Annotated in this window: 53 protein-coding genes and 1 riboswitch (2 of these 54 cut by a window edge); of the genes, 26 read left to right on the forward strand and 27 right to left on the reverse strand. The window is 69.7% G+C overall.

Going from position 1 to position 56,322, the window contains the following annotated elements; translation table 11 throughout:
• Positions 1-601: the 5' portion of a helix-turn-helix domain-containing protein gene (locus tag ACQFZP_RS16165; RefSeq protein ID WP_249312603.1), read on the reverse strand. 47 nt of this gene lie to the left of the window's left edge; only the first 601 of its 648 coding nucleotides appear in the window; the start codon lies at positions 599-601; the stop codon falls past the left edge of the window.
• Between the two features lie 58 nt (positions 602-659).
• Here ACQFZP_RS16165 and ACQFZP_RS16170 point away from each other — a divergent pair, with 58 nt between their 5' ends.
• The gene (locus ACQFZP_RS16170; protein ID WP_211892050.1) at positions 660-1,610 is read left to right on the forward strand and encodes an NAD(P)/FAD-dependent oxidoreductase; all 951 of its coding nucleotides are present in this window, start codon (positions 660-662) and stop codon (positions 1,608-1,610) included.
• Positions 1,611-1,643: 33 nt separating this feature from the next.
• Here the strand turns inward: ACQFZP_RS16170 and ACQFZP_RS16175 are convergent, their stop codons facing one another.
• Positions 1,644-4,049: a PhoX family protein gene (locus ACQFZP_RS16175; RefSeq protein ID WP_211892051.1), complete on the reverse strand. Its 2,406-nt coding sequence runs from the start codon at positions 4,047-4,049 to the stop codon at positions 1,644-1,646.
• 101 nt (positions 4,050-4,150) lie between these two features.
• Entirely contained in the window at positions 4,151-4,807 is a 657-nt protein-coding gene (locus ACQFZP_RS16180) for a GntR family transcriptional regulator (RefSeq protein WP_307852936.1), read from the reverse strand.
• 336 nt (positions 4,808-5,143) lie between these two features.
• Here ACQFZP_RS16180 and ACQFZP_RS16185 point away from each other — a divergent pair, with 336 nt between their 5' ends.
• Together ACQFZP_RS16185 and ACQFZP_RS16190 are read left to right on the forward strand one after the other, a co-directional pair.
• Positions 5,144-6,178: an LLM class flavin-dependent oxidoreductase gene (locus tag ACQFZP_RS16185; RefSeq protein ID WP_104312765.1), complete on the forward strand. Its 1,035-nt coding sequence runs from the start codon at positions 5,144-5,146 to the stop codon at positions 6,176-6,178.
• 139 nt (positions 6,179-6,317) lie between these two features.
• A complete protein-coding gene (locus ACQFZP_RS16190) occupies positions 6,318-7,787 on the forward strand; it encodes an NAD-dependent succinate-semialdehyde dehydrogenase (RefSeq protein ID WP_211892052.1) in 1,470 nt (489 codons plus the stop codon).
• Between the two features lie 1,251 nt (positions 7,788-9,038).
• Here the strand turns inward: ACQFZP_RS16190 and ACQFZP_RS16195 are convergent.
• The 3 genes from ACQFZP_RS16195 to ACQFZP_RS16205 are packed head-to-tail and all read right to left on the reverse strand — an operon-like array spanning position 9,039 to position 15,443.
• The gene (locus ACQFZP_RS16195) at positions 9,039-9,812 is read right to left on the reverse strand and encodes an Fpg/Nei family DNA glycosylase (RefSeq protein WP_211892053.1); all 774 of its coding nucleotides are present in this window, start codon (positions 9,810-9,812) and stop codon (positions 9,039-9,041) included.
• Positions 9,799-10,491: a pentapeptide repeat-containing protein gene (locus tag ACQFZP_RS16200; protein ID WP_211892054.1), complete on the reverse strand. Its 693-nt coding sequence runs from the start codon at positions 10,489-10,491 to the stop codon at positions 9,799-9,801. Before ACQFZP_RS16200 ends, ACQFZP_RS16195 begins: the two co-directional genes overlap by 14 nt.
• Before the next feature lie 26 nt (positions 10,492-10,517).
• The gene (locus ACQFZP_RS16205; RefSeq protein ID WP_211892055.1) at positions 10,518-15,443 is read right to left on the reverse strand and encodes an Lhr family ATP-dependent helicase; all 4,926 of its coding nucleotides are present in this window, start codon (positions 15,441-15,443) and stop codon (positions 10,518-10,520) included.
• Between the two features lie 126 nt (positions 15,444-15,569).
• Here ACQFZP_RS16205 and ACQFZP_RS16210 point away from each other — a divergent pair, with 126 nt between their 5' ends.
• Positions 15,570-15,749 (forward strand): PspC domain-containing protein, encoded by a 180-nt coding sequence (locus tag ACQFZP_RS16210; RefSeq protein WP_104254080.1) that lies wholly within the window; start codon positions 15,570-15,572, stop codon positions 15,747-15,749.
• A gap of 22 nt (positions 15,750-15,771) precedes the next feature.
• Here the strand turns inward: ACQFZP_RS16210 and ACQFZP_RS16215 are convergent, their stop codons facing one another.
• Positions 15,772-16,470, reverse strand: a complete 699-nt coding sequence (locus ACQFZP_RS16215; protein ID WP_179556209.1) for an alpha/beta hydrolase — start codon at positions 16,468-16,470, stop codon at positions 15,772-15,774.
• Positions 16,471-16,501: 31 nt separating this feature from the next.
• Here ACQFZP_RS16215 and ACQFZP_RS16220 point away from each other — a divergent pair, with 31 nt between their 5' ends.
• The 14 genes from ACQFZP_RS16220 to ACQFZP_RS16285 all read left to right on the forward strand — a co-directional run bounded on the left by ACQFZP_RS16220 (position 16,502) and on the right by ACQFZP_RS16285 (position 30,068).
• Entirely contained in the window at positions 16,502-17,038 is a 537-nt protein-coding gene (locus tag ACQFZP_RS16220) for a DUF4916 domain-containing protein (protein WP_211892056.1), read from the forward strand.
• 27 nt (positions 17,039-17,065) lie between these two features.
• Positions 17,066-17,608 carry an EVE domain-containing protein gene (locus ACQFZP_RS16225; RefSeq protein WP_211892057.1) on the forward strand — a complete coding sequence of 181 codons (543 nt, stop codon included), beginning with the start codon at positions 17,066-17,068 and terminating at the stop codon, positions 17,606-17,608.
• Positions 17,609-17,698: 90 nt separating this feature from the next.
• Positions 17,699-18,388 (forward strand): GntR family transcriptional regulator, encoded by a 690-nt coding sequence (locus ACQFZP_RS16230; protein ID WP_249312664.1) that lies wholly within the window; start codon positions 17,699-17,701, stop codon positions 18,386-18,388.
• A gap of 150 nt (positions 18,389-18,538) precedes the next feature.
• A complete protein-coding gene (locus ACQFZP_RS16235) occupies positions 18,539-19,738 on the forward strand; it encodes a branched-chain amino acid ABC transporter substrate-binding protein (protein WP_179556212.1) in 1,200 nt (399 codons plus the stop codon).
• Positions 19,739-19,795: 57 nt separating this feature from the next.
• Positions 19,796-20,686, forward strand: coding sequence for a branched-chain amino acid ABC transporter permease (locus ACQFZP_RS16240; RefSeq protein ID WP_068479389.1), 891 nt, complete (start codon positions 19,796-19,798; stop codon positions 20,684-20,686).
• Positions 20,687-20,690: 4 nt separating this feature from the next.
• Entirely contained in the window at positions 20,691-21,821 is a 1,131-nt protein-coding gene (locus tag ACQFZP_RS16245) for a branched-chain amino acid ABC transporter permease (RefSeq protein WP_104312754.1), read from the forward strand.
• On the forward strand, positions 21,818-22,819 hold the full coding sequence (locus tag ACQFZP_RS16250) for an ABC transporter ATP-binding protein (protein ID WP_211892058.1): 1,002 nt from the start codon (positions 21,818-21,820) through the stop codon (positions 22,817-22,819). The genes ACQFZP_RS16245 and ACQFZP_RS16250 overlap by 4 nt, the downstream gene beginning before the upstream one ends.
• Positions 22,816-23,526 carry an ABC transporter ATP-binding protein gene (locus tag ACQFZP_RS16255; protein WP_104312752.1) on the forward strand — a complete coding sequence of 237 codons (711 nt, stop codon included), beginning with the start codon at positions 22,816-22,818 and terminating at the stop codon, positions 23,524-23,526. Before ACQFZP_RS16250 ends, ACQFZP_RS16255 begins: the two co-directional genes overlap by 4 nt.
• Positions 23,527-23,612: 86 nt before the next feature.
• Positions 23,613-24,797, forward strand: coding sequence for an NAD(P)/FAD-dependent oxidoreductase (locus tag ACQFZP_RS16260; RefSeq protein WP_211892059.1), 1,185 nt, complete (start codon positions 23,613-23,615; stop codon positions 24,795-24,797).
• Positions 24,794-25,072, forward strand: a complete 279-nt coding sequence (locus tag ACQFZP_RS16265; protein WP_211892060.1) for a (2Fe-2S)-binding protein — start codon at positions 24,794-24,796, stop codon at positions 25,070-25,072. Before ACQFZP_RS16260 ends, ACQFZP_RS16265 begins: the two co-directional genes overlap by 4 nt.
• On the forward strand, positions 25,069-26,553 hold the full coding sequence (locus tag ACQFZP_RS16270) for an NAD(P)/FAD-dependent oxidoreductase (protein ID WP_211892061.1): 1,485 nt from the start codon (positions 25,069-25,071) through the stop codon (positions 26,551-26,553). Before ACQFZP_RS16265 ends, ACQFZP_RS16270 begins: the two co-directional genes overlap by 4 nt.
• Entirely contained in the window at positions 26,550-27,491 is a 942-nt protein-coding gene (locus ACQFZP_RS16275; RefSeq protein WP_211892062.1) for a dihydrodipicolinate synthase family protein, read from the forward strand. The genes ACQFZP_RS16270 and ACQFZP_RS16275 overlap by 4 nt, the downstream gene beginning before the upstream one ends.
• 38 nt (positions 27,492-27,529) lie before the next feature.
• Entirely contained in the window at positions 27,530-28,537 is a 1,008-nt protein-coding gene (locus ACQFZP_RS16280) for a proline racemase family protein (RefSeq protein WP_211892063.1), read from the forward strand.
• Positions 28,538-28,550: 13 nt separating this feature from the next.
• Positions 28,551-30,068 (forward strand): aldehyde dehydrogenase (NADP(+)), encoded by a 1,518-nt coding sequence (locus tag ACQFZP_RS16285; RefSeq protein ID WP_211892064.1) that lies wholly within the window; start codon positions 28,551-28,553, stop codon positions 30,066-30,068.
• Here the strand turns inward: ACQFZP_RS16285 and ACQFZP_RS16290 are convergent.
• The 6 genes from ACQFZP_RS16290 to ACQFZP_RS16315 all read right to left on the reverse strand — a co-directional run bounded on the left by ACQFZP_RS16290 (position 30,046) and on the right by ACQFZP_RS16315 (position 35,608).
• Positions 30,046-31,407, reverse strand: coding sequence for an NtaA/DmoA family FMN-dependent monooxygenase (locus ACQFZP_RS16290; protein WP_249312604.1), 1,362 nt, complete (start codon positions 31,405-31,407; stop codon positions 30,046-30,048). The two genes, ACQFZP_RS16285 and ACQFZP_RS16290, sit on opposite strands and share 23 nt — an antisense overlap.
• Positions 31,400-32,164: an energy-coupling factor transporter transmembrane component T family protein gene (locus tag ACQFZP_RS16295; RefSeq protein WP_211892066.1), complete on the reverse strand. Its 765-nt coding sequence runs from the start codon at positions 32,162-32,164 to the stop codon at positions 31,400-31,402. Before ACQFZP_RS16295 ends, ACQFZP_RS16290 begins: the two co-directional genes overlap by 8 nt.
• Positions 32,161-33,888 (reverse strand): ABC transporter ATP-binding protein, encoded by a 1,728-nt coding sequence (locus ACQFZP_RS16300; RefSeq protein ID WP_211892067.1) that lies wholly within the window; start codon positions 33,886-33,888, stop codon positions 32,161-32,163. The genes ACQFZP_RS16295 and ACQFZP_RS16300 overlap by 4 nt, the downstream gene beginning before the upstream one ends.
• A complete protein-coding gene (locus tag ACQFZP_RS16305; RefSeq protein ID WP_211892068.1) occupies positions 33,878-34,468 on the reverse strand; it encodes an ECF transporter S component in 591 nt (196 codons plus the stop codon). Before ACQFZP_RS16305 ends, ACQFZP_RS16300 begins: the two co-directional genes overlap by 11 nt.
• Positions 34,465-35,106, reverse strand: coding sequence for a YkoF family thiamine/hydroxymethylpyrimidine-binding protein (locus ACQFZP_RS16310; RefSeq protein ID WP_211892069.1), 642 nt, complete (start codon positions 35,104-35,106; stop codon positions 34,465-34,467). Before ACQFZP_RS16310 ends, ACQFZP_RS16305 begins: the two co-directional genes overlap by 4 nt.
• A 27-nt stretch (positions 35,107-35,133) precedes the next feature.
• A riboswitch (TPP riboswitch) is annotated at positions 35,134-35,241 on the reverse strand.
• Positions 35,242-35,266: 25 nt separating this feature from the next.
• Positions 35,267-35,608, reverse strand: a complete 342-nt coding sequence (locus ACQFZP_RS16315; RefSeq protein WP_211892070.1) for a VOC family protein — start codon at positions 35,606-35,608, stop codon at positions 35,267-35,269.
• A gap of 122 nt (positions 35,609-35,730) precedes the next feature.
• On the opposite strand from ACQFZP_RS16315, the gene ACQFZP_RS16320 reads away from it, so the two are divergent.
• Positions 35,731-36,885, forward strand: coding sequence for an LLM class flavin-dependent oxidoreductase (locus ACQFZP_RS16320; RefSeq protein WP_211892071.1), 1,155 nt, complete (start codon positions 35,731-35,733; stop codon positions 36,883-36,885).
• 25 nt (positions 36,886-36,910) lie between these two features.
• Positions 36,911-38,278 (forward strand): NtaA/DmoA family FMN-dependent monooxygenase, encoded by a 1,368-nt coding sequence (locus ACQFZP_RS16325; RefSeq protein WP_211892072.1) that lies wholly within the window; start codon positions 36,911-36,913, stop codon positions 38,276-38,278.
• 105 nt (positions 38,279-38,383) lie between these two features.
• Here the strand turns inward: ACQFZP_RS16325 and ACQFZP_RS16330 are convergent, their stop codons facing one another.
• Both ACQFZP_RS16330 and ACQFZP_RS16335 read right to left on the reverse strand, forming a co-directional pair.
• Entirely contained in the window at positions 38,384-39,418 is a 1,035-nt protein-coding gene (locus tag ACQFZP_RS16330) for an ATP-grasp domain-containing protein (protein ID WP_249312605.1), read from the reverse strand.
• Positions 39,415-40,818, reverse strand: a complete 1,404-nt coding sequence (locus ACQFZP_RS16335) for a M20 family metallopeptidase (RefSeq protein WP_307852940.1) — start codon at positions 40,816-40,818, stop codon at positions 39,415-39,417. Before ACQFZP_RS16335 ends, ACQFZP_RS16330 begins: the two co-directional genes overlap by 4 nt.
• 133 nt (positions 40,819-40,951) lie before the next feature.
• Between ACQFZP_RS16335 and ACQFZP_RS16340 the strand changes: the two genes are divergently transcribed.
• Positions 40,952-41,245, forward strand: coding sequence for a hypothetical protein (locus tag ACQFZP_RS16340; RefSeq protein WP_211892074.1), 294 nt, complete (start codon positions 40,952-40,954; stop codon positions 41,243-41,245).
• A 51-nt stretch (positions 41,246-41,296) separates the two neighbouring features.
• On the opposite strand, the gene ACQFZP_RS16345 is transcribed toward ACQFZP_RS16340, so the two are convergent.
• Positions 41,297-42,322, reverse strand: a complete 1,026-nt coding sequence (locus tag ACQFZP_RS16345) for an FAD-dependent oxidoreductase (RefSeq protein ID WP_211892075.1) — start codon at positions 42,320-42,322, stop codon at positions 41,297-41,299.
• Between the two features lie 51 nt (positions 42,323-42,373).
• Between ACQFZP_RS16345 and ACQFZP_RS16350 the strand changes: the two genes are divergently transcribed.
• On the forward strand, positions 42,374-43,009 hold the full coding sequence (locus ACQFZP_RS16350; protein WP_211892076.1) for a TetR/AcrR family transcriptional regulator: 636 nt from the start codon (positions 42,374-42,376) through the stop codon (positions 43,007-43,009).
• Positions 43,010-43,056: 47 nt separating this feature from the next.
• On the opposite strand, the gene ACQFZP_RS16355 is transcribed toward ACQFZP_RS16350, so the two are convergent.
• Both ACQFZP_RS16355 and ACQFZP_RS16360 read right to left on the reverse strand, forming a co-directional pair.
• Positions 43,057-43,857, reverse strand: coding sequence for an alpha/beta hydrolase (locus ACQFZP_RS16355; protein ID WP_211892077.1), 801 nt, complete (start codon positions 43,855-43,857; stop codon positions 43,057-43,059).
• A gap of 37 nt (positions 43,858-43,894) precedes the next feature.
• The gene (locus ACQFZP_RS16360) at positions 43,895-44,395 is read right to left on the reverse strand and encodes a GNAT family N-acetyltransferase (RefSeq protein ID WP_249312606.1); all 501 of its coding nucleotides are present in this window, start codon (positions 44,393-44,395) and stop codon (positions 43,895-43,897) included.
• Between the two features lie 200 nt (positions 44,396-44,595).
• Here ACQFZP_RS16360 and ACQFZP_RS16365 point away from each other — a divergent pair, with 200 nt between their 5' ends.
• A complete protein-coding gene (locus ACQFZP_RS16365; protein ID WP_249312607.1) occupies positions 44,596-44,739 on the forward strand; it encodes a hypothetical protein in 144 nt (47 codons plus the stop codon).
• A gap of 28 nt (positions 44,740-44,767) precedes the next feature.
• On the opposite strand, the gene ACQFZP_RS16370 is transcribed toward ACQFZP_RS16365, so the two are convergent.
• From ACQFZP_RS16370 to ACQFZP_RS16380, 3 genes are all read right to left on the reverse strand, one after another.
• Positions 44,768-46,231 carry an HNH endonuclease signature motif containing protein gene (locus tag ACQFZP_RS16370; RefSeq protein ID WP_211892079.1) on the reverse strand — a complete coding sequence of 488 codons (1,464 nt, stop codon included), beginning with the start codon at positions 46,229-46,231 and terminating at the stop codon, positions 44,768-44,770.
• A 113-nt stretch (positions 46,232-46,344) separates the two neighbouring features.
• Positions 46,345-46,863, reverse strand: a complete 519-nt coding sequence (locus ACQFZP_RS16375) for a DUF6630 family protein (protein ID WP_211892080.1) — start codon at positions 46,861-46,863, stop codon at positions 46,345-46,347.
• Between the two features lie 32 nt (positions 46,864-46,895).
• A complete protein-coding gene (locus ACQFZP_RS16380; protein ID WP_211892104.1) occupies positions 46,896-47,936 on the reverse strand; it encodes a threonine aldolase family protein in 1,041 nt (346 codons plus the stop codon).
• 67 nt (positions 47,937-48,003) lie between these two features.
• Here ACQFZP_RS16380 and ACQFZP_RS16385 point away from each other — a divergent pair, with 67 nt between their 5' ends.
• Positions 48,004-49,032 (forward strand): pirin family protein, encoded by a 1,029-nt coding sequence (locus ACQFZP_RS16385; RefSeq protein WP_211892081.1) that lies wholly within the window; start codon positions 48,004-48,006, stop codon positions 49,030-49,032.
• A 67-nt stretch (positions 49,033-49,099) separates the two neighbouring features.
• Here the strand turns inward: ACQFZP_RS16385 and ACQFZP_RS16390 are convergent, their stop codons facing one another.
• The 4 genes from ACQFZP_RS16390 to ACQFZP_RS16405 form a co-directional block, all read right to left on the reverse strand.
• Entirely contained in the window at positions 49,100-50,305 is a 1,206-nt protein-coding gene (locus ACQFZP_RS16390; protein ID WP_211892082.1) for a mechanosensitive ion channel family protein, read from the reverse strand.
• Between the two features lie 133 nt (positions 50,306-50,438).
• Positions 50,439-50,912 (reverse strand): SprT-like domain-containing protein, encoded by a 474-nt coding sequence (locus ACQFZP_RS16395; RefSeq protein ID WP_211892083.1) that lies wholly within the window; start codon positions 50,910-50,912, stop codon positions 50,439-50,441.
• A gap of 8 nt (positions 50,913-50,920) precedes the next feature.
• A complete protein-coding gene (locus ACQFZP_RS16400) occupies positions 50,921-51,493 on the reverse strand; it encodes a hypothetical protein (protein ID WP_104254052.1) in 573 nt (190 codons plus the stop codon).
• An 86-nt stretch (positions 51,494-51,579) separates the two neighbouring features.
• On the reverse strand, positions 51,580-52,473 hold the full coding sequence (locus ACQFZP_RS16405) for a spermidine synthase (protein ID WP_307852941.1): 894 nt from the start codon (positions 52,471-52,473) through the stop codon (positions 51,580-51,582).
• An 84-nt stretch (positions 52,474-52,557) separates the two neighbouring features.
• On the opposite strand from ACQFZP_RS16405, the gene ACQFZP_RS16410 reads away from it, so the two are divergent.
• Both ACQFZP_RS16410 and ACQFZP_RS16415 read left to right on the forward strand, forming a co-directional pair.
• Positions 52,558-53,022: a Fur family transcriptional regulator gene (locus ACQFZP_RS16410; RefSeq protein WP_104312726.1), complete on the forward strand. Its 465-nt coding sequence runs from the start codon at positions 52,558-52,560 to the stop codon at positions 53,020-53,022.
• Between the two features lie 64 nt (positions 53,023-53,086).
• Complete coding sequence (locus tag ACQFZP_RS16415; RefSeq protein WP_104312725.1) at positions 53,087-54,583, forward strand: catalase; 1,497 nt, start codon at positions 53,087-53,089, stop codon at positions 54,581-54,583.
• A 99-nt stretch (positions 54,584-54,682) separates the two neighbouring features.
• Here the strand turns inward: ACQFZP_RS16415 and ACQFZP_RS16420 are convergent, their stop codons facing one another.
• Positions 54,683-55,495, reverse strand: a complete 813-nt coding sequence (locus ACQFZP_RS16420; RefSeq protein WP_104312724.1) for a hypothetical protein — start codon at positions 55,493-55,495, stop codon at positions 54,683-54,685.
• 239 nt (positions 55,496-55,734) lie between these two features.
• On the reverse strand, positions 55,735-56,322 hold the 3' end of the coding sequence (locus tag ACQFZP_RS16425) for a lamin tail domain-containing protein (RefSeq protein WP_211892085.1). It continues 1,923 nt past the right edge of the window; the window shows 588 of its 2,511 coding nt (coding positions 1,924-2,511); its start codon lies beyond the right edge, outside the window; it ends in the stop codon at positions 55,735-55,737.

The following is a 56,322-nucleotide window of genomic DNA, read 5'->3' on the forward strand; positions in this document are numbered from 1 at the left end:
GGGAGAGGATCTCGAGGGTCGTCGCGCCGTCGTTGGTCATGGAGTGCGGCCGGGTCGTGTCGAATTCTGCGGCTTCCCCTGCTTCGAGGATCGTGACCTCGTCGTCGAGCTGCAGGCGGAGTCGGCCGGCCAGGACGTAGCACCATTCGGTGCCTTCGTGGACTCGCAGCTGGACGGGCTTGTCGCGGTCGGCGGGCTTCTGCGGGGCGACGAGCACTTTGAACGCCTGCATGCCGTCGGTCGCGCGCGAGAGCGCGAGGTAGACGCGGTCGCCGCGTTTGACGGGCTTCGGGTGGATGCGCGGGTCGCCGGTGGAGGGCGCGCCGACGAGGTCGTCGAGCGGCACTCGGTAGCAGCGCGCGAGGGGCAGCAGCGCGTCGAGGGATGGCCGACGTCCGCCGGATTCGAGGCGCGAGAGCGTGCTGACGCTGAGGCCGGTCTCGTGGGCGACCTCGCTGAGTGTCATACCCCGCGCTTGTCGGATCTCCCGGAGTCGCGGCGCGACGCGGCTGAGCGCTTCGGGGATGCTGGCCGTCTGCTCCGAGATCGTGTCTGGTCCGGTGTGGGAGGTGTGGGCTGAGCCCTGCTGCGCATCCATCATGTTGCGAAGTTAGCAAACGATGTTGCGAAACGCGAGACCCGGCGCGGAGACTCGACGCATGACACATCAGGATGCGCCGCTGCGAGCGGCAGACACCGAGGCTCAGCTGTGGGACGCCGTCGTGATCGGCGCCGGCCCGGCCGGGCTGAGCACTGCGCTGACCCTCACGAGAGGGTGCCGACGCGTCCTCGTGATCGACCACGGGGTCCCGCGGAATCGCTTCACCGACCACATGCACGGGGTGCTCGGCCACGAGGGGCTCGAGCCCGGCGAGCTGCGCAGGGTCGGCAGGGCCGAGGTCGAGGCGCACGAGGGCAGCTTCGAGGATGCCCAGGCGGCGTCCGTGGACTCGGTCGCAGACGACGACGGCACCCGAGTGCGCATCGCGACGACCGATGGCCGGACCTTCCGGGCGCGTGCGGTGGTGGTGGCGACGGGGCTCCGCGACGAGCTCCCCAACGTGCCCGGATTGCGCGCGCTCTGGGGCCGTGGCGTGTACGCGTGCCCGTTCTGCGACGGCTACGAGCATCGCGACCGACCGATCGCCGTGCTCGCGAACGGCGACCACTCCGACATGAAGGCGCACCTCCTGCGCCAATGGAGCGCTGACATCGTGCTGCTCGTGAACGGCTCGTTTGCGCTCGGCGAGGTCGAGGCGAGGGCGCTCACCGCGCGGGGGATCCGCATCGAACGCTCCGGAGTCGACGAGGTGATCGCGGGCGACGACGATCGTGTGCGCGGCGTGCGCCTCGCGAACGGCACCGAGCTGGAACTCGAGGCGATCTTCACGAATCCCGCCTTCGTGCCGTTGACGGACTTCCTCGACGGGGTCGAGGTGCGCGGCCCCGAGCATCCGGACGCCCGCGTCTGGGTGGTCGGCAACGCGGGGGACCCGCGCGCCAACGTGCCCGTCTCGATCGGCCAGGGCGCGACGGCGGGAGGCGACGTCGCGTTCGCCCTGCTCATGGATGAGATCGCAGCGGCGACCGCGGGCGAGAAGCGGCCTTAGCCGCTGCTCGCCCGGCCGTTGACGGGAAGTCGCCTACTCCGACTCGCTGTCACCCTCGCCGGCCTGTGCGGGTCGTTCACCGCGCCGGCGGATGGCGGCCGCGGTGGCGAGTGCGCCGGCGGCCAGCACGGCGGCTCCGCCGATGGTCGGCGCGAGCAGCTCACCGCCGGTGGATGCGAGTCCGTCGGGCGTCGCGGTGGCGCTGGGGGATGCCGTGGCCCATCCGGGCGCCGAAGCGCTCGGCGTGGGAGTCCCGGTCGCGCCGGGTGTGCCCGTCGGGGAGGCGGTCGGCGTCAGCGGAGGGGTCGAGGTCGGGGCGGGAGTCGCCGTCGGGGACACCGTGGGCGTCGGCGTGACCGGCACCTCGATGAGCTGCTCCTTGGGAAGCACCTGCACGATGGTGGGCCGGGGGCCAGCGAACGAACCAGCCGGCGCGGGCGTTCCAACCGGGACGAAGTCGGGGAACAGCGAGTTCTGCACCTCGAAGGAGCCGTCCTCTCCGGGGTGCTGGACGGCGACGAACACGTGGCGCTCGCTGTCGTGGATGACCGGCCCGCATGTCTCGCTCTCGCGAGGCACGGCCAGGAACTGCTCGACGTTGCCGCGTTCCGGGCCCTCGAGCGTCACCCGGAACAGGCCGTCGTTGTAGCCGATCGTGCTCGGGGCGCCGTCGGTCGAGATCCAGAGGTTCCCGACGGAGTCGAACGCGAGGTTGTCCGGGCACGAGATGGGCGACACCTGCGCCGCGGGGAAGCCCGCGAAGTACGCCGACGAGTTCGTGGCAGGGTCGCCGCAGAGCAGCAGCAGGTTCCAGGTGAAGCTCGTCGCCGTCTGGTCGCCTCCGGCTTCGGTGATCTCGACGACGTGCCCGTCGCGGTTCTCGGCGCGCGGGTTGGCCTCGTCGACCCCCGCTCGGCCCGGCGTGCCACGGTTGGTGTTGTTGGTGCACGCGACGTAGACCTTCCCGGTGAAGGGGTTCGGCTCGACGTCCTCGCAGCGATCCATCTTGGTGGCGCCCGCGAGGTCTGCGGCGAGGCGGGTGTTGACGAGCACCTGGTCGACGGACATCCCGGCGATCTGCGACGCCCCGCCGACGACCAGCGGCAGCCAGGTGCCCGCGCCATCGAACGAGGCGTCGCTCGGGAGCGCGCCGGAGCCCGTGATCTCGGCGGCAGGGGAGTTGCCCGCGAACTGAGCGACGTAGAGGTCGCCGTTGGCGAGCAGCGTCATGTTGTGGGCGCGGTTGCCCTCGATGTAGGTGTCGCGGGAGACGAACTTGTACAGGTAGTCGAAGCGCTCGTCGTCACCCGTGTAGGCGACGACCCTGCCATTCGCGGCGATCGAGATGTTGGCGCCCTCGTGCTTGAGGCGACCGAGCATCGAGTGCTTCTTCGGCGTGCTCGTCGGGTCGAGCGGGTCGATCTCGATGATCCAGCCGAAGCGGTTGGCTTCGTTCTCGTACCCGGCGTTCCTCGTGTCGAAGCGGGGCGCATCCAGCTCCCAGCCGCGGGCGGTCTCGCTGTCGGAGAGGCCGTACCGCTTGTCTTCTGCTGAGACCCCGGGGGAACGGAAGTAGCCGTTGAAGTTCTCCTCGCCGGAGAGGATGGTGCCCCACGGGGTCGTGCCGCCCGCGCAGTTGCCCAGTGTCCCCTTGACCCAGCGGCCGGCTGGGTCCTCCACCGTCGTCAGGAGCGGCGACCCCGCGGCTGGCCCAGTGACCTCGTAGACGGTGTTGAGCAGGAAGCGGCGGTTGCGTTCGGCGCCGACCACGTAGCTCCAGGGGTGTTCGGCGGAGGTGCGCTCGAGCTCCACGACGGTGAGGCCGTGTGCGGCTCGGCTGACGGCCCGAACCCGCGCCTGCTCGTTCTCGAGCTGCGCCGCGGGGAACATGATGTTCTCGTTCGTGTACTCGTGGTTGACGAACAGCACCGCGCGCAGGCCGTCCGTGCCATCGAGCGGCAGGATGTCCGTGTAGTCGCAGTTGTAGCCGAACTGGCGGGCCTGCGCGGCCTCCGTCTGGTCCGCTGGGTCGAAGATCGGGCTGTCGGCGAAGAGCGGGTCTCCCCAGCGGATGAGGGCGCGCCAGTCGTAGCCGTCCGGCACCGTGAACGTATCGGACATGGCGTCGACGGGTGAGATCGGGGTGAACTCGAGTGGCGAGGCGGCGGGACCGAACGGCGACGCGCTCGGGGCGGCCTCGGCGCGAGGCGCGGCGCTGAAGGCGAGGGTGATGGCGCCTGCGAGTCCGGCGCTCGCGCCGAGCATCGCGCGACGCGAAAGCTGCGCGGACACGATGTCGCGGAAGTAGGCATTCGACGAGGTGTTGCAGACCTCACCCGTGCACGCGTTGGCGCATTTGAGGGCGCACGTCACGGGGCTGCGCTTGCCCTTCGTGTGCCCGAGCATCGGGAGGAACGTGCGGCGCGAGACATCGGTCATGGGAGAACTCCTTCGTCGGGGGACTCGACGAAGGCAAGCAGCGCGTGAGGAACGGAGAATGGTCGCGGGGTGAATGCCCGGTGAATCCGCGTGAGGGCTGCCTAACGCGGGCGCGCTGCCCGCAGCGTGGCGAGGTGGTGCTCGCGAATCGACGCCTCGATCTCGGCGCCCGGCGCCCCGGAGTCGACGAGATCGATCTGCTGCTCGTGCTCGGCGAGGGAGGCCCTGGCGTGCTCCGGCACGAACCCGAGCGTCGAGTGACGCACCTGCGTGAGCCTGAGACGGGTCCGTTCGACGAGCTCGAGAAGATGCGCGTTCGGGCACCGCCGGTAGAGCACGCGGTGGAAGCGCGCATTCAGGTCCATGAACGCAACCGCATCGAGGGCGTCGATCGCCTGCCGCATCGACTCGGTGATCTGGCGGGCCTCCGCGAGGTCGGCCGGCGTCATGTGCGGGGCCGCGCTCGCGGTTGCGTAGCCGCCGAGCACAGCAAGCGATTCAAGGGTCTGCGAGAAGAGCTCGGGGTTGAGGCCGGACACCTGCGCGCCGACGTTGCGCTCGAAGGTGACAGCGCCCTCGGCTTCGAGCATCCGGATCGCTTCCCGGACGGGTACGGTGCTCACGCCGATCTGATTCGCGATGGACCCCAGCACGAGGCGGTACCCAGGAGGGAACGTGCCATCGGAGATGCGCTCGTTGAGGTAGTCGTAAGCGAGGCGCGCCTTGCCGGGCGCGAGGGTCTCCAGGGTTCGTGCCACAGTCTTCACGTTCCACCTCTTGCTTCATTGCCGGGGGTAGGAGTGACCATATACGTCTCTGGCCCGGGGTGCGTCGTCCTGAGTCGGTGCCGAGGCGAGGCCCGCCTGAGTTGACGTGCCCGGGTATTTCTTGGCATCATCATCGAACTTCATTCGATTGCATAGATCGCCGCCTCGTCCAGACGGGCACGCAGCGCGGCAGTCGACCACAAGCCGCGCCGCCTCGGGGATGCCGTGTTCCCCCGGGGCGGCGCTTTTTTGTGCCCCGCAGAGCTTCGGGCCGTCGGCTTCCGGCAGTAGAGTTCATGCAATTGCATTGAAATGGATGGAGCTGCCATGACCGGCACGATCGAGTTCGGCCTCAACACCTTCGGCGACGCGACCAACGACCTCGAAGGGCATCCGCGCCCGCACGCCCAGGTCATTCGCGATGTCATCGAAGAAGGCGTCCTCGCCGAAGAGGTTGGCATCGACGCGTTCGCGGTCGGCGAGCACCACAGGGACGACTTCGCGATCTCGACCCCAGAGACCGTGCTCGCAGCCATCGCCGCACGCACCGAGCGCATTCGCCTCGGGAGTGCCGTGACCGTGCTCAGCTCCGACGATCCCGTCCGCGTCTTCCAGCGCTTCTCGACCGTGGACGCCATCTCCAACGGGCGCGCGGAGGTCATGCTCGGCCGCGGCTCCTTCACCGAGTCCTTCCCACTCTTCGGGCTCAACCTCCAGGACTACGAGGTGCTCTTCGAGGAGAAGCTCGACCTGTTCATGAAGATCGCGGCGGGCGGACCCGTCAGCTGGAGCGGCACCGTCCGCGGCGCGCTCAACGACGTGACCGTGCATCCGCAGCTCGAGGAGGGGCGCCTGCGCACGTGGGCCGCCGTCGGCGGAACACCGCAGTCCGTCGTTCGCGCCGCCCAGTACTCGATGCCGCTCATGCTTGCGATCATCGGCGGAGAATCGGCGCGCTTCGCGCCCTTCGCCAACCTCTACCGGAAAGCCAACGAGCAGTTCGGCCAGCCCAACGGGCCCATCGGTGCGCACTCGCCCGGCCACATCGCCGAGACCGACGAGCAGGCACGCGAGGAGCATTGGCTGAACTACCGGACCATGATGATGCGCATCGGCAAGGAGCGCGGCTGGTCGCCCATGCAATACGAGCAGTACGTGCAGGAGACGGGGGAGCGTGGCGCGCTCTATGTCGGCTCGCCCGAGACCGTCGCACGCAAGATCGCCGCGACCGTGCAGGTGCTCGGACTCCAGCGCTTCGACCTCAAGTACAGCGCGGGCACGCTCCCGCACGAGCACAGCATGAAGGCCATCGAGCTCTACGGAACGAAGGTCATCCCCATGGTGAGGGACCTCCTCGCCTGATTGTGCGGATGCACGGCCCAGGTGCTGCGGGCTGGGCGAAATGCCCGTGAAGCGCCCAGCCCGCACGAGTAGCGTTGGAGCCCGGAGAACGCTTGAGCCCGCCACACTCGAGCCCGCCAACAACCGAGGAGTTTGCACTATGACGTACCCCAACGAAGCGGAACTGCTTGCGAAGGTCCCCGGCAAGCTGTTCATCGGCGGCGAATGGATCGACGGTGCGGACGAGCCCTTCGCGGTCAACGACCCGTCGACCGGCACGGCGCTGAAGCACATCGCCAACGCGAACCCGGAGCAGGGCATCCAGGCGCTCGACGCGGCTGTCGCCGCTCAAGAGGACTTCGCGCGCATGGCCCCGCGTGAGCGCGGCGAGATCCTCCGCCGCGCCTTCGACATCCTGCAGGAGCGCCGCGACGAGATGGCGCTCATCATGACGCTCGAGATGGGCAAGCCCCTCGCCGAGGCGCAGGGCGAGGTCACCTACGGTGGCGAGTTCCTGCGCTGGTTCAGCGAGGAAGCCGTGCGCGTGCACGGCCGCTACGGCACGCAGCCGGAGGGCACGGGGCGCATGATCGTCTCGAAGCACCCCGTCGGCCCCGCATTCCTCATCACGCCGTGGAACTTCCCGCTCGCGATGGCGACGCGCAAGATCGCGCCGGCGATCGCCGCTGGCTGCACCTCGGTCGTGAAGCCCGCATCTCTCACGCCCCTCACCACGCTCTACTTCGTGAAGATCCTCGAAGAGGCCGGCCTGCCCAAGGGTGTTGTGAACGTCATCACGACCCGCAGCACCGCGGCCGTCTCGTCGCCGATCATCGCCGACCCGCGCCTCCGCAAGATCTCCTTCACCGGGTCGACCGGGGTCGGCCAGGGCCTCATGAAGGAAGCCACGAAGAACGTGCTGCGCACGTCGATGGAGCTCGGCGGCAACGCGCCGTTCGTCGTCTTCGAGGACGCCGACCTGGACAAGGCCGTCGAAGGCGTCATCGCGGCGAAGTTCCGCAACATCGGGCAGGCCTGCACGGCCGCGAACCGCATCCTCGTGCACACGGACGTCGCCGATGAGTTCGCGCGCCGCGTCACCGAGAAGGTGTCCTCGTTCAAGATCGGGCGCGGCACCGAGGAGGGCGTCGTCATCGGCCCGCTCGTCGAGGACAAGGCCGTCGACAAGGTCGCGTCGCTCGTCGACTCGGCCGTGGCCGCGGGTGCCGAGCTGCTCCACGGCGGCAAGCGCGTCGAGGGCGACGGGTCGTTCTACGAGCCGACCGTGCTCAACCGCACGCCGTCCTCCAGCGAGATCTTCCGTGAGGAGATCTTCGGACCCGTCCTCTCGATCACGACGTTCGCCGACGAGGAAGAGGCCATCCGCCTCGCCAACGACACCGAGTACGGCCTCGTCTCCTACGTGTTCACGGAAGACCTGAAGCGCGGCCAGCGGCTCATCGACCGCATCGAGACGGGCATGATGGGCCTCAACATCGGTGTGCTGTCCAACGCGGCGGCCCCGTTCGGCGGCGTCAAGATGTCCGGCATCGGCCGCGAGGGCGGTTTCGAGGGCATCGAGGAGTACCTGTACACGAAGTACACGCTCACCCCGAACCCCTACGCGTAGGCTCTCGCGCCTCCCGCATCCACCGATCCCGCCGCCGGCCTCGCGCCGACGGCGGGATCGCTGTCTCGGCGCCGCGTCGGCCAGGGCAGGCTCAGCGTTGTGGGAGAACGCTCCTGCCACCCCGCAGAGCGACACCTCGCCACAACTCTGTCCGGTACCGCGGCTGGTCGGGGATTGACCGCCGAGGTTCTCCACAGCCCGTGAGCGCACTCGTCTCGGCGCCCGGATCCCTCATAGCCTCGAGCGGTGGATGCAGGTGACAGGAGCGGCGCGAGCAGAGCCAGCCGACGACGCGACGACGCTGGGCGCGCATCGGGACGCGAGCCGCGCATCCCCTTGCCGAGCGAGCTTCGGTACTCCGCGTTCAGCGTCGCCGACGCTCGTACCGCGGGCGTCTCCCGCGGACGCCTGAGGAACCGGGCTGAGGGAAGGCCCTTCCACGGTGTGCGCGTTCCAGAGGTCCCGCACGATCCGAGAGGGATCGGTCGCCTGCTCGGCCACCACGGTTCCCGCGATGAGTTCGAGGTGCTGGCCGAGCGGATGCGGGACCTCGACCGCAGCTACCTGCCGATCATGTCCGCCGTTCAAGCGTTCGGCGGTGTCTCAGCGGCACGTCTCTACGGCCTCCCGCTGCCGCTCCGTCTGCTTCGGGACCCGACGGTGCATGTCATCGTGCCGAAGGGGCGAAATCCGCCGCGGGCGAGGGGCGTCTCGGCGCGATCCGTTCCGGCGAGGTTCTGGAGTGTCCATCCATTGCGCGGCGCGCCTGCGAGCGGCCACGGGTCTGCTTCGGGATGGCGTCGAGTCGCCGTGGGAGACGGTGACACGTCTTGTGCTCGTGGAGTGCGGGTATCCCGAGCCTGCGGTGAACTTCCAGCTCGTGTCGGGGGAGCGCAGGATCGCTCGCCTCGATCTCGCCGATCTGCGCGCACGCATCGCGTACGAGTACGACGGGGACGGCCATCGGAAGGACAAGCGCCAGTGGTGTCTCGACGTCACACGCAGTCGGGAGATCCAGGGTGAGCGCTGGAGTCACGTCCGACTCACGGTGGCCGATCTGGAGCCGGCCACCGGTTTGGAGACCTTCACGTCCTACGCGCATCGACTCCGGGCGGAGCGGCTTGGTGAATGCGCGGGCGGGCATCAGCGTTGTGGCAAAGCGTCGTCAGCGTTCGGCGGAGCTGCACATGCCCACAACTCTGCGGTCAGCGGGCCCGGGCGCAGCAGTGGGAGCGGGTGCGGGTGCGGGCCTCACGGGGCGGGCTGGCAGCTGGGGCACCAGGCGGCGACGCGCTCTCTGCCCTGCAGGCCGCGGCGGATGCGCGTGCCGCAGCGCAGGCACGGCTTGCCGTACCTGCCGTAGACATACGTGCGCTTCCCTGGGCGCAGATCGCCGGTCGTCGTCCGCTCAACTCGGTCTCGGTTCGCGACGATGAGCTTGTGTCCGAGCTCGACGAGCCGGTCGAGGTCGCCCGCCCCGGAGACGGGGGTGTGCGGGTGCAGACCGCGCAGGAACAGCAGCTCGGTCACGTACACGTTCCCGAGGCCCGCGAGGTTTCGCTGCTCGAGGAGTGCGCCGGCCAGTTCCGCGTGTGGTTCGCGGCGCAGATTCGCCACGGCGAGGCCCGGATCCCAGTTGTCGCCGAGCAGGTCGGGGCCGAGGTGGCCAACCGCGTTCTCCTCGTCGTCTCGCGCGAGCATCTCGACAACCGGCAGCTCGAAGCCGACAGCGGTCCCGGCGGCGGTGCCTAGGACGACTCTCGCGAGGTAGTCCGGGCGGGGCCACTTCGCGCCGAGCTGCACAAGCTGCCAGCTGCCGTCCATACCGAGGTGGGTGTGCAGGGTGTGCTCGCCGATGCGCGTCAGCAGGTGCTTGCCTCGCGGCACGACCCCGTCGACGGTGAGGCCGCTGAGGTCGAGCGCCGCGTACTTCGGAACCCGCAGCTCGAAGCGGGTCAGCTCGCGCCCCGCGAGGGCGCGGTTCAGGCGGGTCGCCGCGCGGTAGACGGTGTCACCTTCGGGCATCACGCACCTCGATGCCGAGGTGCGCCGCGAGGTGGGGAGCAAGCGCCTCGAGCTGCGAGGGCGTCACCGTGACGCCGCGGAGGCCTTCGAGGCCCGTGATGGTTGAGAACTCGAGGCCGCGCAGGTCGACGTGCTCGAGGCGTGCGCCCGTGACGTCGAGGATGCCGGTGCGGCTCTCCGTGAACGCGACGCGCTTCGCCGTGGCGCCGCCCAGGTCGATCTCGTCGAACGCGCAGTCCGCGAACCGCACGTCGGTGAGGGTGGCCCCTCGCAGATTGACGTAGCCGAGACGATCGTCGCGGAACTCGACATTCTGGAGGTCGCTCTCGTGGAGGTCGGCCGAGCCGAGTCGCGAGGCCGTCCACGAGACGGAGCGGAACGACTGGCGCTGTCCCTCGACGACGGGCACTTCGACGCGCTCCAGCACGCACTCGCTCACCCGGCCCGAGTGGAGCAGGAGCCTGCGGGCGGTGAGCCCCTCGATGCGGCACTCGGAGAAGGTCACGCCGGCGGCGTCGATCTCCTCACCCTGCACGTCGACGAAGTGCTGCAGCTCGTGGACCCGCGCTGTCGCGAAGTCCACGGCACGCGCCTCGTCGAGTTCCGGCAGGAACGGTGCCTCGATTCTCGCCTCGGTGCCGCCGGTCCTGTTGCCTCGTCGTCCGCGTGCTGCTGCCAATTCGTTTCCTCTCATCGTTGGTGTGTTCAGTTCCCGCGCATCCGCAGGCCGCGGGTGGTGAGCGAGAACCCGCCTTCCTGCAGCATGCTCGCGAGGGGCGTCTCGAGCACGAAGGTGCCGTCGACGCGTTCGATCACGAGGTTCGGGATGCGCGCCCGCCGGATCGTCTCGGCGAGCGACCTCGCCGCCGCCCGAAGCACCTCGTCGGAGTCGGTGAAGGTGAGGAGCGTCTTGCCACCGCGCTCGACGTACAGTGCGAGCTCACCGTCGACCATCGTGACGAGCCCACCGGCCTTCCTGCCTGGCCGGTGCTTGGTCTGCGACTCCTCGGCGTCGGGCCACGCGAGGGCGGCGCCGTATGGGTTCGCTGGATCGGTGGCGGCGAGCGTCAGCGTCTCGAACCGCTTCTCCGCGTCGAGCTCGTGCGTGAAACCGCGCAGGCGGTCGACGGCGCCAACGGTCGAGAACTGGGCGGCGCCGAGCTTCTCGATGAAGTAGCCTCGCCTGGCCTTGCCAGACTCCTCGAAGCGCGCCAGGACGCGGTACACGAGCGCAAAACCGCCGAGGATCTCCTCCGCCATGACGCTGCCCCGGGTCACGATGCCGTAGCGGTCGAGCAGCAGGTCCCCGATGGCGAGGCCGCGCTCGGTCGCATCGCTGACTCCGTTCAGCCCGAGCGTCCAGCGTCCGCTCGTGTGGGGCTGCGATGGGGCGGGGCGCTGCGATGCGAAGGCGGATGCGGTGGGGCTGCCGGCGGAGTCGCTGGGTGCCATGGCGACACGGCCGCGGTAGAGCCTGCCGCGGGCGGCGCGGCTCGGGGCGCGGTGCGCCGAGGTGCTCGCCGCCCCCGGCCCGCCAGAGAGCAGCGCGCGCAGGGGTGCAAGCGTGTCGTTGGTCACGCGCCCCTGCCAGACGAGCGCCCAGAGCGCGTCGGAGAGCTCGCGGTCGCTGACTGACTCGGGTTCGAGCATCAGGCGCACGTGCCTCGACAGCTGGGGGAAGAAGCCGGGGCCGGAGCCGGCGAGCGCGTCGAGGAGGTGCCTGCCGCGCGCATCCGGCTCGCCCTCTGGCTGGTCGGGAAGCGTAAGGTGCGCAGTGTCGGCGAGGTGCAGGCTGATCCAGCCGTCACTCGAGCCGATCGCGCCGTGCCCGCGCCATAGGACCTCGCCCGCGGTCGTGAGCTCGTCGAGCATGCTCGGGTGGTAGTCGCGAACCCTGGCGGGCAGGATGAGCGTCTCGAGCGCCGATGCGGGGACGGGCACGCCCGCGAGCTGGTCGATGACGGTGATGAGGCCGTCGATGCCGCGCAGGTCGCCGCCGACGTGCTGCCAGGCGGGAAGGAACCTGGCGAACGCGGAGTGGTCGACCGGCTCGATCTCGCTGCGGAGCGCGGCGAGGGAGCGGGCGCGGAGTCGCTTGAGCACGGTCTCGTCGACCCACTCGGAGCCCTCGCGGTCTGGGCGGAACTCGCCCTCGACGACGCGGCGCGCCAGCTCGAGACGGGTGAGGGCCTCGCGCACGACGGCTTGCCCGGTGCCGTAGCGCTCCGCGACCTCGGCGACGGAGAATGGCCCGTGCGAGCGCGCGTAGCGGGAGACGAGGTCGCCGACCGGGTCGTCGACCGGGTCGATGAAGGCGACGGGAACGCCGATCGGCAGCGCTACCCCGAGCGCGTCGCGGAGCCTGCTGGCGTCCTCGATCGCGGCGATGCGCTCGACGCCGGCGATGCGCACGCGCAGGGCGCGCTTGGCGCTGACGAGCTCAGCCGCGTACTGCTCCGCGACCTCAATGCTCGCGCCGGGGCGCGCCTCGGCGGCCGCCTCGCGCTCCGCCCTGTCTCCGTCTCGCTCGTGCCCGCCGTCCGGCTCCTCGACATCGTCGGTGCCTTGGGCATCGTCGCCGAGCAGACGCTCGGCGATCTCCTCGACGCTGATCGGTCCGAGCACGCGCAGCAGGTCGGCGACGCCTTCAGCATCGCGGGCCCGCCTGTCCGGTGCCGTGCGCTGCAGCTCTGCCTCGAGTCTGGCGATGACGTTCGCGTCGAGGAGCTCGCGCAGCTCGACGCGGCCGAGCAGGTCGGCGAGGAGGCTCGTGTCAAGGGCCAGCGCGGCCGCGCGGCGCTCCGCGAGCGGGCTGTCGCCCTCGTACATGAACGCGCCGACGTAGCCGAACAGCAGCGTTCGCGCGAACGGAGAGGCCTGCTCGGTCGTGACGTCGACGAGGCGTACCTCGCGCCCGGCGATGCGCTTGGCGAGGTCGACGAGCGCATCGAGGTCGTAGACGTCGTGCAGGACCTCTCGCACGGCTTCGAGGATGATCGGGAACGTCGGGTACTGCTTGGCGACGTCGAGCAGCTGCGCCGCCTTCTGTCGCTGCTGCCACAGCGGGGAGCGCTTGCCGGGGTTGAGGCGCGGAAGCAGCAGCGCTCGGGCCGCGGCCTCGCGGAAGCGCGAGGCGAAGAGCGCGGAGCCGCCCACCTCGCGTGCCACGATCTGCTCGATCTCGTCGGCTTCGAGTGCGAACAGCTCGGCCCCGGGCGGTTCGGCGTCGCCTTCGGGGATGCGAACGATGATGCCGTCATCGCTCGCGACGACTCCGCCGTCGAGTCCGTACTGGTCGCGGATGCGCGCGGCGACGATGAGCCCCCAGGGCGAGTGCACGGGGGAGCCGTACGGAGAGTGCAGGATGATGCGCCAGTCGCCGAGCTCGTCCCGAGTGCGTTCGACGATGAGCGTGTGGTCGCTCGGCACCTGCCCCGTCGCGTCCTGCTGCTCGCGGACGTAGGCGACGGCGTTCTGCACGGCGTTGTCGTCCATGAGCGTGGAGAGCGCCTCCGGCACGCGCCCCTTGGCGGCGATCTCGCGGGTGATGGCGCCGATGGCCTGACCGAGCTCGGAGGGGCGTCCGAGGGCGTCCCCGGTCCAGAACGGCAGGCGCCCCGGCTGGCCGTAGGCGGGGGTCACGAGGACACGGTCGAACGTGATCTCGGCGATGCGCCAGCTCGTCGCGCCGAGGGCGAAGATGTCGCCGACGCGTGATTCGTAGACCATCTCCTCGTCGAGCTCGCCGACGCGCCTCGGCCCGCGTTGCGCGTCGGCGTCCTCGGATCCCGCGAGGAAGACGCCGAAGAGCCCTCGATCCGGGATGGTGCCGCCGGAGGTGACCGCCAGCCGGGCGGCACCGGGTCGGCCGGTGAGGCGCCCGAGGTCGCGGTCCCACACGAGGCGGGGCCGCAGCTCGGAGAACTGGTCGGACGGGTACTTGCCGGAGAGGAGGTCGAGCGTCGCCTCGAACAGGGGGCGGGACAGCGACGCGAACGGGGCCGAACGGCGGACGAGGTCGAACCACTCCTCGACGTCGAGGTCCTCGATGGCGGCGGCCGCGATGGTCTGCTGGGCGAGCACGTCGAGCGGGTTGGCGAGCACCCGCATCCGCTCGATCTGCCCCGTCACCATGCGGGAGGCGAGCACGGAGGAGTGCAGCACGTCAGCTCGGTGCTTGGGGAAGATCGTGCCCTCCGAGGTCTCTCCGACCTGGTGCCCGGCGCGGCCGACCCGTTGGAGGCCGCTCGCGACCGATGGCGGCGACTCGACCTGCACGACGAGGTCGACGTCGCCCATGTCGATGCCGAGCTCAAGGCTCGAGGTCGCGACGACGCAGCGCAGCGTGCCGCTCTTGAGCGCGTTCTCGACCTCGGCGCGAGACTCCTTCGAGACGGAGCCGTGGTGGGCGCGCGCAAACGACAGCGGGGCGCCGGCGGACTGGCCTGCCTGTCCCATCGACACGGCCGGCGGGCGCTTCGGGTCGGGTTTCGGCTTCGCGCTGTGATCGCCGGAGGACCAGCGCACGCCGGGCGCCGCGGCACCGTACGGATCGCTCTCGTGGGCGGCCTCGATCGACGGGGCGTCGACCGCCGCGCGCTCCTCCGCGATCTCGTTGAGCCGCGCCGTGAGACGCTCGGCGAGTCGCCGAGAGTTGACGAACACGATCGTGGAGCGGTGCGACTCGACGAGGTCGGCGATGGACTCTTCGATGTGCGGCCACACCGAGCCGCTCTCTTCTGCGTCGCCCTTCGGATCCCGCAGGGTCCCCGCGGCGGCGCCCGCTTCGAAGTCAGCGAACGGGTCGGCGTCGTCGACGGCACCGGACGCGTCGGCCGCGGTCGGGGTGGCGGCCCCCGCCCGTGTCATGCCGATGTCGCTCAGGTCTTCGACCGGGACGCGCACCTCCAGCTTGAAGGTCTTTGTGCTCGGGGGCGCCACCACCTTGACGGGAGCGTTGCCTGCGAGGAAACGCGACATCTCGTCGAGCGGGCGGACGGTCGCCGAGAGTCCGATTCGCTGCGCCGGCTTGTCGAGGAGGGCATCGAGCCGCTCGAGCGTCAGCGCCATGTGGGCACCGCGCTTGCTCGAGGCGACGGCGTGCACCTCGTCGATGATGATGGTGGTCACGCCGGTGAGCGTCTTCCGCGCCTGAGAGGTGAGCATGAGGTAGAGCGACTCTGGCGTCGTGATGAGGATGTCGGGAGGGTTGCGCAGCTGCTGCCTGCGCTCGGCGGGGCTCGTGTCGCCGGAGCGCACGCCGACGCGGATGTCGGGAGCGACGGCCCCGAGCCGCCTCGCCGTCTGCGTGATGCCGACGAGCGGCGAGTGCAGGTTGCGTTCGACGTCGACGCCGAGGGCCTTGAGGGGCGACAGGTACACGACTCGGGTGCGACGCTCGGCGTTCGGCTCCGAGCTCTGCGCCCCGCGCTCGGCGGCCAGCTGGTCGATCGCCCAGAGGAACGCGCTGAGCGTCTTGCCCGAACCAGTCGGTGCCACGACAAGCGTGTGATGCCCGTCGGCGATCTCGCGCCAGGATGCGTCCTGCACGGCAGTGGGGCCGACGAAGGCGCCTTGGAACCACTCCCGCGTGGCGGGTGAGAACGCATCCAGCGCGGTCGATTTCGGCATGGGGACTACAGAACCACACACCACCGACATCAGCCTCCAGGAGGACGGGATCAACCCCGCGGAGGACGATCATTCAGCCGTGATGGGCGAAGCTGGACGCACCACATTCTGAAGGAGTGATCTCACATGAAGCGTCTTGTCCGCCCCCGCCGGGGCCGCATGATCGCCGGTGTCTGCGCGGGTATCGCGCAGCGTTTCGGCTGGTCGCCGTTCGTCGTCCGCCTGCTCACCGTCCTGTCGGTCCTCATCCCGGGCCCGCAGGTCATCATCTACCTGGCGCTCTGGCTGCTCATCCCGAACGACTAGCGAGAACGGCCTGAGACGAGAGCTACTCGAGCACCCGCTCGAGGAACGCCGCCATGAGCGGCAGCTCCGTCTCGGACACGGCGTGACCGAGGCCCGCCTCGACGTACTTCTGGACGTCGGCGTGGGCCTCGAGCCATGCCGCCGTGTGCTCGACGGCGAGAGCGGGGATGACGGTGTCGGCGTCGCCGCGCCCCCAGAAGACGGGCGGACGCGTCTGGGCGAGCTCGGCATCCCCCGGCAGCGTGCCGACGGCGACGAGCCCGGAGATGAGGAGTGCTCCGGCGAACGAGCCCGGTCGCTGACGGAGCGCCTGCATGGCGACGATGCTGCCCTGCGAGTAGCCGAGCAGGGCGATCGGCGCGCCTGAGGTGAAGACGCCGAGCCCGTCGAGCAGCTCGAGCAGCGCTGATGCCGCGTCGTTCGCACCGCGCTCGAGGCTCAGCTGCGCGTCGGCATCCACGGCGACTTCCCCGGTCATCGGGTCGGCGAAGCGCAACGGGAACCATTCGCGCCCGCCCTCCGGCTGGATGTGCGGGGCAGGCACCGAGACGTAGCGGTAGCCCTGCGGCAGCTGGCCGGTGAGGCTCAGGATGTCGGTGCCGTCCGCGCCGTATCCGTGCAGGCCCACGACCAGAGGAACCCTGCTCGTGGCCGCCGTCTCGGCGTCGCCGCCGCGCCAGAGGAGTGTCGTGGGGTCGATACCTGTGGATGCAGTGCTCACCCGGGAAACATACATGGTCCACAATGGGGTCATGACGGTGCGCACTCCTGATCCTGAGTCCGGCTGGATGAACGACGACGAGCTCGCGCTCGTCAGGCGTCGCGTGCCGATGCTGTATGTCGAGGCCATCCCGGTGCGTGTCGACGCCGCGGGGAAGGTCGAGCATCTCGGTGTGCTGCTGCGCGCGGACAACCAGGGCGTCATGACGCGCTCGTTCGTGTCGGGGCGCGTGCAGTACGGCGAGTCGATCCGGGATGCGCTGCTGCGGCACCTGGAGAAGGACCTCGGCACGATGGCGTTCCCTGCGCTGCCGCAGGCGCTCGCGCCGTTCACGGTCGCCGAGTTCTCGCCGATGCCCGGCTCCGGTCTGTTCGATTCGCGGCATCACGCGGTCGCGCTCGAGTTCATCGTGCCCGTCGCGGGGGAGTGCAACCCGCGCCAGGATGCGCTCGAGATCACGTGGCTGACGCCGCAGCAGGCACTCGACCCCGATCTCCTCGAGGAGCTCGAGGGCGGACGCGGCCAGGTGCTGCGGACTGCTATCGGTCACCTCGGCCTCTGGCCCTAGCCTCAACCCCTGCCGGGCGTCGTTCCCATGGCCATCCGCTACTGGCTCGTCGTGCAGCCCTTCGATCGTGCCCTCGCGATGGTCGAGGGCGGCTTCGTGCAGGCCCCGTGGGGTGCGCTCGAGGGGGTCGCGCAGATGGGGGTCTCCGACGGCGTCGTCATCTACTGCCCGCGGGAGGTCAACCCTGACGGCGAGCCCATGCGCAGCGTGGTGCAGGCCGGGTACGTGCTCGACGAAGAGCCGTACCGTGCCGGCGGTCGGGGCTCGTCGCCGTGGCGCCGAGAGGTGCAGTGGATGCGCGAGGCGCGCCCCGCGCCCATCCGCCCGCTTCGGGAACTCCTCGACCTGACGCGCAACGACAAGTACTGGGGTGAGCGACTGCGTGCTGGCTGGCTGGAGCTGTCTCGCCGCGATTTCGAGATCTTTGAGGATGCCGTCCGGCGCCCGTCTCCTGAGCCGAGTGCGTTGGGGATGGGCCTCATCCGCGAGACGGGCCTCGCGCAGTCGGCGGAGCGGCCCGGGCGTGGGGAGCCGGATTCGGGCGAGGATCCGTACTCGATCAGGTTCTGATCGAGCAATTTCAGCCCATGTGACACATTATTGAGTGTGCGTGATGAGCACCGCTGAGGTGTGCTTACGCTTCCGACCAGAGTGAGCTCGATGAACGGGGTGCCCATGATCGACGCGTTGGACTTCAGGCCGGCGGCGCAGCAGTCGAACCTACGAGCCACGATCGAGGACTCGGTTGCCGCGGCCATCGTGTCCGGCGGGCTGGCGGCTGGAACCCTCGTCTCCGTGCCTGCGCTCGCGGCCCGGTTCGAGGTGTCGGCGACGCCCGTGCGCGAGGCGATGCTGAACCTCGAGAAGCTCGGCTTCGTCGAACCCGTCCGCAACAAGGGCTTCCGCGTCACGCACGTCTCGGTGGAGGAGCTGCGGCAGATCGTCGAGGTCAGGCAGATGCTCGAGGTGCCTGTCGTCCGGGAGCTCGCTGCCGATTTCCCTGTCGCGCCTCGGACTGAGCTGCGCGACCTCGCGACGCGGATCGACGCCGCCTCGGCTGCGGGTGACCTGCCCCTGTATCTCGCCGTCGACATCGAGTTCCACGAGCGGCTGCTCAGTCTGTCCGGCAACGATCGGCTCGTGTCGATCGTCACAGCGCTGCGGCGGCAGACGAGGCTCACGGGCCTCACGGAGATGCTCGGGTCCGAGGAGCTCGCCGCTTCGGCGCGCGAGCATGCGGACCTCCTCGTGCTGCTCGAGGCTGGCAAGGCGGATGAGGCTGCCGAGCTCATGCACCGCCACATCGGCCACGTCGTCGGCTGGTGGGCTGGCCTACCCGAGGAGGCTTAGCAAGCCCTGCACCTAGTGAAACACTTTGTAACAACTGTGTTTCAAGGGTGTCGAAGGGTCTACTGCGAGCGTCCGCCGAACAGTAATGTGTGACATCCCATCACCGGAGATGGTCCGGCGATTCTGACGTCTGTTCGGAAGGAACTCACCATGACTGCACGTCGTTCCACCAGCCCTCGGGGTGCTGGCCTCTGGAAGCGGGTGCTCCTCCCAGGAGCCCTCCTCGCAACTGCCGCACTGGCTCTGACCGGATGCTCCGGAGGTGTCGCCGGAGGCGGTGACACCGCCTCCGAGGATGGACCGATCAAGCTCGGACTCGCGGCCCCCTTCTCGGGATCCGAATCCGCCTTCGGCCCGTACATGGAGAACGGCGCGAAGATGGCGATCGATGAGCTCAACGAAGCCGGCGGCGTCCTCGGCCGCCAGCTCGAGCTCGTCACCGCCGACGACGCCTGCGACGCGACCAGCGCGACCGCCGCGGCGAACAAGCTCGTCACCGACGGCGTCGTCGCCTCCGTGGGCGGCTACTGCTCGGGCGCGACGCTCCCGACGCTCCCGATCTTCAACACGGCGGAGATCCCCATGGTGATCCCGGCCGCCAACTCGAACCAGCTCGTCGCGGCCGGCCTCGACAACGTGTTCCTCATCAACGGCACCGGCACGCAGCAGGCCCAGGCCATGCTCAAGTACGCCGAGAAGCAGGGTGTCAAGACGCTCGCGCTCGTCGATGACAACACCGACTACTCGACGGACCTCGCGAAGTCCGCCTCCGAGCAGGCCAAGGAGCTCGGCATCGAGGTCGTCCTCGAGGAGTCCGTCAATGCGGGCGAATCCGACTACGCGGCCAACGTCAACAAGGTCGTCTCGGCGAACCCGGACATGATGTACTGGACCGGCTACTACCAGGAGGGTGGCCTGATCACGCAGCAGCTGCGTGCCGCTGGCTACACCGGCAAGATCATGGTCGCCGACGGCTCGGTCGACGCGAAGTTCGCTGAGATCGCGGGCAGCTCGTCCGAGGGTGTGCTCGGCACGTTCACGCAGACCCCCGACATGCTCGAGGGTGCAACCGAGTGGATCGACGCCTACACGGAGAAGTTCGGCGCGGCTCCCGGCCCGTACTCGACGCAGAGCTACGACGCCGTCCGCGTCGTCGCCCAGGCGATCGAGGATGCAGGAAGCACTGATGGACCCGCGGTCATCGAGGCGCTCAACGCGCTCGACGGCTTCGACATCTTCTCCGGCCCCCTCACCTTCACGGAAGAGGGAACGTTGACCGAGGGTGGATTCGCCATCGTCACCGTCGGACCCGACGGCACCTTCATCCTCGAGGATGACCTGAAGAGCTAGTCAGCCACGGCGGGTGGGGAGGGAACTCCCCGCCCGCTTCTGCAGTCAGGAACCACTGTGATTCAACTCATCATCGACGGGCTCTTCGTCGGATCCTTCTACGCGCTCGTCGCGCTCGGGTACAGCATGGTGTACGGCATCATCAAGCTGCTCAACTTCGCGCACGGCGACGTCTACATGGTCGGCGCGTTCGCCGGCCTCACGATCTTCTCAGCCTTCTCCGGCCTCGCCGGGGGCGGCATCCTCTCGATCCTGCTCGTCATGCTGCTCGCGATGATCTTCACCGGCATCCTCGGCGTGACGATCGAGCGGGTGGCCTACCGCCCGCTGCGCTCGAGCCCCAGACTCGCCGTGCTCATCACCGCGGTCGGCATGTCGTTCATCCTCGAGTACGGCGTGCGCCAGATCTTCGGGCCGGACCCCAAGGTGTACCCGACGCGTCTCGAGGGCGAGACGCTCGACCTGCTCGGCGGCCGCATCACGATGCCGCAGATCGTCATGATGCTCGTCGCGGCCGCCCTCATGTTCGGCCTCAACACCTACATCATGCGCTCCCGCGACGGGCGGGCCATGCGCGCCATCGCGCTCGACCCCACGGCAGCCCAGCTCATGGGCGTCAACGTCAACAAGGTCATCTCGCGCACGTTCTTCATCGGCTCCGCGCTCGCGGGCGCCGCCGGGGTCATGGCTGGCGCCTACTACGGCACCATCGACTTCCTCGCCGGCTTCGTCATCGGGTTGAAGGCGTTCACGGCCGCCGTCATCGGCGGCATCGGAAACCTCTACGGCGCCATGCTCGGGGGCCTCGTGCTCGGCTTGCTCGAAGCGTTCGGCACCCACTGGCTCGGCGGGGAGTGGCGTGACGTGTTCTCGTTCGCGTGCCTGATCCTCTTCCTGTCCTTCAGACCAACCGGCATCCTCGGTGCCCGCGTCGTGGAACGGATGTGACCCCATGACCGACATCAGACTCCAGGCGCCTGCGCCCACCGTCGAGCGGCCGACACCGCGCACCGGCATCCGGAACCCGAAGACCTTCATGAACCTCGTGGGGCTCGTGCTGTTCCTCTTCGCGTTCCTGCTGCCGTTCATCAACGCGACGCCGTACGTCATCTCCATCGGCACCTCGGCGATGATCTACATCATGCTCGCGATGGGCCTCAACATCGTCGTCGGCTACGCGGGCCTCCTCGACCTCGGCTACTACGCCTTCTTCGCGGTCGGCGCGTACACGGCCGGCGTGCTCAACACGCTGCTGGACATGCCGCTCATCGCGACGATCCCGTTCGTCATCGTGGCGTGCATCCTCGCCGGGCTCATCATCGGCGGGCCGACGCTGCGCCTGCGCAGCGACTACCTCGCGATCGTCACGCTCGGCTTCGGCGAGATCATCCGACTCACGGCCAACAACCTCGAGGTCACGGGCGGTCCATCCGGCATCTCCGGCATCGACACGTTCGAGTTCTTCGGCTGGTCGTTCGCCGACGGACTCACGATCGGCGGTATCGAGTTCAACGGCAAGATCCTCCTGTACTTCCTCTGCGTCATCATCGCGGGAGGTGCCGCGATCATTGCAGCCTCCCGGCTGGGCAAGGGGAAGATGGGGCGTGCCTGGCGCGCGATCAAGGACGACGAGGACGCAGCCGAGGCGATGGGCGTCAACACGTACACGACGAAGCTCGGCGCGTACGTGCTCGGCGCGGTGTTCGGCGGCCTCGCCGGCGTGCTCATGGCCGCCCACCAGACGGCCATCAGCCCGACGTCGTTCGTGTTCCTCAACTCGGCGCTGCTGCTCATGGCGGTCGTGCTGGGCGGCATGGGCTCCATCCCCGGCGTCATCGTCGGTGCCCTGCTCGTCTCGCTGCTGCCCGAGATCCTCCGCGACTTCTCCGACTGGCGCTTCCTCGTCTTCGGCGTGCTGCTGGTGGTCATGATGATCTTCCGGCCGCAGGGCATCTGGCCGGCGACGGCCATCCTGCCGTTCCTCAAGTCGCGCGCCAAGGGCGAGCCGCCGTCTCCCAAGGACGGGTTCTCGGCCCATGAGGCGCCGGACGCCAACATCGACCTCTCGAAGGAGCAGGCATGAGCCAGGGTTCGGGCACGGGTGAGGTCTACGGGACCGCGCCGATCGATGTGCCGAAGACGGAGTCGGTGACCGCGGTCGCCGAGGAGTTCAGGCGGGCGCACTCCGGGGAGCCGCTGCTGTCCGTCCGCGACCTGCGCCTGCAGTTCGGCGGAGTGAAGGCCGTCGACGGCACGTCGTTCGACGCGTACGCCGGCGAGATCATCTCGGTGATCGGCCCGAACGGCGCTGGCAAGACAAGCGCGTTCAACTGCATCACGGGGTTCTACCGGCCGACGTCGGGCACGATCACGTTCGACGGCGTCGACATCATGCGCAAGCAGCCGTCGACGATCACGCGCCTCGGGCTGAGCCGCACGTTCCAGAACGTGCGCATGTTCCGCGACATGTCCGTCATCGACAACGTGAAGACGGCGATGCATGCGCGCATCCGGCAGAACGTGTTCCAGACGATGCTGCACACGATCGGCTACAGGAAGATCGAGGCGCAGGCGCTCGAGGATGCGCGTGGCTGGCTCGACTTCGTCGGCTACTCGCTGGACGACGACCTGCTCGCGTCGCAGCTGCCCTATGGCGAGCAGCGGCGTGTGGAGATCGCCCGCGCGCTGGCCACGCAGCCCAAGCTGCTGCTGCTCGACGAGCCCGCGGCCGGCCTCAATCACAACGAGAAGCAGGAGCTGATCTCGCTCATCCGCAAGATCAGGGACCTGGGGGTCGGCATCGTGCTCATCGAGCACGACATGGGGCTCGTGATGGAGATCTCGGAGCGCGTGATCGTGCTCAACTTCGGCCGTGAAATCGCGGATGGCCTGCCGGAGGACGTCAAGAACGACCCGAGGGTCATCGAGGCGTATCTGGGGGTCGAGGATCCGGAGGACGAGGTCGCGGAGGAGGTCGGCGAGGAGCAGCTCGACGCTCCTGAACGGCCACGCACGCTCCGCGACCGGATCGACGAAGAGGACATCGCGGAGCAGGGCTCTGCGGAGGAGGAACGGTCATGAGCGCTGAACTCGAGGTGAAGGACGTCGACCTCTTCTACGGGCGCGTGCAGGCGCTGCGGGGGCTGTCGATCGAGGTGAACGAGGGCGAGGTCGTCTCGCTGCTCGGCAACAACGGTGCGGGCAAGACGAGCACGCTCACGATGCTCTCTGGTCTGGCCAGGGCGAAGAGCGGCACGATCACCTGGCGCGGCAAGGACATCTCGAGCGCCAAGCCGTGGGACCTCGTGCGCGACGGGCTCATCCACGTGCCTGAGGGGCGCCGCATCTTCTCGACCATGTCGGTGCACGAGAACCTGCTGCTCGGCGGGTACCAGGTCAAGGACCCGAAGGTCGTGGCCGATCGTGTCGAGGAGTGCTACGAGCTCATGCCGCGCCTGCTCGAGCGGCGCACGCAGCAGGGCGGAACCCTGTCGGGTGGTGAGCAGCAGATGGTCGCCATTGCGCGCGCGTACGTCGGCGGACCGAAGCTCATGCTGCTCGACGAGCCGTCGATGGGACTGGCGCCGCTTGTCGTGAAGCAGGTGATGGAGCTGATCGGGCGCATCAACGAGCGTGGCGCCACGGTGCTGCTTGTCGAGCAGAACGCGCGTGCGGCGTTGAAGGTCGCGCACCGCGCGTACGTCATCGAGCACGGGCACGTGACGCTCTCCGGCCTCGCGTCCGACCTCGCGAAGGACAAGGCGGTCATCGAGGCCTACTTGGGCTGACCGCCACCTGGCCCGTCCCGCGCGAGGGGCGGGCCAGGCTTGCGAGGGCAACTGGTGTGTGACATATTACTGACGGGAGGTGCGGGATGAGCAGCTACGACGTCGTCGTGATCGGTGGCGGCATCATCGGCGCGGCGTGCGCGGCTGAGCTCGCCAGCCGAGGTCGCCGGGTGGCGCTCGTCGAGCGCGGGCGAGTCGCGAGCGGCACCAGCGCGCACTGCGAGGGCAATCTGCTCGTCTCGGACAAGGGCCCCGGGGCGGAGCTCGAGCTCTCCAAGCTCGCGAATGCGGCCTGGTCCAGGCTTGCGAACACCTTCCGCGACGAGCTCGGCGACGACTTCCCCGACATCGAGTTCGAGGCCAAGGGCGGCCTCGTCGTCGCGACGACCGACGGGGGAGCGTCCGCGCTCCTCGATTTCGCGACCACGCAGCGCGAGGCGGACATCGCTGCCGAGCCGGTCACGCTCGCAGAGGCGCGTCGACTCGAGCCGTGGCTCACCGATCGGATGACCGCAGCCGTCTGGTATCCGGGGGACAGCCAGGTGCAGCCGACCATCGCGACCGAGGCGCTCGTGGCCCTCGCGCGCCTGCGCGGGGCGAGCATCCTGGAGCACCACGAGGTGACGGGAGCCCTCCGCGACGGCGGCAGGCTCGTGGGCGTGCGGACGACCGCGGGGGATGTGCGCGGCAACGACGTCGTCGTCGCGGCGGGTCCCTGGTCGGGTGACGTGTCGGCCGTTCTCGGCATGCCGTTGCCGGTGCGCCCACGTCGAGGAGTTGTGCTGGTCACTGCGAAGATGCCGCAGCGGGTGTTCCACAAGGTGTACGACGCCGACTACGTCGGTGCCGTCGGTTCCGGTGACGTCGCCCTCATGACCTCGAGCGTCGTCGAGTCGACGCCAGGTGGCACGGTGCTCATCGGTTCGAGTCGCGAGCAGGTCGGCTTCGACGACGCGTTCCGCGCCAACGTGCTGAGCGAGCTCGCGAGGAAGGCCATGTCGATCTTCCCGTTCCTCGCCGAGACGGCGATCATCCGCAGCTACTCGGGGTTCCGCCCGTACATGCCCGACCATCTGCCGCTCATCGGCGCCGATCCACGCCTCCCGGGCCTGTGGCACGCGACGGGCCACGAGGGGGCCGGCATCGGCCTCTCGTTGCCGACGGCCACGCTCATCGGCGACCTCATGGATGGGAAGCCGACGCAGATCGACGCCGCCCACTTCGCTCCGTCTCGACAAGCCCTCGCCGCAGAGTTGGAGGCCGTCGCATGAGCGAACGTCCAGTCCAGGGCGATGGGGTCGAGAGGCCCATCCGCATCACGGTCGACGGCGAGCCCGTCGAGGGCATCGCGGGGCAGAGCATCGCGGGTGTCCTCCTCGGCTCCGGCCGCGTCGCCTGGCGCGAGACGGCGGTCGCGGGCAGGCCCCGCGGACTGTTCTGCGGCATCGGCGTGTGCTTCGACTGCCTCGTCACCGTCGACGGGGTTCCGGATGTGCGCGCCTGTCAGCGACGCGCGTGCGACGGGGACGAGGTGAGCTCCCAATGACCTCGACGCAGCGAGAACGGCGCCACGTCGCCGTCGTCGGCGGGGGACCGGCCGGTCTCGCGGCCGCAGTGGCCGCGGCGGAGCACGGCGCACGCGTGACGCTCGTCGAGTCGAGTCGTGAGCTCGGTGGCCAGTACTGGCGACACCTGCCGGACGAGCGCGACGGCCACGGTCAGGCAGCGATGCACCACGGCTGGTCGACGTACCAGGACCTCGAGCGTCGAGTCCGCTCGAACCCCGACATCGCCGTGCTCGCCGAGACGAGCGTGTGGGCGGTGGATGCGCCGACTGCGGCCGGTCGGGGCCCCGACCTCGGCATCCCGACGCTGCAGCTCCTCACCGGCCCGGCCGACGCGGCGACGCGCGTACCGTCGACGCTCAGGCCGGACGCCATCGTCATCGCGACCGGGGCGCACGACCGCACGCTCCCCTTCCCGGGTTGGGATCTGCCCGGCGTCTTCACTGGCGGGGCTGCCCAGGCCTTCGCGAAGAGCGAGCGCATCGCGGTCGGCGGCAACGTCGTCGTCGCGGGTGCCGGCCCGTTCCTCCTGCCCGTCGCTGCGTCCCTCGCGCAGGTGGGTTCGCGCGTCATCGAGGTCGTCGAAGCCAACCGCATCCCGCGTCTCGCCTCTGGCTGGCTGCCCAAGCCGTGGCAGCTGGCCGGCGCGCCGGGCAAGGTGAGCGAGCTCTTCGGCTACGTGGCAGGTCAGCTGCGTCACCGCATCCCGTACCGCGTCGGCGAGGCCGTCGTGGAGGCGCACGGCGACGGCCGAGTCGAGCGCGTGACGATCGCCAGCGTCGACGCCCAGTGGCGGCCGATCCCCGGCAGTGAGCGGCAGGTGGCCTGCGACGCCGTGTGCGTCACGCACGGGTTCACGCCCCGCCTCGAGGTCGCCATCGCGGCCGGATGCGCGCTGAGCGACGACAGGTTCGTGGTCATCGACGAGTCCTGCGCGACGAGCGCGGCAGGCGTCTACGCGGCCGGGGAGGTGACCGGCATCGGGGGCGTCGACCTCTCGCTTGCCGAGGGACGCGTCGCGGGGCACTGCGCCGCCGGCGGCGCCGCTCGAGCCCCGCAGGTCAGCGACGCGCAGCGCAAGCGCGCCGTCTTCGGCGCGTTCGCCGCCCGCATCGATGCCGCCCACGGGGTGCGGCCAGGCTGGCAGGACTGGCTTCGCGACGACACGATCGTGTGCCGCTGCGAGGAAGTCACCGCAGGCCAGCTCCGCGGCAAGGCGGCCGCCACCGGCTCACGCAGCCTGCGCTCCCAGAAGCTCGCCACCCGCGCGGGCCTCGGCATCTGCCAGGCGCGCATCTGCGGCCGCAGCGCCGAGGAGCTGCTGCAGGCGGCGACCGGTTCGACCGGCGAACTCGACGAGGGCATCGTCGACCGCCGCCCCATCCAGACCCCCATCCGGCTCGCAGAGCTGGCAGGCATCTCAGAAGAGCAGCACCCCCTGACAGGAAGGCAAGACCCATGACCGAAACAGCTTCCACGCACCTCGACCTCGGCGGCGTCGTCGTCGCGACGGCCCTCCCCTACAAGGAGGACGCCTCGGCGCCCGCCGGTCTCGCCGTCGACTACGACGCCTACGCCGAGCACTGCAACTGGCTCATCGAGAACGGCTGCCGGGGTGTTGGGCCCAACGGCTCGCTCGGCGAGTACTCATCCCTCACTGACGAGGAGCGCCGCAAGGTCGTGCAGGTGGCTGTCGAGACCGTCGGCGACCGCGGCATCGTCGTCGCGGGCGTGCACGGGCCCGGGTGGCACCAGGCGCAGCACTGGACGCAGCTCGCGAAGGAAGACGGAGCCCACGGTGTGCTCTGCCTCCCGCCGACGATGTACCGCTCGGCGGACGCCGACGTCGTCGAGCACTTCGCGAAGGTCGCCGAGGTCGGGCTCCCCGTCATGATCTACAACAACCCGCTCGACACGAAGGTCGACATCACGCCGCGTCTCGTCGCCGAGATCGCGAAGATCGACGGCATCGTCGCCGTCAAGGAGTTCTCTGGCGACGTGCGACGCGCCTTCGAGATCCAGGAGGCCTGCGAGGCCGCCGGCTCGAGCATCGACGTCATCGCCGGCAGCGACGACGTGCTCTTCGAGCTCATGATCGACGGCGCGACGGGCTGGTTCGCGGGCTACCCCAACGTGTTCCCCGCGGAGGCGGTCGCGATCTACGACCACATGGCCGCTGGCCGCTACGTCGAGGCACGAGAGATCTACAAGAGCCTCATCGCGGCGTTCCGCTGGGACTCGCGCCCGGAGTTCGTGCAGGCCATCAAGCTCGGGATGGACATGGTCGGCCGCAACGGCGGGCCCTGCCGTCCGCCGCGCGCCGCGCTCACGCCCGCGATGGAGGCGCAGGTGCGCGCCGACACGCAGCGCGCCCTCGACGCGCTCGTCGCCCTCCAGTAGGGTCGCACCTTCCACTCCACAGCCTGAGGTCAACTGACATGCGAGCATCACGAGTCATCTCCGCCGTCGACTCCCACACCGAGGGGATGCCGACCAGGGTCGTCACGGGCGGTGTCGGGGTGATTCCCGGCACCACCATGAACGAGAAGCGCCTCTACGTGCAGGAGCACCGCGACGACCTGCGCACGTTCCTCATGCGCGAGCCGCGCGGGCACTCCGCGATGAGCGGGAGCATCCTGCAGCCGCCGACGCGGCCCGACGCCGACTTCGGGGTCCTCTACATCGAGGTCTCCGGTCTGCTCCCGATGTGCGGGCACGGCACGATCGGGACGGCGACGGTGCTGGTCGAGACGGGGATGGTCGAGGTGCAGGAGCCCGAGACGGTGATCCGGCTCGATACGCCAGCCGGTCTCGTGATCGCTCGTGTGGAAGTGAGCGAAGGACGCGCTGTTAGCGTTACCATCGAGAATGTGCCCAGCTTCTGCGAACGCCTCGACGCCGTCGTCCCGGTGCCGGAACTCGGCATCGACGCGCTCCGCTACTCGCTGGCCTTCGGCGGGAACTACTACGCCATGGTCGACCTCGACGACGTCGACCTGCCGTTCGATCGCGCCCGCAAGGACGACATCCTGCACGCGGGCCTCGCCATCATGGACGCGATCAACGCCCACGACGCGCCCCGGCATCCGACTATCGAGGGCGTCGACCACGTGCACCACGTCGAGTTCATCGCGCCGGGCTCCGACGCAGCCCACTCGCGGCACGCCATGGCGATCTACCCCGGCTGGTTCGACCGCTCGCCGTGCGGCACCGGCACGTCCGCGCGCATGGCGGAGTTGCACGCCAGGGGCGAGCTGCCGCTGCACACCGACTTCGTCAACGAGTCGTTCATCGGCACGAGCTTCACGGGCCGACTCATCGACGAGGTGCAGGTCGGCGACCGGGCTGCCGTGATCCCCACCATCACGGGGCGCGCGTGGATCACCGGCATGGGCCAGTACCTGCTCGACCCGACAGACCCGTTCCCCGCAGGTTTCGAATTCTAGATTGGACTCATCGATGAGCACTCCCACCCCGCACACGACAGACGCCGAGCTCGAGCAGATCCTCGCGGCGGCCGCGCTCGCCGCCCCGGTCTGGGCGGCGACGCCACCGAGCGAACGAGCGTCGGCGCTCATCGCGGTCGCGGACGCCCTCGATCAGGCGGCGGGGGAGCTCATCCCCATCGGCATGCGGGAGACGGGCCTCGCGCAGGCGAGGCTCACGGGCGAGCTGAAGCGCACCACTGTGCAGATCCGCCTCTTCGCGGACGTCATCCGTGATGGCGCCTACCTCGACGTGCGCCTCGACGAAGCGGACCCCGACTTCGTGCTCGGCCCACGGCCCGACGTGCGCCGGATGCTCGTGCCCGTCGGCGTCGCCGTGAACTTCTCCGCCTCCAACTTCCCCTTCGCCTTCTCGGTGGCGGGCGGCGACTCGGCCGCGGCGCTCGCGGCGGGCTGCGCGCTCATCGTCAAGGGCCACTCCGGCCACCCGGAGCTCTCGGTCGCGACGGCACGCGTCGTCGAGGCCGCGCTGCGCGCAGCCGGAGCTCCTGACGGGGTCTTCGCGCTTGTGCTCGGCCAGCAGGCCGGCGTCACCGTGCTCGAGGACGACCGCGTCGACGTCGGAACCTTCACGGGGTCGATCCGCGTGGGCCGCCTGCTCGCCGACAAGGCCGCGGCCCGCCCCCGGCCCATCCAGTTCTACGGGGAGCTCGGCAGCGTCAACCCGGTCTTCGTGACCGCTGCCGCGCTCGCCGAGCGCGGTGAGGAGATCGCGGCAGGCTACGCCGCGTCCGTCGCCGGTTCCGCTGGCCAGCTGTGCACGAAGCCCGGCTTCCTCTGGGTGCCCGCGACTGATGCCGCCGGCGAGCTCGAGCTGCGCGTCTCGCAGGCCGCTGAGCAGGCCGCCGAGCACCGCCTCCTGAACCCGAGCATCGGCCGGGCCTACCTCCAGCGCCGCGCCGACGTGCTCGCGGCCGACGGCGCGCGCGTCGTCGCCGAGGGCACCGTGCGCAGCGACGACGACGGCAACGTGTGGGCGACGCCGACGATCGTGGCCGTGCCCGCGAGCAAGCTCTCGGCGGGCGACGAGACGCTGCTCGACGAGGTCTTCGGTCCGTTCTCCGTCATCGTCGAGTACGACGACGAGGCCTCGCTCGCGCCCAGCCTCGACGAGCTGTACGTCGGCAACCTCACTGGCACGGTGCACGCCGCCGAGGGCGAGCAGTCGACGGCACTGTCATCGCTCGTCGCGGGGCTTGCCCGGAAGACGGGACGCGTCCTCTTCGGCGGGTGGCCCACCGGCGTCGCCGTGACGCCCGCCATGCAGCACGGCGGTCCCTACCCGGCGACCTCGAACGACACATCGACCTCGGTCGGCACCGCCTCCATCTCCCGCTTCCTGCGTGGCGTCGCCTACCAGGGCGCGCCACAGGAGGCGCTCCCCGAGCCCCTCCAGGACGCCAACCCGTGGGGCGTGCCGCAGCAGCGCGCGGCAGCCGGACAGTCGGTCAGCTGGGGCTCGCAGGGCTGAGCTTCTCCGTGAGTCGCCCGCGGAGCGTGGAGGCGAACGACTGGGCTCCCTCGGCGGGGAGGCGGCCGCGCCGTCGCAGCTCAGGGACGACGTGCTCGACGAAGTCCTCGAACGAGCGGGGCAGGATGGCCGGGGTCACGACGAAACCGTCGGCGGCCCCGGCATCGTGCCACTCGCAGAGCTCCTCCGCGATCTCGGCCCCGCTCCCGGTGGGCGACGGCGTGAGCTGGTCGAACGACTGACGCAGCGCGAGCTCGCGCACGGTGAGGGCCTCGCGAGCGCACACGGCGGCAAGCATGTCCTCGAAGCCGTCGCTGCCGGTCGCCCCGCGGTGCTGGGCGAGGAAGGCCCCAGCGGATTCGTCCAGGTGCATCGCCTCCGGATTCGCGTGCATGAGCCGCGCGAGCGAGCGCACCGCGGACTCCTCATCGATGCGCGCGAGCAGTGACGCCTTCGTACGCTCTGCATCGATGTTCGTCGATCCTGCGATCGGCTGGATGGCGGCGCAGACACGAAGCTCGTCGGGGTCGCGCCCCGCGAGGCGCGCACGCTCGCGCAACTCGGCGCGGACGGCGCGGTTCCCTTCAAGCCCGTCGGAGGCGACGAAGACGAGCTCAGCCCACTTCGCCGCGAACTCCATGCCGCGTTGGGAAGCTCCCGCCTGCATGAGCACCGGGTGCCCCTGCGGGCTGCGCGGCAGGCTGAGCGGGCCGGGAGCCGCAGCATGTTCACGCGGGGCCGGAGTTCGGGAGACGAGCCTCGGCTCGGCGAACACTCCGCCATGTGCATCGTGCACCAGGGCGTCGGCGTCCCAGCTGCGCATGAGCTGGAGCACCTGGGTGACAACCCGATCGGCGCGGTCGTAGCGCTGCGCCTTCGGCGGGATGCGCTCGAGTCCCATGTTGCGCGCCTCCGCGTCGGTCGTGGAGGTCACTATGTTCCAGGCCACTCGGCCCTCGGAGAGGTGGTCGAGGCTCGCGAGGGTGCGGGCGATGGCGTACGGGGGCAGGAAGGAGGTCGACACCGTGGCGCCGAGGCCGATGCTGCTCGTCGCACCGGCAACGGCGCTGAGCACGGTGATGGGGTCAAGCGTCACGGCGCCCTTGCCGCCGCTCGCGAGCGTCGTCGCGACGTCGCCGAGCGCGTCCTCCGGCACCGCGAGGGCGTCCGGCAGGAACATCATGTCGAACCCGCCGCGTTCCAGCAGACGCGCGATGCGCACGTACGAGCTCGCGCACAGCCAGTGCCTACTCGAGTCCGGGTGCCGCCACGCCGCCGCGTAGCGCTGGGTCGGCGGGTTCACCATGCCGACGAGTGCGAGTTGACGGGGTTCAGGCAAGGGACAGTCCCGTTCCTGCGGCAACGCCGGCCGCCGCCGTGAGTGCGAATGCGGCGAGCACGATTCCGGCGAGCGCGGCATCGCGCGCATCCAGGGGCACGGGGCGCCAGACCGTGCGGGGCCCAGCTCCGAGCCCCCTCGACTCGAGGGCCTGCGCGATGCGCTCGCCCGAGCGGATCGAGACGACGAGGAGCGAGAAGGACGCCGAGCCGAATCCGGCCAGGCCCGTGCGCGGCATGCCATCCCTCCCGAGCGGCGCCCGCACGGCCTGCGCCGCACGGATGCTCTGCCACTCGCTCGGCAGCAGCTGCAGGAGGCGGAACCCGGCAAGGAGGGCGTAGGCGAAACGCGGGCTGAGCCTCGCGTGCTGCGTGAGGCTCGTCATGAGGTTGCGCGGCGGGGTGCTCGCGATGAAGGAGATCGACAGCATGCCGATGACGGTGGTGCGCAGGGCGAGTGCGACGCCGATGGCGAGTCCCTCGCTGGTCACGCGCACGGGCAGATCGGGGAAGACCTCCGTGCCTGGCCGGCTGAGCGCGTTGACGGTGATGAGCCCCAGGCCGAAGGCGGCGAAGGGCAGGGACGCCGCGAGCAGCTTCGTGGGGGTCAGCCTCGTCGTCGTCAGCGCGGCCACGATCGCCAGCGCCGTCAGCACACTGAGCGTCAGCGGGTTGAGCACGAAGAGCGTCGCGAGTGAGCAGACGAACAGCACCGCGAGCTTGACGGTCGGGTTGCGCCGCTCCAGATAGGGGGTCACGCCGCCACCCGCAGTCCTGCATCGTCGAGCTCGCGCAGGATGCCCCTGGACCGGTCGTCCGAGAAGCCCTCATCGAGGAGCCAGGCGAGCAGTGGTGTGCGCTCGAGGCCCGCCGCTTCCAGCAGCTCGGGGTCGCGCAGCAGCTCGAACGGCGTCGTGTCGGCGAGGAGCTCGCCGTCGCCGAGCACCAGCACGCGGTGGGCATGGGCGCAGACGGCCCGCAGCTCGTGGCTCGAGAGCAGCACGCCGCATCCGGACGCCGCCGTGCGCTCGAGCTCGCGCATGGCCGTGATGCTCGCGCGCCGGTCGAGGCCGTATCCCGGCTCGTCGGCGAGGAGGAACGGCCGGTCGTGCGCGAGCATGGCCGCGATGCTGAGCCGCCGCTGCTGCCCGCCGGAGAGCCGGAAGGGGTTGTGGTCGAGGGAGCTCGCGAGATCGAAGCGTTCGACGAGTTTTGCGACGCGCTCCGCGTCGCCGGGCCCGAGCCCGTGCTCCATCTCCCGCCGGAGCGTCGACTGCGCGAACTGGTGCTCGGGGTTCTGGAAGATGAGACCGGGGCGCGGGCCGTGGATGGTCCCGCCACCCGGCCGGGCCAGGCCGGCCATCGTGCGCAGCAGGCTCGACTTCCCGCATCCGTTGCGACCGAGGAGCGCCACGACCTCGCCCGCTCGAAGCTCGAAGCTCACGCCGCGGAGCACGGCGCCGGGCCCAGTTGAGGCTGCAGCAGCAGTGCGCTTCCGCCGCTTCCGCCTCGGCGCCCCTCCTGCGACGACGTCGAGCGACTCCACCTGCAAGGACGGACCGCGGGCCTCGCTCAGTCCTGGGGGCGGGCTGGTTCGGGACGGTGCGCCTTCACCGAGCGCGGCGACGGCTCCGGCCACGGCCCTGTTCGCGAGACCACCGCTCAGCCCCGTCGTGGCGGCGAGTTCCGCTTCGAGCGGCAGCCAGCATCCGGCCGCCTGCAGTTCGACCGCGTTGTCGAGCAGGACCTGCGCGGTCGATCCATCGTGGGCGATGATGCCGCCTCGGCCCACGACGATCGTGCGGCCGGGCAGGCCGGCGATGCCGCGCGCCCCCGCGTACTCGTCAAGCCGGTGCTCCACGAGCACGACCGTCGACGCGCGCGCGGACGCGGCGTCGATGGCTCGGCGGACGGATGCGATGCCCTCCGGGTCGAGCATGGACGTGGGCTCGTCGAGCACGAGCACGCGCGGCTGGGTGACGATGGCCGCGGCGAGGGCCACCCGCTGCGTCTCCCCGCCGGAGAGCGTCGCGGAGCGTCGGTCGATCAGCGTCGACGCCCCGACGGTGTCGAGGGCCCCCGCCACGGCAGGACCGATCGACGGGGCGGGCCACGCGTGGTTCTCGAGCGGGAAGGCGACTTCGTCGGCCACGTCGGGGAGGCACACCGACGAGGCCGGGTTCTGCGCCACGACGGACAGGTTCCGTGAGATCGTCGGCACGTCATGCTCCTGCGTGTCCACGCCGCAGACGCGCATGGTCCCGTTCACCTGCGCTGGCACGGCGTGGGGGATGACCCCGCTCAGTGCCTGCAGCAGCGTCGACTTCCCGGAGCCGGACGGCCCGATGACGAGGACGTGCTCGCCCGGCTGGACCCGCAGGTCCACCGGCCCCAGCCCGTCGCCCGAGGAGTGGATCACCTCGAAGCCGTGCGCCTCGATGTCGAACTCCGGGCTCTCCGAGGGCGCCGTGTCAGGCCGCACGGCGCACGGCCACGGGTTTCGTGTCCTGCACGATCGCGAAGTTGTCGAGCACGCCCGTGCGCACGAGTGAGTCGACGATGAGCTTCGCGAGGAGGCCGCCGAGGATGATGCCGGACGCGAGCTGGATGCCGAATCGCAGGAACAGGATCTCCTGCCCGTACCAGCCGGAGCGGAACGCCGAGTAGAAGAACACGAGGCCAGCACCGAGCGCGCCGGAGATGGCGTACCGCAGCCAGCCGTACTTCTTGTACCTGCCGATCGCGAAGGGCAGCTCGCTGCCGACGCCCTGGATCGCGGCCGCGACGAACAGCAGAGGGCCGACCGCCGATCCGAGGAAGACGACCTCGATGACCGAGGCGAGCACCTCGGCGATGACGCCGACGAACGGCCGCCGGATGATGGCGATCGCGATGGGCGCGACCAGCAGCCAGCCGCCGAACAGGAAGTGCTGGGCGAGGTCACCCGCCGGCCCCATGGCGATCGAGAGCGCCGTCCAGGCCTGCACCAGCGCCCAGTAGAGGAATCCGAAGACCGTGCCGAGCACGACCATGAGCACGATGTCGCGCAGCTTGAGGCTCATGCCCGCGCTCCCGCTGATGCGCCTGCCGCGTGGCTCGGGCTGTTGAGTGAGATCGTGAGGTGGCTCGTGACGTGCTGCACGTGCGCGCCGACCCCGGCCCAGGCCACGACGACGGTCTCGAGGACGCGGCCGAGGTCCCCGCTGAGCTTCGTGACGAAGTGCTCGGATGCAACGAACGTGCCGCTCGCCTTGGCCGTCTCGATGGCGGCGTAGATCTCCCGCATGTGGTCGGGCGTCCGCGCATCCGCCCCCGCGTCCTCGAGCGGGTAGAGCGCCCATTCGGCGCTCGCGAAGCTCCCCGTGTGCCGCCCGCGCGGGGCGTCCACTCGCCGCGGCCCCGCGCCGCCTGGCAGCTCGCACACCGCCTCGCCGGGGCAGCCGCGAGAGAGCAGCACCTGGACGGAGGCGTGCAGTCCGGTCGCGGCGACGTGCTGCGTGAGGTCGGTGAGCCACCGCAGCAGCGCCTGCTCGTCGCCCCCGGCGTACGTGCTGACGTCGCCCGTCTCGAGGATCAGCCTCGAGGAGTCGGCCGCGTCGACCGCGTCGAGGATCACCTCGACGTAGCGGTCGGACATGACCGAGAGCGTGACTCTCGCCCCCACCCCGAATGCGAGTGGGTCTCGAGTGATGGATTCCATGTGCGTGCCTTCCGTCGGAGCGTGACGGCACGGGTGAGTCGACTCCCTTCGCTGGCATTACCCAGATCAGGTTCAACGGTCGGAGTTCGAGTACTCCCTCTCAGCCCGACTCATCGGGCTCCCGTGCACGGCCACACTGTAGCCCCGACGGTGCGCGCTGCTAGCTCGAGGCGCTCGTGAAGACGACGTGATTGCCCTCGGGGTCGAGCACCTGGAGGATCTGGAAGTGAGTGGCGTCTTCGATCCCGCCGTGCTCGATCTTCGCGGCGTCGAGCCGCGCGGCCACGCTCTCAAGGTCGTCGTCGTTGAACACCACGGTGGATTTTCCAGAGCGACTCGAGTCGGCCCACAGCTGGAGGCCGGCCTCGCTTGTGAAGTGCCACTCCAGGAGGCCGGGCATCGGATTCTCGTCGGGACCCCGCCCGAAGAGCCTCCCGTAATATTCCGTAGCCAGAGCCAGGTCCGACACGGTGATCTGCGCGAGCACTCCGTTGATAGCCATGCGTCCCAGCATGCGCGAGAAGGGTGCGAGGACCCTCAACGAACATGTCCCCGCGTTTCGACGCGTAACGGGCCGCGACGGGCGCCGTGGACCGAACTCGGGGCGCGGCCTAGCGTCGCACCATGACGAACCCCAACCGAATCCACCTCGGCGTCGCACTCGATGGCGCCGGCATCCACCCGGCGGCCTGGCGGGAGCCGAGCGCCCGCCCAGACGAGCTCTTCACGCCCGAGTACTGGGTGGGGCTCGTGCAGCTCGCCGAGCGGGGCCTCCTCGACTTCGTCACCATCGAGGACTCGCTCGCGCTCCAGAGCAGCGAGTTCCTCCGCCAGGACAACCGGACCGACGAGGTCAGGGGTCGCCTGGACGCGCTCCTCATCGCCGCCCGCGTCTCGCCCGTCACGGAGCGCATCGGCCTCATCCCGACCGTCACGACGACGCACACGGAGCCCTTCCACGTCTCGAAGGCCGTCGCAACCCTCGACTACACGAGCCTGGGCCGTGCGGGCTGGCAGGCCCGAGTCTCGCCCGGTGCGGAGCACGCGCACTTCGGACGTCGGGATGCGCCGCTCGTCGGCGAGCTCTTCGCGGAGGCCAACGACTTCGTCGAGGTCGTGCGCAGGCTCTGGGACAGCTGGGAGGACGACGCCGAGATCCGCGACGCCTCCACCGACCGGTTCCTCGACGCGGCCAAAGTGCACCGCATCGAGTTCGAGGGCAAGTGGTTCAGCGTGCGCGGACCGTCGATCACACCCCGGCCCCCGCAGGGGCAGCCGGTTGTCGCCGCGCTCGGTCACGCCGAGGTGCCGTACGAGTTCGCGGCAGCCAGCGCCGACCTGCTCTTCGTGACGCCGACCGACGTCGCCTCGGCGGTGCGCATCCTGAGCGAGGTGCGGGCCGCAGAGAAGAAGGTCGAGCGGGACGGCGAGCTGTCGGTGTTCGTCGACCTCGCCGTGTTCCTCGACGAGCCGGAGGAGACGGGGTCCGCCCGCCTCAACCGCCTCAACGCGAAGGGGCGCGCGCTCGGAGAGCCTCCGGCGGTCTTCGCGGGCTCGGCCGAGGAGCTCATCGAGCACTTCGAGACGCTCGCTGGCCTCGGCTACGACGGCTTCCGCCTGCACCCCGGCGTCGTGACCGACGACCTGCCGCGCATCGTCGCGGACGTCGTCCCGCTCCTGCAGCGCAAGGGCCTCTTCCGGGAGCGCTACGAGGAGCGCTCCCTGCGCGGCCTCCTCGGCCTCGAGACCACCGTGCCCAACCGCTACGCCGCCGTCTAGACCCGAACCCGATCAGGAGATCACCATGACGAAGAAGCAGATCATCCTCGCGGCCTACGTCGGCGGGGTCAACGAGCACACGCTCTGGGAGCACCCGGAGGCGGGCAGCCAGATCGAGTTCTCCACGTTCAAGCACGTGGCGCAGAAGGCCGAGGCCGGGAAGTTCGACTACTTCTTCCTCGCCGAGGGCCTCGCGCTGCGCTCGCGGCTCGGCGAGATCTTCGACCACGACATCTCGGGGCGGCCGGACACCATCCCGGTCCTCGCCGCCATCGCCGCCGTGACCGAGCACATCGGCCTCGTCGGGACCATCAACGCCACCTTCAACGAGCCGTACGAGCTCGCTCGCCAGTTCGCGAGCCTCGACCACCTCTCCGGTGGACGTGCCGGCTGGAACGTCGTGACGTCGTTCGACGCGTTCACGGGCGCGAACTTCCGCCGCGGGGGCTTCCTGCCGCACGCGGAGCGCTACGAGCGGGCCGAGCAGACCGTCAGCACCGTCCGGGAGCTGTGGGACTCCTGGTCGGCGGATGCGATCGTCGCGGACAAGGAGACCGGGCAGTTCCTCGACTCCGCCGACGAGGGGCGGTTCGACGTGGGAACGAGCCAGTTCGACATCAGCGGGCGCTTCACGGTTCCCCGCAGCCCGCAGGGGAGGCCGATCATCGTGCAGGCTGGCATCTCTCCGCAGGGCAGGGACTTCGCGGCTGCCAACGCCGACGTCATCTTCTCCCCGTACTCGCGCCTCGAGGAGGCACGCGACTTCTACGCCGACATCAAGGCTCGAGTCGAGGGCTTCGGCCGCAACCGTGACGACCTGAAGATCCTGCCGCAGTCGAGCTTCGTGCTCGGCGACACCCACCAGGAGGCGCAGGAGAAGGCTCGCTGGGTGACGGAGCAGCAGCTCAGCCCGCGCACCATTCAGGTCCGTCTCGAGCAGGTCTGGAACCGTGACTTCTCGGACATCGACTTCGATGGTCCCCTGCCCGACTTCGATCCGGATGGGGAGAGCGCGCCCATCATCGAGGGCCGCGCCTTCACCTACGGCGACCGGCTCGCCACGGTCCGCAGGTGGCGCGAGAAGGCGCAGGAGAACGGATGGAGCATCCGCGAGTTCGCCCGCAACGAGCTCGGCGGCGTGCGGTTCGTCGGCACCGCCGCCCAAGTGGCCGAGGAGATCGACGAGTTCGTGCAGAACGACGGCTCGGACGGGCTGGTCATCGGCTCGCACCTCACGCCTGGCGGCATCGACGACTTCGTCGACCACGTGGTGCCGATCCTGCAGGAGCGCGGCTCCCTGCGTGAGGAGTACGCGGGAACGACCCTGCGCGACAACCTCGGCATCCCCGTGCCGGAGCGGGGGACGCGGGCCCCGAGCGCGTTCGCGGTCTGACCCAGAAGAATCCCCAGCAACGAAGAGGTGGCCGCCGGAGATGAACTCCGGCGGCCACCTCTCCGCGCGCCGTGCCGTGCCGTGCCGTGCCGTGAGTGGCTGGGCTCACGCGTCCGGGTAGGTCTCCCGCAGCACGCGCCCCAGGTAGGCCGCGATGGCCCCTGGGCCCGAGCCGGCGGCCACGCGCTCCACATCGGCGTTGTAGTTGGTGTTCGTGTTGATGTCGTAGACCACCTGTCGGCCGTCCTCGGTCTCGATGAACTCGATGCCGGCGATCTCGAGGCCGATGTCCTTCGTGAACGCCACAAGGCGTTCGACGAGGTCGTCGTGGCCGCCCTGGCGTAGCGAGAAGATCGACGTGCCTGGTTCGGGCGCCAGCTCGGCGCCCGGGGGAACGACCGGCCGGCCCGTGTCCGGGTCGATCGCGCACGCATCCGCTGGGCAGAGCTGGAAGCCGCCGTGGATGGTGTCGGCCGCGATCGAGTAGATGTGCTCGCCGCCGACGATCTCGACGCGGGTGATGAATCCGCCGGCGGGACGCAGGTACTCCTGCAGGAGCGTGATGCCGTCGAGCGGCTCCTCGAACTCGGGGGAGTCGAGGTAGGCCTCGAAGTCGGCGAAGTGGTCGAAGCGGCGGACGCCGAGGCCCTTGCCGCCCTGGTTGTGCTTCGTGATGAACGGGGTCGGGAAGTCGCGCGCCGCATCCCGCAGCCCCTGCTTGCCGATGACGGCGAGGGTGCGCGGGGTGTCGATGCCGGCCCGGCGCAGCAGCGTCAGCTGGTCGACCTTGCTCACCTCGAGCTCGATGGCGCGGCGGCCGTTGACGGTTTGCCTGCCCGCGGCCTCCACCCAGTTGAGCACGGAGCGCGCGTAGTCCTTCGACAGCGCGTGATCCCTGGTGTGCGACGAGGCGCTGATGCGCGACCAGAAGATGCCCTCCGGTGGGAGCGCGTCGAGGTCGAGGACGCCTTCGACGAGGCGCCATTCGACGACGGGAACGCCGGCGGCCTCGAAGGCGGCCTGGAACGGCGGCCACCACTCGGGGTTCTCGTGCAGCGCGTAGACGACGGGTGTTGCTGCGACGGGCTGCGAGGAAATGGACTGGGAGGAGATGGAATGGGAGGAGACCGGTGTGCTCAAGAGAAGAATCCTTCGACGTCGAGTGCGCCGCCCGCAGCGTCGAAGTCGGCGCGGGCCGCGGCACGGAGGTTGGGGTCGGCCAGGAAGTCGGCGGCGACGAGCGCGAGGCCGGCGCTTGCGTCCGCGATGGCGGTGCTCGCGGCGTCGCTCGTCGCGTATTCGGCGAACTCGCGCGTGTGGAGGCTGACGTCCGGTGGGCTGATCGCGATGACCGGGTGGATGCCGGGCACGCGCACGCTCACGTTGCCGAAGTCGGTGGATGCGGCGAGGTGCGAGGGCACGGACGCCTTGGTGAGCACGCGACGGCCCCTGGCCTCCTGGTGCACGGCCCACCGTTCGGAGAGTGGCGTGTTGTAGCGCAGCGGCATCGTGAACGGCAGCGGGTCCCACTCGACCTCGACCCCTGTGCCGGTGGCCAGGGCGATGCCGTTGGCGATGTCCTCGAGGCGCAGGCTCAGTTCCTTGAGCGTCTCGGCGGCGTTCGAGCGCACGTAGTACTCGAGTTCCGCGAACTCGGGGACCACGTTGGGGCGCTGTCCGCCGTTGACGATGACGCCGTGGATGCGGTCGCCCGGGTACAGGTGCTGCCGCAGGAGGCCAGTGGCCTGGTAGTTCAGGTTGGCGGCATCGAGCGCGTTGCGTCCCTGGAACGGGGACGCGGAGGCGTGGGCGGGCACCCCGTAGTAGCGGACGCGCAGGATGCGCCGCCCGATGAAGGGCTGGTCGGTGACGTCGTAGCCGAAGGGGTGGATCATGATGGCGGCGTCGACGCCGTCGAACGCGCCCGCGCGGGCCATGATCTCCTTGCCGTTTCCGCCTTCCTCGGCGGGTGTCCCGTAGAGCACGATCCGGCCCGCCGGGAGCGCACGGGTTCGGCTCGCCTCGACAAGAGAGAGGAACGCGCCCACGGCGGAGGCGGCGATGATGTTGTGCCCGCAGCCGTGGCCCACTCCGGGGAGGGCGTCGTACTCGGCGAGGATCGCGACGGTCGGCGCATCGTGTGCCGCTTCGCCGACGACCAGCTCGGCGACCAGTGCCGTGTCGAGCCCGAAGGCACCCACCTGAGCCGTGACGCCGTGCTCGGCGAGCAGCTCGGCGATATCGGCGACGCTCTGCGTCTCCTCGAATCCCTCCTCCGCGTACTCGAAGATGCGGTGGGAGAGCTCCACCAGCTCGGGCTGCAGCGACTCGGAGGCGGAGCGGATCGCGGAGGTGTCGTCACCGGATGCGCCGTCGTGGGCTGAGGTGATGCGCGGGGCGGCGGCGGCGGCGATGGCGGTCTCAGCAGCGACGAGGTCCAGGTAGGTGCTGCTCGGCGTCGTGGGGGACGCTCCGACGCTGATGCCGCGGGTGGCCCCGGATCCTTGGGGTGCGCTGCTCGGGCCTGCTGCTTCGCTCACGTGGTGTGCTCCTTGCCGCCGGGGCCCCGATCGGGCCGTCTGCATCCATCGTGCCTCGATTCTTCGGGGCGTGCCTGACCGTGTCTTGGTTGCCGTCGTGGGCCGTAACGTGGAGCTCGATTACAGTGTCAGCGTGATGTTCATCGTCGGTGCCGTGCTGCTCGGGCTCAGCCTCGCGCTCACGACCTGGGCGCACTTCCTGATCGGCAGGGCGGGCGCCGGCCGTAAGCTCCCGATCTTCAAGGACCCGCCCGGCGCTCCGAAGCTCGCGAGCTGGCTGCGCATGGGCGGGGCACTGCTGGCCGTCGTCGCCGCGGGCCAGCTCTGGCACGTCATCGGGCTCGCCGCGCTGCTGCCTGTCGCGCTCGTGCTGTTCGTGCCTGGACTCATCGCGCACTCCCGACACGAACGCACGCTTCATTCGTAACGGCCGAGCTGCCGGCCCGCTCGAGGCCTCGACGATGGGTGAGGCACCGCCTCACCAGGCGTTGATGATCGTCGTCAACGGCCCGGTGGTCAACCGGTTCAGGATGCGCGAGCCGAGTCGCGTGCGCTGACTCGGCCCTCGACGCCGACGGCTATAGGCGGCGAGCCCGGTGTCGAGGTCGCGCGCTGAGGTGAGCTCGGCGCCGAGAGCCGCCGCGTCGATGAGCGACTCACAGGCCCCGCGCCCCAGGTTCGGCGCCATGGCGTGTGCCGCGTCGCCGACGAGCGCCACACCCGGGCGGACGTAGCTGCTGAGTCGTGGCACGTCGAACAGGGGCCTGGCGTCGATGGACTGCTCCGTGACCTGAGCGAGCACCTCCCTGACAGCGGGGTGCCAATCTCCGTAGAGGCCACGCAGCGTCTTGGCATGGCCCCACGGCTGCGGACTCGGCGGCAGCTGGACAGTTTTGGCGCAGGCGAACCAGTTCGTGTGGCCGGGGGAGTGCGGGGTGATGCCGAAGATGCGGCCCCGGCCCCACGTCTCGGAGATCTCGGTCGCCTCACCGGGCACGACCCCACGGGGTGCGGTCGTCCCAAGCGCTCGCGGGCTGGCGTCACGCCAGTGTCGGGCACGCACGATGCTGTTGATGCCGTCCGCGCCGACGATCAGCGCTTCGCGGCCGGCGTTCTCGGCGTTCTCGGCGGCGTCTGCGGTGTCACCCCACATGATGGCGTCCGGGCCGAGACGGGTCTCCACCTCGTCCGACAGCGCACGAAGCAGGGTCGACCTCGGGACGATGCGCGCCTCGCGTCCGGTGCCGAGCCGCGCGAGCATCCGCCCGTCCGCACGACGGATGCTCCCGCCCGCGTGCGCCTCGGTCTCGTCTCGTATCCGGGCCCCAACCCCGATCGCATCGAGTGCGGCCATGGCGTCAGGCCACATCCCGAGACTGGTTCCGCTGCTCGGAAGGCCAGTGGCGCGCTCGCGGACGGTCACCTCGAAGCCAGCGTCGTGCAGCGCGAGCGCTGATGCGAGCCCAGCGATGCCGCCGCCGATGATCGTCGCGCGCCTGTCCATACGCGCAGGCTACTACAGGCGTAGTGACAGCACTACGTCTATAGTTCGAGGGTGCCCTCGACACGTGATCGCTCGCTCTCCGCCGCCCTCCAGCTGCTCGCTTCAGGCGGCATGCGCGCGCTCACGCACGCTCGCGTCGACGCTGAGGCTGGGCTGCCGCGCGGGTCGACCTCGAACCACTTCCGAACGAGGCAGGCGCTCATCGAGGGGGTCATCGAGCGCCTGGTGAGGAGCGACTACGCGGAGTGGCTCCTCACGTACGAGTGGGGGGAGCCGAGCGTCGAGCGCTTCTGCGCCGCCATCGAAGCGGCAGTCGATTCCATGACCGGCACCGGGCGCGAGCAGACGCTCGCCCGCTACGCGCTGGTCCTTGAGGGCACCCACAATCCGTCAGTGGCCGCGGCCATCCAGGAGGGGCGCGATCGGTTGCGCAGCTGGGCCGTCAGTGCGGTCGCCGGCCTCGGTGTGAGCGGCCCTGAGGCGCGTGCCTTCGCCCTCTTCGCGTTCATCGACGGGGTTGTCCTGCAGCGGCTCTCCGCGCCTTCGGAGGGGCAGTCGACCGAGGGGCCGTCGAACGAGGGTGAGCCGGACGAGGGTGAGCCGGGCGAGGGTGAGCCGCGCGAGGGCCGGGTGGGTGATGCTGTCGACGTGGGTCTCACGGTGCGACGGATGCTCGCCGAGGGGTAGGTGTCCCCGTCTGCTGCGCGCGGGTGGACATCACCGGGCTGGTACCGTCAACCGGCTGGCTGCAGCTCTGCCGCCCAGGCTGATGTTGCGACGGCGATCTGCTCGCGCCCCTCCTCGTCAGGGATGGTCGCCGTCCCGTCGCCGGACTGCGGGCCGTAGTTGCCGAACATGGCGTGGTTTGCGCCGTCGACTTCGAGGGTCTCGGCGTCCGCGGGGAGCAGGCCGCGTGCATCGGCTGCCTTCTGCGGGGTCGTGAGTCCGTCGGCGCTTCCCGTGATGCTGAGGACGTCGAGCGAGGTGTCGGCCGTGAGGTCGTTGGCACAGTAGCTGCCGAAGAGGAGGAGGCCGGCCACGTCGGGTGAATCGGCGAGCTGGCAGGCGCGGACGCCGCCGAGGGAGTGCCCGCCGACGGCCCAGGTCGTGACGTCTGGCGCGGCGGTCGAGTAGTCGTCGATGGTGCGGGTGTCGAAGAAGGCGAGGTTGAGGAGGGGCTGCGGGATGACGACGGTCATGTGCTCCTCGGTGACGAGGCTGGAGAGCTTGGCGGCGTAGGCCGCTGGCTCGACCTTCGCTCCGGGGATGAAGACGAGCCCGGTTGTGCTCGCGGTTTCGGTCGGGCTGAGCACCAGCGACCCGTCGACGTCCGCGATGGTGATCGCCGGGTCGTCGGTGACGGACGCGAGCGGTTCGGGTTCGGCGGCCATGACGCCGACGTTCGCCCAGATGAGGAACGCGGCGATTGCGGCGACGAAGACGCCGGCGATGATGGAGAAGCTCCAGATGAGCGTGCGCCGGAGCCGGCTCCGTTTGGGTCGACGCGGCTGCTGGTTCGGGGGAGTTGCTGGCACCTTGCGAGGGTACTCCTCAGGCGCTGGCGGGGGCGTTTCAGGCGTTAGCGGGGGCGTTCCTGGTGGTGCTGGTGACGGGCTTCTCGAACGCGAAGACGGGCAGGTCGAATTCGGGGATGCGTCGCTCGCCGCCTTGGAAGCCGGAGGCGCGGTAGAGGGCGACCGCCTCGGGCTGCCGTGACCCGGTGGTGAGGAAGATGTGGGTGTAGCCGAGCTCGGCTGCGGCGTTGTCGAGTTCGCGGAGCACCTGCTGGGCGAGTCCGCGGCGGCGGTGCGAGTCTCGCGTCCACATGCGCTTCACTTCGGCAGTGGTGGCGTTGTAGCGGCGGATCGCGCCGGCGGCGACGAGGAGGTCGCCGTCGAGGATGCCGATGAATGCCCCGTCCGGGGCGAGGAAGTCGCTGACTGGGTGGGCGCCGATGTCGTCGTTGTAGAACTCGCGGTACCTGGTGCGGTACTCCTCGTCGAGGGCGTCGAGCACTTCGACGACCTCGGTGGAGGCGATGTCGAGGCGGCGTGCGGTGAGCGCGGATGTCATGCGCACATGGTGCGCCGCATCCCGGCTTCTCGCTCCGGGATTGGCTGTCCGGTGACGCCGTGTTTCGCCCGGCGAAGCACGGTGTCGTCTCGTGTACCCGTCTTGCGGCGCCTGCTTCCGGCCTGGTTCCTGCGTTCCTACGCTGACGCAAGAGGTTTCGTCATGGCGACGAAGGACCGCGACGAACGAGAGGGCAGCACATGAGCATTTCCGTCCGCACCGATGGCGGTCCCTCGATGGCCATGCGCCTGCAGAGGCTGTTCTCGCAGCTCTTCGTGTCAGAACGCTCGGGTGTGGGCGAGCAGAGGCTCCTCCTGCGCGGCGTCGGCATCGAAGAGGTGTAGACGAGATCGGCATGTGCGTCGGCCCGCGTCAGAATGGCGGCGGATCGTTGCTCGGGTCTCGTTCCATCTGAGGTCCGGATGGCCCCCCGGATGTGGTCGCGGTCGAGGGGTCGGCCGTGGATGGGGCTTTGCTCTGCGCGTTGATTTCGGCTGTCGGCACGAACCGAACGCCCTGCCGCTCCGGCTTGTCGGCCAGGACTGTTCCTCCTGGCGTCTTCCACTCGAGGACTCCGCCTTCGAGCTGGTCGACTGACCACGGTGTGGCGTGGCGCATGACGTGGTGGAAGACGCAGAGGTGTTCGAGGTTCCCGAGGCAGGTTTTCCCACCGTGCTGCCATTCCTGGGTGTGGTCGATCTGGCAGGCACGTGCTGGGAGGCGGCAGCCCGGGAAACGGCAGTGGACGTCGCGGGCTGCCAGGAATCTCCGCATGGCCGCGGTCGGCGTGTACGTGTCGACGGCCAGTACGGTCCCGGTTATGGGGTGTGTAAGAATCCTCGTGAACATCGGTGCCAGTGCGGCCAAGCGCTTGGCTTCGTCGATCGGCACGGGTGAGAGGCCGTCGAGGAGCGCCGGGGGACGGCCGGGTTCGCGTTGGTCGGCGAGCAGGGTTGTTGCTGGGATGACCAGGTTCACCGTCGCCTGGACGCCATTGGCTGCGGTTGTCGAGGTGGGGTCGCCCGTGAGGAGCTGGTCGCAGACGAGGTCGGCGCTGACTTCTCCAAGTGTTCGCTCGTCGGGTTCTGACTCTGGAAGTTCGCCGGCGGCAGCGGCGGCCTTCTCGGCCTTGGCGCGTGCCCGCAGGACACGCGTCGCCTGCTTGCGGACTCTGTCGCGAACGGCGGTGAGCAGGAGGAGCGACCCTCCGACGTGCAGCACTCCGTGACCATCGCCCGCGTCGGTCACAGAGACGAAGCCCTTCATGCGCGTCTTCCGGCGCCGCTCCGCGAGTGGGATCTGCGTGAGTTCCTCCGCGATGCGAGCGGTGATGCGCCTGAGTGCCGCCTCCGTGAGGATCTGTCCACTCACCTGGTCGAGAGCGATCTCGACGTAGCGGGCGCGGAGCGAAGCCTGCTCGGATTCCACTTCGTGGGAGATGAGAAGCCCTGACGAGACGATGGCGTCGAGATGGTGGCCGGAGATGCGTCCGTCTGCCACTGCATCCACTGCGGCGGGGAACTCCCGGACGGCGTTCCACGACCCGGCGAGCTGCCGGATCACGAGACTGTGCTTCGCCTGCACTTCGAACGAGATCTCCGCCGAGATCGATCGGACGTGCATGCCCATCTCGGGGTGGCCGTCGGCAATGTCGAGGAGGTAGCCGAAGTTGTACGCGCGAGCCTGGAGCAGGATCGCCTCAGCGTCGATAGCGCGCCTGGCTGACTCGATGCGGGCGGTCTCGGACAGGATCGCAGCGCGTTCGGCGGCGACGGAAGCTGGGTCGTTGACGTCGAAACGCCACCGCTCCTCGAAGCTCGCTGCCGGCTGGTACATGGGTCAACCCTAGCAGAAGTAGAATCTATTTACTAGGAATGAGCAGTAACTTTCTGCACCAGGTTTCGAGGTCTGCACCGCTCCGACGACAGATCGAGGGGGACTCGCGCCCGTTAGGGGAGCTGGCGCGCCACGAACCCGAGCGCGGCCGCCGTGTCGACGATCTCGGGCACGGATTCGCGCGGCACGACGACCAGCGGGTAGGCGTCGCTGTCCTCCTCGAGGAACACGAGCGCGAGACCGGCGGGCGCAAGCAGCGCGTCCGCAGCTGCGGATGCGGTTGGCACATCCCCGTCCACGTCTCCGATCTCATCGGTGTCGAGCCCGATGCGGACGACTCGAGGCACGCCGGCGAGGGCATCCGCGAGTTCCATTGCGGTGTCGTCGGCGTGGAGATACGCGAGGGCGCCACAGTCATCGAGCGCGTCGATGAGGGCGCCCCAGGCCTCGTCGGCGCCGTCGTCCTCCTCGACGCCGCTCTCGTCGGTGTCCGCCTGGTGGTCGTGGTCACCGTGACCCTTTTCGTGGTCATCGTCGGCCCCGCCGTGCAGCGCCTCCTGGACGCTCGGCCAGATCTCCGGGTCGTCATCGATCAGCGTGCAGAGGCGTTCCCAGGCGGTGTAGTCAGTCACGGCCCCGAGGCTACCCGCCGAAGCGTCACGTCCTACGCGCCCGCGACGGCCGCGATGAGTCCATCCACGTCGCCGTCGGTGGTGTCCCAGGAGCAGAGGAAGCGCACGAGGCCGGTGGAGGCGTCCCAGGTGTGGAACGCGTAGCGCTCGCTGACGCGCTCGGCGACCTCGCCCGGCAGGATGGCGAAGACGCCGTTTGCCTGGCGGGGGAGGGGCACCGAGCAGCCGTCGATAGCGGCGATGCCGGCGGCGAGGCGAGCGGCCATGGCGTTCGCGTGCTCGGCGTTCTCGCGCCACAGCTCGCCGCCGAACAGCGCGAGCAGCTGCGCTGAGACGAAGCGCATCTTCGAGGACAGCTGCAGGTCGATCTTCCGCGCTTCTTCGACGCCGTACACGGCCTCTGGGTTGACGACGACCACGGCCTCGGCGGCAAGCGCCCCGTTCTTGGTCCCGCCAAGGCTGATGACATCGGCCCCCGCGGTGCTCGAGACCTCGCCGAGCGTGCAGCCGAAGTGTGCGGCGGCGTTCGAGAGGCGTGCGCCGTCCACGTGCAGCCACATGCCGTTTGCGTGGGCGGCATCGGCCAGGGCGCGGACCTCGTCCGGCGAGTATGCAGTGCCGACCTCGGTCGCCTGGCTGATGCTCACGGCGAGCGGGGTCGCGCGGTGCACGTCGCGCCGAACCGCCGCAGCGCGCTCGACGTCGGCGGGGGTGAGCCTCCCGTCCGGGGTCTCGACGGTCAGCAGCTTGACCCCGCCGACCCGCTCTGGTGCCGCGTTCTCGTCGGTGTTGATGTGCGCGGATGCTGGGCACACGACTCCGCCCCAGCGTGGGACCATCGACTGCAGCGCGACGACGTTGGCGCCCGAGCCGTTGAAGACCGGCAGGCCGATGGCTGCCTCTCCGAAGAGCTCGCGACACAGGTTCTGGAACGCCGTCGAGTACGGGTCGGCCCCGTACGCGCCGACGTGCCCGCCGTTCGCGGTGACCAGCGCATCCAGCACCTGCGGGTGGGCGCCCGCGGCGTTGTCGCTCGTGAACGTGCGGATGCTGGGGTCGTGCAGCTGCGAAATCACCGATCCATTCTCGCGCACGCCACGGGTCAATGAAAACTCATGTGTTCGCGTCTACCCTCGGTATATGAGCAACGCCGAGGCGAACCCCATCGAGGCGCGGCTGCAGGACGCCTACGAGACCGGCCAGGTCATCGCGGGCATCGAGCTGCTGCTGCCCCGCGAGGTGCCGCTCGGCGGACCCCGCTCGCTGCCCGTCCTGCGCTCGGTCCCCAACAAGTACCGCCACTTCATCGGGGCGTGGTGCTTCATCGACCACTACGGCCCGGTCGACCTGCCGTCGGATGGCGGGATGGACGTCGCCCCGCACCCGCACACGGGCCTGCAGACGGTGAGCTGGCTGTTCTCCGGCGAGGTGCTGCACCGCGACTCGATCGGCAGCGTCCACGAGGTCGCGCCCGGTGGCGTCAACGTGATGACGGCGGGCCAGGGGATCGCGCACTCCGAGGTCTCGCCGACACGTTCGACCCGTGCGCCGGTGCTCCACGGGGTGCAGCTCTGGGTCGCGCTGCCCGCCGAGCGTCGCGGCATGGCGCCCGCCTTCGCGGGTCTGGACCGGTGTCCGTCGACGCAGCTCGAGGCGTCGACGGGAGTGGACGGGCGCGTCGAGGCGACCGTTTTCATGGGGGAGTACGCCGGTCTGCGCTCCGACGCCCCGAGCTTCTCGCCGCTCGTGGGGGTCGAGCTCGCGTTCCCGGGCTGCTCGGAAGCGGAACTCGCACTGGATCCGGCCTTCGAGCACGGTGTGCTGGCATGCTCGCCTGGCATCACGGTCGACGACGTGGAACTTCCCGTGGGCGCCGTCGGCTACCTGCCCGCCGGGACGGGACGTAGCGTCGTGGGTGCGGCGGAGGGCGGACGCGCGCTGCTGCTCGGAGGCGTGCCCTTCGAGGAAGAGATCGTCATGTTCTGGAACTTCGTCGGCTCCTCGCACGAGGACGTCGCGGCGGCGCGAACAGAGTGGGAAGCGACCAGGGCGTCGCTGTCAGCGGATGCGCGCTTCGGCGCCGTCGACAGCCACGACGGGAGGACACTCGCTTCCCCGGCCCTCCCGACCGTGCGCCTCAAACCCCGCGGTCGAACCCGCGACGCCTGACGCGCACGGCCCGAGAACTCGGCCTCAGCCCGCCCCGGCCCCGCCCCAGCCCCGGCCCGGCAAGGCCTCAACGATCGCGATCCTCCGCGTCGACGACGGGAATCGCATTCGTGAACACCGATGCCCGCTCCTGGGCCTCGACGCTTCCCGTGAAGAGCCCAGAACCTCCCGCACTCGTGTCATCGCTGCGGGTGTCTTCGTCCTGAGACGCACGGGATGCAGCGTCACCTGGAACCGTGGGCTCGGTGATGAGCACCCGCTGCACCGGCAGTGCCGACGGCATGGTGCGCTGCAGCCAGGTGACCATGGCCTCGCGCACGAAGCACCGGAGGTCGAACAGGGTCGGCGCATCCACCGCCGTCACGAGGATGCGTATGCGGACGAGCCCACCCGTGGCCTCGGTCACCTGGAGCACCTGGGCGCGGCCATCCCAGAGGTCGGTCTGCGTGAGCACCTCCGCGAGGCGCTCGCGCATGAGGGCTGGAGAGACCCGCCAGTCGACGTCGAGCTCGACCGAGCCGAGCAGCTCACTGCCCTGCCTCGTCCAGTTCTGGAACGGCTGCGTCGTGAAGTAGGTGCACGGCAGCACGAGACGCCGGTCGTCCCAGAGGTCCACAACCACGTAGCTCAGCGTGATCTCGCCGATCCGGCCCCACTCGTCCTCGACCACCACGACGTCGTCGACCCGCAGGGCCTCGCTGAACACGAGCTGCAGGCCGGCGAAGATGTTCGCGAGCACCGACTGCGCAGCGAGTCCCGCGACGACCGACGCGATGCCGGCCGAGGCGAGGAGGCTGGCGCCGACGGTGCGCACTGCGGGGAACGTCAGGAGGATCGCCCCCAACGCGATGATCACGATGACGGCGACCGCCAGGCGTCGCAGGATCAGGGTCTGGGTGCGGATGCGACGAGCGACCCGGTTGTTCGCCACGTCGATGCGATTGCGGCCGAGCGTGATGTCGGTCGAGAAGGCGACGAGGCCGGCCATGAGCCAGGCGCCAGCGGCGATGACGCAGATCGTCAGCGCGTGGTAGATCACCTCGCGCCAGGAGCCCTCGCCGGAGGCGGGGAACGCCACTGCGACGGCGATCCACAGCGCGATGATGAGCACGACGACGCGGAAGGGGCGCCGCGTGTGCCGCACAAGCGGTTCGGGCCAGCGCATTCGCTTCGCGACCAGGCGGATGATGAGGGCGACGGCAGCGGTCAGGGCGACCGCGGCCGCGACGGCGACAGCGAGTGAGATGGCAAAAGCGAGCCAGGGATCGAGCACGTTCCTCCTTGGGGAGTGGAGGTCCCTCTTCGGGCCCGCGGAAGCAGGCGGCGCGGAGGGCTGGAGCAACCCACGCTAGTGATCGAGTCTCCGTGCTCCCTGGCTTGCGACCAGAAAGGGAGGCGCCAGCGCGTCAGCCTCGCCGCTCTGCGTCCGAGCGCTCCCGCCACCGGATGAGGAACCTCCGGTCGAAGGAGGGCGCGCAACGCAGGCAAGACACGAGTCTGCCGTTGGTCGGGCGACGGAACCTCAGCACTTCGTGCCCGTTCGGACAGGTGCCGACCCACTTGGCGAACTCGGACGCAACTTCACCGTCGTGCGTGCGCCCGCCGACGTAGCCGAGCTCATCCGCGATGCGCTTCCATTCCGGCCCGTGCCCCGCCTTGTGGCCGGCGACCGCGTGGGCGACCTCGTGCAGGAGCGTCTGGTGCACGGTGTCGTCGTCGTACCTCGCCGACAGGTACCGCGAGACCGTGATGCGCTTGTCTCGGAAGTTGCAGGCGCCCGCGCGCTTCTTCGCGTGGTCGAAGCCGAAGCTCCAGCTGTCGTCGAGGTGCATGCGGATGAGGGCTTCCGCCCACACCTGCACCTTGGCCAGGTCGGCCACCGCGCCGCTTAGGAGTCGATCGAGGTGATCGGTTCGCTCAGTTCCGAGGAGGGCTCCTCGTCGCCCTCGAGGATCGCCCGGGTCACGCGGATCGCGAACTTCGACGACTGCAGCTGGTCGGCAGCCACGCCGCGTGCGAGGCGCAGCTCGTGGGCCCGCTCGAAGTCGACGAGCGCCTCCGTGTACTCGCGCTGCTCGAAGCGCACCTTGCCGCGGTGCTGCAGCGCGAACGCGGCCAGTTCGTCCCACTCATGGGTGAGCGCCTCGTCGACGCAGCCGGTCAGGTCCTGGAGTGCGACGTCGTGCTTGCCCTGGAACTGCTGCACCTGCGCCTTGCGGACACGTGCCGCGAGGGCGTCCTCGCGGGCGCCGGTGAAGCGCGACTGGCGGTACGCGGTCTGCGCCGTGTCGAACGCCTCGTCGAGGCGGCCGAGCATGCGAAGCAGCGCGACCTTCTCGTTCAGCGCGGTGAGGGATCGCAGCACGGCGATCTCCGCGAGGCGAGCCTCCGCGGCGTCGACGTCGATGCGCTCGCGGAGGGTCTCCGGGTCGTAGCCGAGGATGATGGGAGCGTCTGACACCCCAGCAGGTTAGTCGCAGCGGCGGCGGTTTGGGCGCATCCCTCGCCGGGTTGTGGACAGCGGATCCGATCAGGTGTCGGCGGGGTTCACCAGCCGCCCTGTCTGCGCTCGCGGAAGAGGCTCTTCCCTGGCAGGGGCGACGCTGTCGCCGATGCGTCCCTGGCCGGCTCGGCGCCGCGGGTGAACTCGCGCACGGCCTTGCCGCGAACGACGACGGCTGGCGGGAAGCCCGACGCGACGCGTCGCTCGAGTCCGGGCAGCGCGAGTGCATCGGCGGAGCGCGAGGCGACGGCCGCGATGTTGCCGAAACGCCGGCCCTTCAGCATGGCGGGGTCGCCGACGAGCGCGACCTCGCCGAACACCTCGAGCAGCGTCGCGACCTCCGCGCGGGCGAACGCGAGGTCGTGGCCGTCGGCGATGTTCACGAGCACGACTCCGTCGGACTTCAAGAACGGTTCGAGCTCGGCGAAGAACTCCACGCTCGTCACGTGAGCCGGGGTCTGCGCGCCGGAGAAGATGTCGACGACGATCGCGTCGACGGAGCCGAGCAGGCCGCGGGGGAGTCTGCCGAGCTGCTCACGCGCATCCCCGTAGCGGATGCGGATGCTCGCCCCGGCCGGCAGCGGCACGACCTCGCGCACGAAGTCGACGAGCGAGCGCTCGAGCTCGACGACCTGCTGTCGTGAGCGGGGCCGGGTGGCGTCGACGTAGCGGGGGATGGTGAGCGCCCCGGCTCCGAGGTGCAGGGCCGTGATGGCCGCTGATTCGGGGAAGGCGAGGTCGAGGACGTAGCCCATGTGGCGGATGTACCCGAACGAGAGCTCTCTCGGGTCGAGCGGGTTGACGGCCGATTGCGGGGTGCCGTCGACGATCAGGGTCCACTCTTCTCCGTCGCGGGAGAAGCGGGCTTGGGCTCCTGAGTCGAGCTTGACGCTCTGCGGGCTGGAGCTGCTGGGGGTCTTCTCGCTGGCTGACGGCACCTGGCAAGTCAAGCAGAGACACGCTGGGTTCGAGCAAGGGTGGCCTTGTTTGGAATCGTTCAAAACAACTGCCAGCATGGACGCATGGCAACGACAACCGAGCTCGAGGTGGGCGAGCGACACGACGCCGCCTTCTGGCGCTCGGCGCTGCGCGACGCCGGGCTCCGAGTGACGCGCCAGCGCGTGACGGTGCTCGAGCTGCTCGACGCCGACCCGCACGCGTCGGCCGAGCGGATCTTCGCAGCGGCGACCTCGCTTCGCGCTGAGCTCGGCTCGCTCACCCTGCAGGCGGTCTACGGCATCCTCGACGACCTCGGTCGCGCGGGCCTCGTGCGTCGGTTCGACGCGCCCCGCACCGCGGCCCGCTTCGAGACCCGCATCGGCGACAACCACCACCACGCGGTCTGCGACGAGTGCGGGCGCATCGAGGACATCGACTGCTCGGTCGGTGAGGCACCCTGCCTCGTCCCGGACGCGCCGAACGGGTTCGCCGTGCACACGGCAGAAGTCGTCTACCGCGGCGTCTGCGCCGACTGCGCGACACGCTGACCCGTGTCGGCACACCCAGACTCATCCCCAGTTCACAGCCCAGCTGAATCCGAAGAGGAGCGTTATGACTGACTACATCGACCCGACAGTCCCATCCACCGAGACCAACGGCCGTCCCACGGAAAGCGACCGGAACTCCCTGAGCGCAGGCGCAGACGGCCCGCTCATGCTGCACGACGTGCGCCTCGTTGAGACGCTCGCGAGCTTCAACCGCGAGCGTGTGCCGGAGCGCAACCCGCACGCGAAGGGTGCAGGCGCCTTCGGTACCTTCACGGCCACGCACGACGTCTCGCAGTACACGCGCGCCGCCGTCTTCCAGCAGGGCGCCGAGAGCGAGACGCTGCTGCGCTTCTCGACCGTCGCGGGCGAGCAGGGCTCGCCCGACACCTGGCGCGACGTGCGCGGCTTCTCGCTGCGCTTCTACACGAGCGAGGGCAACCTCGACATCGTCGGCAACAACACGCCCGTCTTCTTCCTGCGTGACCCCATGAAGTTCCCGCACTTCATCCGCTCGCAGAAGCGCCTCCCCGACTCGGGCCTGCGCGACAACACCATGCAGTGGGACTTCTGGACCCTCAACCCCGAGACCGCGCACCAGGTCACGTACCTGCTCGGCGACCGCGGCCTGCCGCAGTCGTGGCGCCACATGAACGGATACGGTTCGCACACGTACGCGTGGATCAATGCGGCGGGCGAGCGCTTCTGGGTGAAGTACCACTTCATCTCCGAGCAGGGAGTCGAGGTGCTGTCGAACGACGAGGCAGAGAAGCTCGCGGGCTCCGACGCCGAGTACCACCGCCGCGACCTCTTCGAGGCCATCGGACGGGGCGACTTCCCGCGCTGGAAGCTCAACGTGCAGGTCATGCCGTTCGAGGACGCGAAGACCTACCGCATCAACCCGTTCGACCTCACGAAGGTGTGGCCGCACGCCGACTACCCGCTCATCCCGGTCGGTGACCTCGAACTCAACCGCAACCCGGAGAACTTCTTCGCGCAGATCGAGCAGGCAGCCTTCTCGCCCTCGAACCAGGTGCCTGGCACCGGAATCTCGCCGGACAAGATGCTGCTCGGCCGCGTCTTCGCGTACCCGGACGCCCAGCGCGCCCGCGTCGGCACGAACTACCAGCAGCTCGAGGTGAACCGGCCGAAGAACGCGACCAACTCGTACACGTTCGACGGCAACATGACCGTGTCGCACTCCGGTGCCGCGCCCGTCTACGCTCCGAACTCGTTCGGTCGCCCGTACGCCGACCAGACCGGCCCGGTCGAGAACTCGTGGGAGACCGACGGGGACCTGGTGCGCAGCGCGTACACGCTCCGCGCCGACGACGATGACTTCTCGCAGGCGGGCACACTCGTCCGCGAGGTCTTCACGCAGGAGCAGCGCGACCGTCTCGTGGAGACTGTCGCCGGTGCCCTCGAGACCGTCATCGAGCCCGTCCGCTCGAACGCGTTCCAGTACTGGGTGAACATCGACCCGGAGACCGGTGCTCGCATCCGTGCCGCAGTCGAGGCCAACGCCGTCGACAGCGACCCCGCGCCAGTGGGCGTCGGCCACTAGCCGGAACGGCGCGGGCCGCGGCCCCGCAGACGAGCGTGCCCCCTCGAGTGCTTCACTCGAGGGGGCACGCTCATCTGCGTTCGCGAGGGCGACAGGTGGTCAGGAGGCGCGCCAGTACCCGCAGTTGCGCGACTCGAACGTGCTGTCCTTGGCGTCGATCGTGACGACGATCTCGGCCTGGGTCTTGTCGTACGAAGTCTCGATCCACTCGCCCTTGTCGTCGTAGCGGAACCAGCGGCAGTTGTCGCTCGGCGTCTCGGGCTTGTAGGTGCCCGGCTTGATCTCGTCGCCGACCTTCCAGACGCCGTCGTTGAAGCGCGTGCCGTCATTGCCTGCGGTGACGTTGGCCTCGTAGGTGTTCAGCGAGGTCCTGGCGGACTCCGCGTCCGGGTGCTCAGGGCAGAGGATGAGGGCGGCTTCGAGCTGCGACGACTGCTCGTCCGTCGAGATGCCGGGGGAGATCGCGAAGTAGAACCCCGGGGTCGCGCAGAGCGCGTAGACATCGGCGAGGCGCACGTCGTCGGGTGCCACATCCTTGTCGTCGTCCGTGGCGGCCTGTCCGAGGGCGTCGAGTGCCTTCTGCTCGGTCTCCGAGAACGTGGTCCCGCCGTTCGACTTGCCCGTGCAGCGGGTGACGTCGTCGCCGAGCGCCCAGATCTCGGCAAGGTCGGATGGGGCTTCCGCGAACGTGCGAGTGTCGGCCATCCGGCAGGCGTAGCTGACGGCGAACGCGCCGGGGTCGGACGACTCCGAGGGGGTCGTCTCGCCGGGCGCACCTGGAGTGCTCTCCGAGGTCGAGGTCGTCTCGACCTCTGGCGTCTCGCCGCCGGACATCTGCCCGACGAGCGCGCATCCCGACAGCAGGAACAGGGCGGTCAGCGCGACCGCTGACGTGCGCACGAGCTTCTTCACGAGGTCTCCTTCATGGCGAGGGCATGACACGGCCGAAGGTGGGGCGGGGCGCTTCCTCGCGATCCGATGAAGCCGACCGTGCTGGAAGACACGCTAACGGAACTGGGTGGCTGGGGGTGGATGCGGGGGAGGACTCCCCGCAGGAAGCCGGGAAGCCGACGCCCCATGGGTCGTCCGGGAGACGGCTGAGGGCAGGGGCGCGAATCGCCCCTGCCCTCAGCTGATACGTCTCGGTTGGCTTACGCGTCGCGGCGGCGCGTGAGCGCGAAGCCGCCGAGCGTGAGCGCGGCGAGCCCGGCGAGCATGACGAGGACGAGGTGCTCGGCGCCGGTCGTCGCGAGGGCTTCCCCCGTGCCGCCGGCCGCGGATTCAGGCCCGTTTCCGTGCGCTGCCCCGTCTCCCGGTGCCGTGCTGGCCCCCGGTGTCGTCGTCCCGCCCGGAGTGACGGTGGTCCCGGGGGTCTCCGTCGCGCCGGGGGTCTCCGTTGGCGCGGGTGTCTCGTCCGGGGCGCACGCGATCGAGCCCTGTTTCAGTGCGTCGGCCTTCACGCCGTCTTCGAGCCAGTAGGTGGCGCGTGTGCCGTCGACGCAGGTCTCGTTGGCGGCGATCGCGAAGCCCTCGTTGTTCGTGTCGGGGAGTCCGGCGGGGCGGGCGACGTGCGTCACCGTGTACCCGGCCGTGCCGTCTTCCGCGCCGAAGTGGAACAGTGCGCTCGTGCCGCCGCATCCGTTGTCGCACATTCCCCAGAGCGTCTGCGTGGACTCGTCGTAGTCGAGGGCCATGATGCCGCCGAGGCCGGACTCGAGGGTGGCGACGCGGCTCGCGCT

Source organism: Pseudoclavibacter sp. Marseille-Q434 (assembly GCF_050315415.1).
Taxonomy (GTDB): Bacteria; Actinomycetota; Actinomycetes; order Actinomycetales; family Microbacteriaceae; genus Pseudoclavibacter.

Bases quoted from the DNA above. Each gene is read 5' to 3' on its own strand.
- ACQFZP_RS16345 (WP_211892075.1), bottom strand. From the start codon at position 42,322: ATGGACAGGCGCGCGACGATCATCGGCGGCGGCATCGCTGGGCTCGCA.
- ACQFZP_RS16195 (WP_211892053.1), bottom strand. From the start codon at position 9,812: ATGCCCGAAGGTGACACCGTCTACCGCGCGGCGACCCGCCTGAACCGC.
- ACQFZP_RS16280 (WP_211892063.1), top strand. From the start codon at position 27,530: ATGCGAGCATCACGAGTCATCTCCGCCGTCGACTCCCACACCGAGGGG.
- ACQFZP_RS16225 (WP_211892057.1), top strand. From the start codon at position 17,066: ATGGCCATCCGCTACTGGCTCGTCGTGCAGCCCTTCGATCGTGCCCTC.
- ACQFZP_RS16235 (WP_179556212.1), top strand. From the start codon at position 18,539: ATGACTGCACGTCGTTCCACCAGCCCTCGGGGTGCTGGCCTCTGGAAG.
- ACQFZP_RS16325 (WP_211892072.1), top strand. From the start codon at position 36,911: ATGACGAAGAAGCAGATCATCCTCGCGGCCTACGTCGGCGGGGTCAAC.
- ACQFZP_RS16255 (WP_104312752.1), top strand. From the start codon at position 22,816: ATGAGCGCTGAACTCGAGGTGAAGGACGTCGACCTCTTCTACGGGCGC.
- ACQFZP_RS16315 (WP_211892070.1), bottom strand. From the start codon at position 35,608: ATGGCTATCAACGGAGTGCTCGCGCAGATCACCGTGTCGGACCTGGCT.
- ACQFZP_RS16305 (WP_211892068.1), bottom strand. From the start codon at position 34,468: ATGAGCCTCAAGCTGCGCGACATCGTGCTCATGGTCGTGCTCGGCACG.
- ACQFZP_RS16190 (WP_211892052.1), top strand. From the start codon at position 6,318: ATGACGTACCCCAACGAAGCGGAACTGCTTGCGAAGGTCCCCGGCAAG.
- ACQFZP_RS16250 (WP_211892058.1), top strand. From the start codon at position 21,818: ATGAGCCAGGGTTCGGGCACGGGTGAGGTCTACGGGACCGCGCCGATC.
- ACQFZP_RS16410 (WP_104312726.1), top strand. From the start codon at position 52,558: ATGGCAACGACAACCGAGCTCGAGGTGGGCGAGCGACACGACGCCGCC.
- ACQFZP_RS16230 (WP_249312664.1), top strand. From the start codon at position 17,699: ATGAACGGGGTGCCCATGATCGACGCGTTGGACTTCAGGCCGGCGGCG.
- ACQFZP_RS16310 (WP_211892069.1), bottom strand. From the start codon at position 35,106: ATGGAATCCATCACTCGAGACCCACTCGCATTCGGGGTGGGGGCGAGA.
- ACQFZP_RS16185 (WP_104312765.1), top strand. From the start codon at position 5,144: ATGACCGGCACGATCGAGTTCGGCCTCAACACCTTCGGCGACGCGACC.
- ACQFZP_RS16320 (WP_211892071.1), top strand. From the start codon at position 35,731: ATGACGAACCCCAACCGAATCCACCTCGGCGTCGCACTCGATGGCGCC.
- ACQFZP_RS16210 (WP_104254080.1), top strand. From the start codon at position 15,570: ATGAAGCGTCTTGTCCGCCCCCGCCGGGGCCGCATGATCGCCGGTGTC.
- ACQFZP_RS16370 (WP_211892079.1), bottom strand. From the start codon at position 46,231: ATGTACCAGCCGGCAGCGAGCTTCGAGGAGCGGTGGCGTTTCGACGTC.
- ACQFZP_RS16415 (WP_104312725.1), top strand. From the start codon at position 53,087: ATGACTGACTACATCGACCCGACAGTCCCATCCACCGAGACCAACGGC.
- ACQFZP_RS16385 (WP_211892081.1), top strand. From the start codon at position 48,004: ATGAGCAACGCCGAGGCGAACCCCATCGAGGCGCGGCTGCAGGACGCC.
- ACQFZP_RS16175 (WP_211892051.1), bottom strand. From the start codon at position 4,049: ATGACCGATGTCTCGCGCCGCACGTTCCTCCCGATGCTCGGGCACACG.
- ACQFZP_RS16220 (WP_211892056.1), top strand. From the start codon at position 16,502: ATGACGGTGCGCACTCCTGATCCTGAGTCCGGCTGGATGAACGACGAC.
- ACQFZP_RS16265 (WP_211892060.1), top strand. From the start codon at position 24,794: ATGAGCGAACGTCCAGTCCAGGGCGATGGGGTCGAGAGGCCCATCCGC.
- ACQFZP_RS16170 (WP_211892050.1), top strand. From the start codon at position 660: ATGACACATCAGGATGCGCCGCTGCGAGCGGCAGACACCGAGGCTCAG.
- ACQFZP_RS16260 (WP_211892059.1), top strand. From the start codon at position 23,613: ATGAGCAGCTACGACGTCGTCGTGATCGGTGGCGGCATCATCGGCGCG.
- ACQFZP_RS16275 (WP_211892062.1), top strand. From the start codon at position 26,550: ATGACCGAAACAGCTTCCACGCACCTCGACCTCGGCGGCGTCGTCGTC.
- ACQFZP_RS16360 (WP_249312606.1), bottom strand. From the start codon at position 44,395: ATGACATCCGCGCTCACCGCACGCCGCCTCGACATCGCCTCCACCGAG.
- ACQFZP_RS16245 (WP_104312754.1), top strand. From the start codon at position 20,691: ATGACCGACATCAGACTCCAGGCGCCTGCGCCCACCGTCGAGCGGCCG.
- ACQFZP_RS16205 (WP_211892055.1), bottom strand. From the start codon at position 15,443: ATGCCGAAATCGACCGCGCTGGATGCGTTCTCACCCGCCACGCGGGAG.
- ACQFZP_RS16270 (WP_211892061.1), top strand. From the start codon at position 25,069: ATGACCTCGACGCAGCGAGAACGGCGCCACGTCGCCGTCGTCGGCGGG.
- ACQFZP_RS16285 (WP_211892064.1), top strand. From the start codon at position 28,551: ATGAGCACTCCCACCCCGCACACGACAGACGCCGAGCTCGAGCAGATC.
- ACQFZP_RS16365 (WP_249312607.1), top strand. From the start codon at position 44,596: ATGAGCATTTCCGTCCGCACCGATGGCGGTCCCTCGATGGCCATGCGC.